The following is a 52,489-nucleotide window of genomic DNA, read 5'->3' on the forward strand; positions in this document are numbered from 1 at the left end:
TCATCGCCGCCGCGGCTCTCTTCGTCATCATCGAAGCGCGCGCAGAAGACCCGATCATTCCGCTTGGCCTGTTCAAGAACCCGATCTTCTTGAACGCTACCGCGATCGGGTTCACACTCGGGCTCGGCATGTTCGCGGCGATCGCGTTCGTGCCCACGTTCTTGCAGATGTCGTCGGGCACCTCGGCTGCTGTGTCGGGCCTGCTTATGTTGCCCATGATGGTCGGCATGATGGGCACATCGATCTGGTCGGGCATCATGATCACGAAGCGGCAGCGCTACCGCGTGTACCCGATCGTCGGCACGCTCGTCACGGCCGCCGCGATGGGGGCCATGACGACGCTCGCAGCGAGCACCCCCATCTGGCTGATCTGCGTCTACCTGTTCGTATTTGGCGCGGGGCTCGGCCTCATCATGCAGGTCGTCGTGCTCGTCGTACAAAACGCCGTCGATGCGACCATGGTGGGCACGGCCACGAGCACCAACAATTACTTCCGTGAAGTGGGCGCGTCCTTAGGCGTCGCGATTTTCGGCGCCATGTTCACGACGCGCCTCAGCGATAACCTGGGCGCCGTGTTCACGGGAGCGGGCATGGCGAACGCCGAGCAGGCCGTCGCCACGATCGACCCGCAGTCTCTCGCGCAGCTGCCCGCCCGGGTGCAAGACGGCGTGGTCACCGCCTACGCCGACTCGCTCGCGCCCGTGTTCTGGTACCTGATCCCGTTCATTCTGCTCGCGTTCTTGCTTGCCCTCTTCCTCAAGCAGATCCCGCTGTCTGACCAGGCCGGCATGGTCGCGCGCGGCGAGGCGATCGGCGGCGCGGAGGCCGAAGCTCTCGCGGCGGCAGATTCGCTCGGAGAGGCTGAGCCGCTTGCGGCGGCTGAGCCGCTCGCGCCCGCGGCAGCTGCGGGCGCGCAGGGGCCTGCGCAGCAAGGCACCGATCCGGATCAAGAATCACCCACGACCGAAACTCGATAGGATCAGCGGGTGACGACCGCCCCCAAAACAAAACTTCCGTTCGAGGTGTGGGCGCTCGTAGCAGGCGCGTTCACCGTGGCGCTCGGATACGGGGTGGTCGCGCCCGCGATCCCGCAGTTCGCGCTCGAATTTGGGGTGTCGAACTTTGCGGCGTCGGCGATCGTGAGCGCGTTTGCGGGCATGCGACTCGTGTCAGCGCCGCTTGCGGGCTGGGTCGTGGCCCGGTTTGGTGAGCGGGCCAGCTACACCGCGGGCATCTTGATCGTGGCCGTGTCGACGGGGGCGGCGGCGCTCGCGCAGGACTACACGCAGTTTGTGGTGCTGCGCGGGGCGGGCGGTATCGGCTCGACCATGTTCACGGTCGCGGCGACCGCGCTGCTCGTGAAGCTCAGCCCGCTGAACGCGCGCGGCCGCGTGGCGAGCCTGAACGCGGCCGGATTCTTGCTGGGCGGGCTGCTCGGCCCCGTGTTTGGCGGCATCGTGGCCGGCTTTGGGCTGCGCGCGCCGTTCGTGTTCTACTTCGTGATGCTGCTCATCGCGGCCGCCGTCGTCGCGATCGCGTTGCGCGGGTCGAAAGCGGCGGGCAGCCCCTCCCAGAAGCCGGGCGACGTCGCACCGATGCTGTTCATCGACGCGGTGCGGGTGCCGCAGTACCGGGCGCTGCTCGTGTCGGTGTTCTCGTTTGGCTGGGCCTCGTTTGGCGTGCGCGTGTCGCTCGTGCCAATCTTTGTGGCCGTCGTGTTTAGCGGCGACGCCGCGATGGCGGCCTGGGTGCTCGCGGCGTATGCGGCGGGCAACGCGATCTTGATTTTTCCGTCGGGGAGGTGGACCGACACCGTCGGCCGCAGGCCCCTGCTCATCACCGGCATGATCGTGCTGGCGGTGAGCTACGCGGCGTTTCCAGCCTCACCCAACCTTCTGTTGGCGATGGCTGCGATGTTCGCGGCGGGCGCGGGGTCGGCCCTCGCCAACCCCGCCCAGCAGGCGGTGCTCGCCGATGTGCTCGGCGGCCGCAGCGGCGGCGGGGTCGTCGCCGGGTACTCGATGGCCAGCGACCTGGGCGGCGTACTCGGCCCGCTGATCGCCGGCGCCCTCGTCGATGTCGCCGGCTTTGGGTGGGCGTTTGGTGTCACCGCGATCTTGCTCGCGCTGGCGCTTTGCGGGTGGACGCTCGTGTCAGACATGCACACGCCCGCCCGCCGCGCTGGCACAAAGAATATGCGCGAGTAAATCCGTTTAACGAGCTACCATAAGCGGATTTACTCGCGCATATTTTCGGCGACGCTGCTCGGTCGCGCTGTGGCTAACGCAGCGGCTAGCCCTCGAGGTCGTCCTCGCCGGGCATCCAGCTGAGGCCGGGCTTGCCCCAGCCGTTGCGACGCTCGGCCTTTTGCGCGCCCCGGTTCTCGGGGTGCACGAGCCGGTCGACGTAGAGCAGGCCGTTCAGGTGATCGAACTCGTGTTGCATGATGCGCGCGAACCAGCCGGTCGCCGTGATCTCGAACGGATTGCCGTCGATGTCTTGCGCGCGCAGCAGGGCACGGTTTGACCGGCGCAGGGCGAAGCGCTCACCCGGAAACGACAGGCACCCCTCGACCTCTTCTTCGCCCGGCAGCCCCGGCTCGAGCGGTTCGATCCACAGCTCGGGGTTGATCGCCACGCCGCGAGCGGGAGCCTCGTCTTGATCTTCGTAGATCCACACAAACACGCGCTTGTTCACGCCCACCTGCGGGGCGGCGAGCCCCACGCCGGGTGCGGCCTCGGTGGTTTCGAACATGTCGTCGACGAGGGTGCGCAGCGCGTCATCAAACTCGGTGACAGTTTGGGCGGGGGCGTGCAGCACGGGCTCGCCTGAGATCACAATGGGAAGAACAGCCATGCCCTCAATCTTATGATGCCGACGCGCACTCCCCCTGCACGGCGCCTGGCCTTGCGCTTGGCCTTGCGCTTGGCCCTGCGCCTACGCACGCTGCGCGACGCTTGCCCGATCGCTAGACTGGGGCGGTCACCCCGTGCACTTCGGCGCGGGCATCTCACGGCAAGGAGCGAGAGTGTCGAACACCCCAGCAGAACAAATCGTTTGGATTGACTGCGAAATGACCGGGCTCGACACAGACCGCGACGGTCTGTGCGAAATCGCCGTGATTGTTACTGACTTCGACCTCACCCCGCTCGACGCGGGCTTCGAGGTCGTCATTAATCCGGGGGCTGAGGCGCTCGCGAACATGAACGATTTTGTGCGCGGCATGCACGAAACTTCGGGGCTCTTGCCCCGGATCGAGGCGGGCGTCACCCCGGCCGAGGCTGAAGAGCAGGTGATCGCGTACCTGAAGCGTTTCGTCACGGCGGGCCGCCGGCCGCTCGTAGCGGGCAACACGATTGGCATGGACCGCCGCTTCATCGCGAAGTACATGCCCGCGCTCGAAGAGAAGCTGCACTACCGCAGCATTGACGTGTCGACGATCAAGGAGCTGAGCCGCCGCTGGTACACGGCCGCCTACTTTGGTGCGCCGAAGAAGCGTGGTGGGCACCGGGCGCTCGCCGATATCGCCGAGTCGATCCAAGAGCTCGCATACTTTCGTGACACCGTCATGCTCGCGCAGCCCGGCCCCAACAAGGCAGACTCGGCCAAGGTGTCGGCAGCAGCGAGCGAGCGCTACGCTGCGCTCATCGACGGGCCGGTCACGACCGACGCGGAATAGTCGCTCCCCTGCGGCTGCGCGCGCCCCGTCATTCTGCGCACTCTCCCACCGTCATTCTGCGCGACGAAGGAGTCACTGAATCCACCGTCAACCTGGGTGACCACGACGGTCACGTCGAGTGTCGTCTCGCCGTCAGACACGATCAAAAAGAGACTCCGAGCTAGAAGTTCCTAGCTCGGAGTCTCTTTTTCATCTACTTCAAAAATTCACAAGGACAACAAGGCGCTCCCGACGACTACCACCAGCATGATGATATCCAGCGCCAGAAGAACTGCAAATGGAACCGGTGAGCCAGTAGTCCGAGCCATTGCAATCGAATGATGAACGCCAACTCCAATCAGCACAGGAACAGCCAAGATGACAGTGAGAGGAGCAAGAAGCACCGCGACCACAAACGCAAGCGAAGCAACCGCCAGGACGCTCCCCAGCCCGACGTTCTCTTTGCTGGAAACTTCATCCTGAACTGACATCATTCCTCCTTCCGTTTAACCGATGCCGCAAACGCCAACTTCTCCGAAGTGTGCGCCACCAGGACTGCCGACAACTCGAGCGCAGCCGACGGGAGACTGAACAACAACACCAGCGACGTTGAACTCGAAGTAGTGCGTACCAGCTGCGTAGCCCCAGCCTCCTACGATGCCTTGGCTTGATGATGAGCCGGTGTAATTCCAGCCGACTGCACCGGAATAACCGCCACCATCAAGATACGTTGCCGAGCTCACTCCGCCATTCCAACAAATCTGCCCAGTTGTCCAAAAGTCATATAGAGCCACCCCAATAGCGCTGAGGCCTTGACCGCGTACCGTCTCAGTACCACAAGTAGCGAAAGTAGCCATACCGTCCTCATCTATGACCTCCGTGATACGTGCCTCCACAGGAGTCACCGCATAGATAAACAGCTCGCGTACGCTCGCGGAAAGCGCCTCCACTGCCGCAGCGGGGTCAGCAGCTTGCTCAACCTTCTCGTACACCTCCCAAGCTGCCGCATCCCTGTCTACAGATCCTAAAGCCATTGCAGGGGATGCAGTAACAGCTAAGCCAAGCATCAACCCTATGGATGCGATTGCACCTGCGAAGATACGAAACCTATTCTTAATGAACACTTCTCCTTTGAATCTCTTGTTACGCTAGCGTCTATCGCTGTCGTATCGGGATCGCAACATCCCTTATAACACCATCTCAGTCACTCACGGAAAACTCAACGGGCGCAGGTCCGAGTACGTAATGAAGATGCGCAAACGGTCGCCAACTTCCGAACGATTTTCGTCATCCTCCCTCATCGTCTTCGCCATTGCGTCGCGCTCCGGTGTCATGACGGCCGGGCGGCCGCCGATGCGACCTTGGGAGCGTGCGTGCTCGACGTTTCGGCGAGTATTCTCACGGCTCAAATCGACGCGGAGCTGCGCGAGCGTCGCCATGATCTTGCGCATAGCTTCGCCCATCGCTGTTGACGAGCCTTTACTCATCCACGGCTTATCGAGGCCGCGCAATTTCCCGTCTCGCGCTGCATGGTCACGGATGACCGAGATCGCGATGCTGTCGGCGTAATGACCCTCGGCGCCGGCATCGTCATCTTCGCTCGGCGCGGGCTTGAACGGCCAGTCACCCTCGGCCTCTGCCAGCCGGTATGCCTCAGCCAGCAACACCGTCAGCTCGGCCTGCAGCGCCCGCATGCGCGCATCAGCCTCCACGACCCGGGAGACAAGGTCGTTCAATCGCCCCCGGTTGGGGCTTTCGGCGCTGAATGGATGTTGCATGATTTCATTACAACAGCGACCACCGACATTGAGACCCCAAAAAATCGGCGTAATTACGCGGCAAAAAGAAACTCATCGAATCTTCTCGGAAACCCACAAAAACGAGACCGATGTTTAGGTTAGCCGTCTACAAAGATCGCGGCTCGACTGAACGAAGAACGTCGCCCTACGCGCGGGCGTACCGCAGCAGCAGGGTTGAGCCCGAGCGCAGCACCCGTGCCAGCTGCATGTCACGCGCAGTGGCAGGGCCTGTGGCGATCCGGCGCGCATCGCCCGCCTCGAGGCTCGGTTCGATCGTGAGGCACAGTTCATCGACCGCGCCCGCGTCGATGAGCGCGCCAAAGAACGTGGGCCCGCCCTCGCACAGAATGCGCGTGAGGCCGCGCGCGCGCAGGGCGGCGGCCGCGCGCGCTCCGTCGACACGGTCGCCCGCGTCGCTTGCGGCCACGACCACCTCGGCGCGCCCCTCGAAGAGGTGGGCGCGGGACGCTGAAGCCGCGGTGGTGAGCAGGATCGGAGGCACCGGCGCATCGGCGAAGATAGGAGACTCGGGGTCGAGATCGAGCGCGCGTGACGCGATCGCAAACACCGGGTGGGCGGGTTTGCCGTGTGCCTCGCGCCAGCGCGCCGAAGCTTGGTCGACGCGCATCGCCGTGTAGCCCTCGTCGCGCACGGTGCCGGCGGCGACGAGCACCACGTCGCACACGCGGCGCAGCAGCCCAAAGAGCCGCTTGTCGGCCGCCCCCGAAAGCCCTCCAGAGAGGCCGTCGCGAGTCACCGCGCCATCGATACTCGACACGAAGTTCATGCGCAGACCGGGGTGATCGAGCTCAGCGAGCAGCGCCTCGTCGGTGAGCGCGCGCCTCGTGTCGGGGAAGATGCCGTCGATGACGGGCACCTCGAAGCTTGCTGTCTCGAGGCCGACTTCCTGAGCGTGCTCGCTGTGCGTCATGGTCACTCCTTCGGGCGGCGCTGCACGTGTATGTGCGCGCGTATGTGCCTGTTACACGTTGTGTGTCGGGTGCGTGTTGTGCTCGAGGCGCACAGGCGCCCGCCACCCCAGAATAGCCTCGGTCATGCGCACCGCGTCAACGCTCTCGGAAATGTTGTGCATGCGTACGATGCGCGCGCCGTTCATGATGCACACCGTCATCGCCGCGAGCGAGCCCGAGAGTCGTTCGAGCTTGGGCTTGTCGACCACCTCGCCCACGAAGTCTTTGTTCGAGACGGCCGCCAGCAGCGGCAGCCCGAGCTCTTGCAGCTCGCCGTAGCGGCGCGTGAGTTCAAGCGTGTGCAGCGTGTTTTTGTCGAGGTCGTGGCCGGGGTCGAGAATGAGCCTGTCGCGGGGAATGCCCGCGCGCTCGGCTCGCGCCACCCGCTCGGCGAGAAACGCTTTGACCTCGTCTACGACGTCGTCGAACTTGGCGGCGGGTTTTTCTTCGCGCCACGGGCCGACGCTGTGCGTGAGCACGATGGAAGCGTCAGACCCCGCGATCACGCCGGCCATCTCAGGATCACCGAGCCCGCTCGTGTCGTTGATCACGGCGGCACCGGCGTCGATCGCGGCCCGCGCGACCGCAGCCCGGTTCGTGTCGACTGACACGACGATGTCGCTTACGCGCGCTACCGCTTCAACGAAGGGGGCGACGCGGTCGATCTCCTCCTGCGTGGAGACGGCGGGGCCGCGCCCAAACGGCACTCCGCCGACGTCGATCCAGTCGGCGCCCTGCGCGTCGGCTTTGAGCGCCGCTTCGACGGCGCGGTCGAGCGCAAACGTGGCACCCTGATCGTAGAACGAGTCGGGCGTGCGGTTAATGACCGCCATCACGGCGACCTGGCGGTCGAAGTCGAAGCTGCGCTTGCCGATCTGTCGGGCGCTCATGCTCGCGCTCCCGCGAGATCCTGCGCCGTTACGCTGCCGCGCAGTACGCGCGTCTCGGCGCGAGTGGCGGGCCCACCAACGCCTCGCATTGACATGCAGAAGTGCTCGGCTTCAAGGCGCACACCGACACCAGCCGGATCGAGGGTCTCTTCGAGCCAGTCTGCAATCTGCGTGGTCATGCGCTCTTGCAACTGCAGCCCACGCGCAAAGTACTCGACGACGCGCACGAGCGTCGAAAGCCCCACGACCTGCTCGCCCGGCACAAACGCGACGGTTGCGGTGCCGCGAAACGGCAGCAGATGGTGCTCACACATGCCGGTGAACGGCACGTCGCGCATCACAATCGGCCCGTCGTACCCGTCGCTGGGAATGAGCGTCGCCGCCGGCGCCTCCCCGCGCGTGAGCAGGTCTGCAAGCGTGTGGGCGACCCGCTCGGGCGTGCGGCCCAGCTCGCCCGACTCAAGGTCGACGCCGAGGGCGGTGAGCAGCTCGCCCGCCGCGCGAGTAGCGGCCGCGAGGTCGGGCTTAGTAGCAGGCGCGTGTGCCTGGTGCGCAGAAGCGACCGCGGCAAGATTGGGCGTCACCGCGGTGTCGGATGTGTGCAAAACCATGCCCTAAACCTATCAGCTATTCTTCTACTTTTTAGAAAAGGTGCCTGTGCGTACTGCGCGCGCTGCTGCATCGTTCTGCCGCACACCCCGTAATGAACTAGAATTTTCACGAAGCCCCGGTGGAGCGCTACCTGCCAGTCTCGACTGACGAGGTATTCTCGCCGGGGCGCAGATCCGCTCCTACCTTCCAACAGCAGCGGTCGCCGCAGCGCGGGCCCGCGCGTGCAACCCCATGTCGATGAGCACCTGCGCGAGCGGCGCCAGGTCTTCCATTTGCAGCAGCGCCTTAATGCCGGCCCCGTGACCAATCCCCGAAGCGTAGATTGCCTCTTCGAGTTCAATCGCAATTGTCGGCGACGCGTTGAAATCCACTGCGGTGTTGGCCATAGCTTCAGCCTGCACGGCGTCGTTTTCAACAATGTGTCGCAGCACCGACTCGGTCACACCCACCGCGTCGACCTCGTCGACACCGGTGCCCGTGAAGAGCGTGTTGATGCGATCGATCACCTCCTGCAGCAGACCGTACTTTGTCTCGCGCGGCGCACCAGAGCCCGCGGCCGTGATCCCTGCCAGCTCACCCGGCGCGCCTGGGCTGAGCGCGAGCGAGGCCGATTCAAGCTTGCGCAACCGGTAGTGGGTGAGCACGATGTCGTCTGAGGTGATCGAGGCAGCCGCGGTTTCTTCGGGTGCGATCACACGGCGGTAGACGCGCAAGAAGATCGCCCACTTCTCGATATCTGTGTCGCCGTAATCGAGAATCTGCGAGAAGAAGTCGTAGGCGCGCACAAACGCATTCACGGTGCCCCGAAACTCCTCGAGGCGCCCCAGTTCGAGGTCGTCTTCGTCGAACTGCGCCGCCTTTAAGCGATCCTTGAACCGTTGCTTCGACGTAGTGATGCGCGAGTAGAGCTGGTTGTGGCTCGTCTTGTTGAGCCACGCGTCGACGACACCGTCAATGTCGTACTGATCGATAATGCCCATCGACTGCAGTTTGCCCAGCATGTCGTGCACCACGTTTGGGTCAGACTCCGTCTGCAGCACGGCATCTTCGTAGTACGTCTGAAACGCCTCGAGAATATCGGCCGGTTCATTCACAAAGTCGATGACATACGTGTTCTCTTTGCCCGGGATCACCCGGTTGAGGCGCGACAGCGTCTGCACGGCGGTGATGCCAGAGAGCTTCTTGTCGACGTACATGCCCACGAGCAGCGGCTGGTCGAACCCCGTCTGAAACTTGTTCGCGACGATCATCACCTGATACTCGTCACCCCGAAACGCGTCTTCGAGCGCGCGTCCTTTCAGCCCGGGGTTGAGGTTCGCCTCGGTGAACTTCTCGGGCCCCGACTCGGGGTCGTCCACGTCACCCGAAAACGCGACGAGCGCGCCCACCTGCTGTTCAAGCCCGCGTTCTTTCACGTACGCGTCGATCGCGAGCTTGTAGCGCACGGCCTCTTTGCGTGACCCGGTGACCACCATGGCTTTGGCCCGGCCGCCGAGCTCTCGGCGCACATTGGCTCTGAAGTGTTCGACGATCACGGCGACCTTCTGGCTGATGTTGTAGGGGTGCAGTCGCACCCACCGCATCGCCTCAGAGTTCGCCTTCGACACGTCGACCTCTTTGTCGCGCTCCCCCGCCTGCGCGATCGTGAATGCGAGGTCATAGGGCAGGTAGTTTTTGAGCACGTCAAGAATGAAGCCCTCTTCGATCGCCTGCTTCATCGAGTACAGGTCGAACGCGCGGGGCTTTCCGCTCTCGTCTTCACGGCCAAACAGCTCGAGTGTTTTACTCTTGGGCGTAGCGGTGAACGCGAAGAACGAGATCGTGCCGATGCCCACTTTGCGCGCCATGAGATCGGCGAGCACGTCTTCGGCGTCGATGCTCACATCTTGATCCGGATCATTCCCAAGACCCGCAGTGAGGAGCTGCTTGAGGGAGGCTGCGGCTTCGCCCGACTGGGAGGAGTGCGCTTCGTCGGCGATGACGGCGTAGCGTCTACCGCGGAGCCCCTCGTTCGCCTCGATCTCTTTTATCGCGTGCGGAAACGTCTGCAGGGTGACGCCGATGATTTGTTTGCGTGCGATGAGCGCTTTGGCGAGTTGTTTCGATTTGGAGTCTTCGCCGCCGCGGGTGATCGGTTCAAACACTCCCGCTGTGGTTTCGAGCTGTTCGACGGCGCGCTGCAGTTGCCCGTCGAGCACCTGCCGGTCACTCACCACGATGACTCCGTCAAACATTTTGTGTTCAACGCCTGAGGAGTCGGCCGGGCCATGCAGGGAAGCGAGACGGTGGGCGGTCCAGGCGATCGAGTCAGTTTTGCCTGAGCCTGCGGAGTGCTGAATCAGGTAGTTGTGCCCCACGCCCTCGCTCAGCACCGCGCGTTCAAGCTTCGTGACGGCGCGCCACTGGTGGTAGCGGGGAAACCGCAGTGAACGGTCGTAGGTTTTCTTGCCATCGATCGGGTCGCGCTTCTCGTCGAAGCGGTAGTGCAAGAACCTGCCGAGCAAGTCGAGCCAGGCCTCGCGTTCGAGGGTTTCTTGCCAGAAGTACGCGGTGGGGCTCGTGTCCTCGATCGGGTCGTTACCGGCGCCGTTGTTTTTGCCGCGGTTGAACGGCAAGAAGCGCGTGTTCTTGCCGTCGAGCTTGGTGGTCATATAGATCAGCTCGTTTGAGACGACGAAGTGCACGAGCGCGCCGCGCCCAAACTCGAGCAGCGGCTCCCCTGACGGCAGCCGGTCTTGCTCATACTGTTTGAGCCCGGCTTTCGCGTTTTGGGTGAGATCTGTTTTGATCTCGATCGTCGCGGCGGGGAGCCCGTTTACAAACAGCACGAGGTCGATGCGGTTGCCGTTTTTGGTGGAGTACTCCACCTGGCGCATCACGCGCAGCCGGTTCGCGGCGTAGCGTTCACCCACTTTGGGATCGAGGACGACCGTCGGTTTCGCCTGACACAGCGAGAACTTCGCGTTCGACTCCCGCACCGGCTTCTTCAGTGCGTTGAGGGTGCCGCCACCGTTGATGGGGTCGGTGGCCTGCACCTTGGTGATGCGGTCAAGCAGCTGTGCTCGTGCCTTCTCGTGCTGCACAGCCGAAGCCCCCGGCTTAAGGATCTTCTCAAGCTCAGTGGGCTGGGTTTCTTCAAGCCACGCGAAGATGTCTGCAGGGAAGAGGGCTCGAGTCTTGTCGTAACCGTCGTCGTTGGGTGAGTACTCCCAGCCGTGGGCGGCTAGGTGTGCGACGATCTCGTCTTCGAACGTGACCTCATGCTGAATGCCCAATTACTCGACCCCTTCGTGAGCGCGTGAACCGTGCTGCCTCACATCGATCTTGCCAGTGACAGCGGCTGAAATGAGCGCGGCGCGGCGCTCCTTCGACAAAGCGATCGCCTCACGCGCATCTGCAATCGTCGCGTCAATCTCTGCAGTCTCACGATCGAGATGGTCGGATATTAGTTCTTGTTCCAACAATTGCGGCCAAGCAACTTCCGTTTTAGAGACTTTGTCCACAGTGAAATGTGGCATCGAGGTGACACTCGCCGCCATCTCGATGTAGCCCACTTCTCTCAAATGAATGAACTGGTATGCAACGAACCGTCCGGAAATCACTCGTCCCGTGGGTCGCAAGCGAATGATGGAGTTCTGAAATCCCCACCCGTCAAAATCTTGATCGACATGTGCAGCGCGGCCAAAGCCACCTACCCCTCCTTCGACGATTATTACGTCGCCTCGTAGAAGTTGAAGTCTTCCAAGTTCGTACGCCGAGAAGTACATCTCTTTCAAGCTCTCGAGCGCCAAAGCTCCTCCAGGCTGCACGTTTGCAGCCCGCAAGTATGGCGCCTTGATCTGAGCGTCACGGGATGGTTTGTCTTGGAGCATCTTTCCAAGACTGATTTCCCCGTAGTGCTTTGCTTGTCCTATCGACCAATTTTCTGGCACTTCACCTAGCCACGGGACGCCGCTGTCTTTCATGGGGGCGGAGGGGTCGAGGCCCTTCGTGACGGCGTGCGAGATCGTCGCGGCGCGGCGCTCGGTCAGCAGTGCGATGAGTTCTTCTTGGTCGGCGATGAACGCGTCGATCTCCGCCGTCTCACGATCCAGAAACGCTGCGATTGCGGTTTGGTCTTCAAGATCAAAATTCACAACTGGTTTAGAAAGTGATTCGGGGACCAACACATAGGGTTGTGCTGCGCCACCTTTCAGCCAAAATTGTTCATCATTAAGGACATACCAAACAAACCGTGGACTCCAACCTTGAGCGATGCCCCACGAGGCCGTATTCGCAACGGTACCCCAGTGCGGCAGTTCAGAAAGGAACACTTTGCCGCATCGAGCGCCCACTGCACTCAGTATGATCCCAGGCCCGCTGGCCGTCGCGTAACTTGCGGGAAACCAAACATCCTGACCAGACGCACTAAAGCCCGGTACCAGGTTATCGCCCGGCACCGACGAAGCTTGACCTTTGATTAGGCCAGAACTGGCTTTGATCCCGCGTAGCATCCATTTCGCAGGGATCGGATGCAGGTTCACGCGCGCACCTGCTCGAGGCGGGCGCGAATGCGACCGAGCACCACATCAAGGTCGCGGTCGATCTCTGCGAGCGGGCGCGGCGGCACGTACTCGTAAAAGTGCCTTGTGAAGGGAATCTCGCAGCCCTCCTTCGTCTTCGCTTCATCCACCCAAGCGTCGGGCGCAAACGGCGTCACCTCGCGCGCGACATACTCGTGAATGTCTTCACCCCACGGCACGTTCTCGGTGTCGCGCAGTGAGGTGTCTGGCTCGGGCCTCCCCTTCGCGTCGAGCACGACCGGCGCATCGGGATCCGGAACAGACAGCGCCGCCACAAACGCCTTGAGCTGCGCCGCAGAGAGGGTGATCTCGGCCGCGGCAAGGTACTGCTTGACCGTCTTTGTGAACGCGGCACGGTCGGTCGTGGGCTCCACAGCAAAACCGACAGCGGCAGCGGCAGGATCGGGGAACGTAAGCTTCAGCTTCGCGATCGCCTTCACCTCGTTCGCCGTGCGCAGCCGCTCGCTCGTGAGCGCCCAGTTGAGCCGCAGCGGGCGCTCGACCGTGATGGTGCGATACCAGAACGCCTCGCGATCGAAAATCTTCGACACCTTCGACTCTTCGAACGCGCCGTAGCTGCGCGCGATCTCAGCGATATCGGCCTCGCCCAGCTCGTTACGCTTCGACCCCAAGCCCTTGCGCATCTTGCGAAACAGCTTCGTGCCGTCGATGAGCTGCACCTTGCCCTTGCGCTCCGCGCTCTTGGCCGAGTCAAGGATCCACACGTAGGTCGCGATGCCCGTGTTGTAGAACATGTCGGTGGGCAGCGCCACGATCGCGTCGAGCAGGTCACGCTCAAGAATCCACTTGCGAATGTTCGACTCGCCCGAGCCCGCCCCGCCCGTAAACAGCGGCGAACCGTTGAGCACGATTGCCGCGCGGCCACCGGCACCGGCCTCGTCTGCTGGGCGCATCTTCGAGATCAAGTGCATGAGAAACAGCATCGAGCCGTCAGAGACACGCGGCAGCCCCGGCCCGAATCGGCCCGCGAACCCGCGACGCTCGTGCTCGTCGATCACGTCTTTCTGTTGCTTCTTCCAGTCCACCCCAAATGGCGGGTTCGACAGGCCGTAGTTGAATGTGCTGCCGTCGTGTCCGTCGCTGAGCAGGGTGTCGCCAAACACGATCGCGTCGACCGACTGCCCCTTCACCGTCATGTCGGCCTTGCAAATCGCATACGACTGCGGGTTGATCTCTTGGCCCGCAAGGGTCAGCGTCGCCGTGCGGTTCATGTTTCTGATGTGGTCTTCTGCGACGCTCAGCATGCCGCCGGTGCCGGCCGTCGGGTCGTAGATCGAACGGGCAATGTGCGGTGTGGTCAGCGCCTCGGCGTCGGGCGACAGCAGCAGGTCGACCATCAGCTCGATCACGTCTCGCGGGGTGAAGTGCTCACCAGCGGTCTCGTTCGACGCCTCAGCAAACTTGCGAATCAGCTCTTCAAAGATGTGGCCCATCTCTTCGTTGGGCACCTTCGCGGGCGACAGGTCGACCTCTGCGAAACGCTGCGTCACTAAGAAGAGGAGCCCGTGCTCTTCGAGCTCGGCGATGCGATCTTCGATCTTGTACTTCACAAAGATGTCGCGCACGTTTTCGCTGAAGCTGTTTACGTACTGCAGAAGGTTGTCGGCGAGGTTCTCGCTATCACCGAGCGTGGACTCGAGATCGAAGCGCGACTCGTTCCAGAACGTGTACTCGTGCCCCGCCTTCTTCTTGAGTAGCGCCGGCCGTACCGGAAGTTGCTGCTCTTTCGCTTCGATGACCGCACTGTAGACCGCCTGTTTGGTGGGCTCGAGCACTGCGTCGAGGCGCCGCAGCACCGTGAACGGCAGAATGATGTCACCGTACTGGTGCGCTTTGAAGCTGCCGCGCAGCAGGTCGGCGATCGACCAGATAAACGCGGCGTGGTTGTTGCTCGTCACAGGGAGTCCTTCTTCTTGCTTCTCGTGCTCGCGCGCTATGTGCGCGTGCCCCTATTGAGTATGCCCGAGACCTGGGACACGGGTGGCCGCAACCTATGCATGCCTGCCCCACCTCGCTCGCAGACCACACCGCCTTCATCAACCACGTGGCGCGGCAGAATAAGCCGTTCGACCGCCTTCGCGGCCCGGTCGCCACCCACCAGTCAGGTTCGCGATAGAGACACTCATCAAACTCATACGATGCGATGAGTGCACAGATCGGTGTGACGATGTGCTCGGGCTCGCAATCGCAAACAAGATGCCCGCGTCGCGAAGTTTTCTCACCGCATGCACCGCGGAGTCGGTGAGCCGCTTGTCACTCGTAACGAGGGTGCCGTCAACGTCTGAGAGTAAGAGTCTGGTCGCGCTGCGGGTTTCGCTCAACGCCGGCACCTCCTTCGCTATGCATTCAACGTATCAACTCCGAGGGTTGTTTTGACCAGCGGGGCGTACACCCTACCCAGTACGGCAGATAACACCACACTCCTCATCGCTTCGGGGCCATAAGATAGCGTCATGAGTTCACCTCAGAAACACGACGATCCGGCGACGCAGCTAGACGACGCGCTCACTTCTTCAGAGCGTTTCGCTCTCGCCCAAGAAACGTTCGGCACTGCCCAAGAAGAGTTTCAAGCGATCATGGATCGCGACTTTCCTGATTTCACCGTCGATGCTTACGCCACCCAGAAGGCGGCGGCTGAAGGCATCTCACGTGAGAACGTGGCAACGAAGATGTGGGCCGAAGCGCAGGCCTTCCCAGCTCGGCTTGATCTCTCGGGTGATGGCAAGCTCGGCTTCGACGACGCGGGGATCGCCGCGAAGCGAGTACTGGCCGGGGCTGGAAAAGCATGGCAGAAGGTCACCGATTTCGACCGAGAAGACCTCGCAAATTCTGCGAACGGCGCACGGGACGCGGTGGCGGGCGCGGGCAAGAAGGTAGCCGGCTTCGACTACCGTGGTGCGACACGCAAGGCGACGGACCGTGTGCGCAGCGCAGCGCGCGTAGGCGACAATGACGTGTTTCGCACGAGCCGCAACACCGTGGCCAAGCTGGGCAAGACCGCGACGGGTATTCAGGGACTCCAGGACCGCCGTGAAACGGTTGAGCTCCAACGCGTTTCTGAGGAGTATGTGGCCGCTGCCGAAGCGTTCACAGAAGAGCACCGCGCTCAGTTGTATACGAATATTGAGCAATTCGGAGCCCTACGTCTCGAGTCCCTGCACGATACACTGGGCCGCTTCTTGCAGATTCTGCGCGATCTGAACCAGCGCAATCGCGTCAACGAGTACGAACTGCTCGATGGGGTGGGCATCGACACGCAGAGCCTCGAGTCAATGGCCAGGGTTGACATGACCGTCTCGCAAACCCTGCGTAACACTGCCGCAACCGGAACGCTCGGCCTAGCCGCCGTGTTCGGCACCCCTGCCCTCGTAACGAGCGCGGTCGGCATGGCGGCCACCGCCTCGACTGGCACCGCCATCTCAACACTGTCGGGCGCAGCCGCATCAAACGCTGTGCTCGCATGGCTCGGCGGCGGCAGCCTGGCCGCGGGCGGTGGCGGAATGGCTGCCGGGGCCGCGGTGCTCACTGGGATCACGGTGGGTGCCACCGCCGGCGTGGTCCTATTGGCCGCTGGAGTGCTCGTCTCCACGCACTACGCCAGAAAACTCACCGAAGCGAAGGAGTACCAGAAGGAAGCAGCGCTCGCTGTCGCGGGGCTAGAAAACGCCTGGTTGGTGATGGGCGGCATCATCGCGCGCGTCGATGAGCTCTCACTGGTGACCACCGAATTGCGTGATCGCATCGCGCCGCTACTTTCCGAGCTGGAGGAGCTTGTGCCTACCTTCGACGCGGCGAACACGAATCATGCGAGCCTGTTCAGCCAGTGCGGAGTGCTCGTGAAGACGATGGTCGAGCTCGCACAGGTGCCCTTGCTTGATGACGACGGGGCACTCACTGACGAAAGCTTGACCATCAGCACGCGCGTGCGCACAGTTTTGAACACGGAGATCTGACGATGAACGAGAACTATAAGCGGGTCTTTGTGGCCCTATACGATCAGTTCGGTGATCAAGGCATCGCTTGGGCTGCACAGAAGGTGGCCGGGCATTTCACGGCCAGCCCCGCCGCTCTAGCTGCCGATTCCGATGCCGACGCGAACCCAGACTCGAGCCCCGACGCCAACGCGCCGCATGACGAAAGCTCCTTCGAGGCCCCCGCCGATGACGCGCGGTATCTCGACGGCGATGCGTTCGTTGCCGACACAGAGCGTTCGGTGCGGGGCATCGCGGCCGATGCAATCAACTCCCCGCAGCAGGTCGCCGACGCGGTCATGCGGCTTGTGATGATCGCGGGCGAGGTGCGCAAGTTCGAGGAGGCTCAGGTCACCAAACGACTCAGCATCGCGGCAGACCGTGACGTCGCGATCGCTCAGCTCAAAGCAGAACACCAGCTCTTACAGGACTACCTTGACCGTTCATTTGATGAGCGCGCCGACAACTTTACAAAACTGTTCGCTGTCGTCGACACTGCACTCGACACAAATAACATGGAGGCTCTGGCACTGGGCCTCGAATCGGTCGTTCGTTTGGCAACCTCGTCGCCGTTTAAAGATCTGAGCAATGTTAAGGAAACAGCCGCGGCGCTGGCAAACCCAGACCACGAGTGGAGCTTCTAGGCTCGTCGCTTGGCGTAAATTTCAGACCGTTACTCAATAACCCCACCCGCAGACCAGGCAGCGACCACCTCCCGCACTTCTGCCACAGTGCGCGCACCGAGCGCCGCCTCGGCCATGCGTTCGCAGTCGTCGCGGCTGTATTGCGCGAGCGACCGCTCCACCGTTCCCAGCGCACGCGGAGTCATCGACAGACTCGTCACCCCGAGCCCCAGCAGCACGGGCGCGAGCAATGCGTCGCCGGCGGCTTCACCGCACACACCCACCGGTTTGCCCGCGCCCTGGCCAGCCGCCCCAATCTGGCCGATGAGCCGCAACACTGCGGGCTGCCACGGGTCGTTGAGGTGGCCGAGCGCGGGAGACAATCTGTCGGCGGCCATCGTGTACTGCGCGAGATCATTCGTGCCGATACTCACAAAGTCGACGACTTCACACAGCTCGCGCGCCATGACCGCCGCCGCGGGCGTCTCAACCATCACCCCTGCGCGCGCAAGCCCAGCGGCACGCGCCCGCTGCACGAACTCTGCCGCTTCTTCGAGCGTCGCGATCATGGGTGCCATCACCCAGACCTCGGCCTGAGCCTGCGCTGCGGCGAGCGCGAGGGCGCGCAGCTGGTCATCGAGCAGGTCTGGCTGCTGCCACGACGTGCGTAGCCCGCGGATCCCCAGCGCCGGGTTGTCTTCGTGGCTAAGGGATGCGAACGGGAGCGGTTTGTCGCTGCCCGAGTCGAGGGTGCGCACGACGACCTTGTTACCGGCGACGAGACCGGCGTCGCGACCGGCGTCACTACCGTCGACGCTACCGGCGAAAGGGGTGAGCACGCGCAGGTATTCTGCGACCTGTTCGTCTACCGTAGGCGCGGTGTCGCGTTGCAGAAAGCAGAACTCTGTGCGAAACAGCCCGACCCCGTTCGCGTGGGCGCTGGCGGCCTGCTCGGCTTCTGCGCCACCGCCGACGTTTGCGAGAAGCGGCACGGTCTCACCGCTCGCGAGCCTCGCGACGCCAGAGAACTCAGGCGCGGCCTTTGAAGCCTCAGACCCCGCGGTCTCCTTGAGCCGGGCGAGGCGTTCAGCAGTGGGGTGCAGCTCGATCACCCCGGTGTCGCCGTCGACGAGCACAGTGACACCCTCAGCAATAAGGGTAGCGCCCGCCACGTTAGTGACGGCGGGCAGCCCGAGCGAGCGCGCAATGATCGCGGTGTGTGAGGTGGGGCCGCCCTGTTCGGTGACGAGGGCGACGCAGCCTGAGCCCGCGAGGGCGTGGGCGTCAGCGGGGGCAAGGTCGGTGGCGGCAAGCACATACGGTGACGATTGGGTGGGAAGACGAGTGCCAGGCTGCCCCGTGAGGTGCGCGATGATGCGGTCGCGGGCGTCGTACAGGTCGGTGACGCGCTCCCCGGCGCGGTCGCCCTGTGCGCGCAGCTGCTGCGCGGTCAAGGCGGCCGCCTCCCAGATGGCGCGGGCGGCCGTCACGGCGGAGCCGTTGATACGTGCGGTCGCGTCTTGGAGCAGATCTGGGTCTGTGGCGATGAGGCGGGCGGCCTCGAGGATCGCGCGGGCGGGGCCCTCGGCTGCGTCCGCAAGCGTACCGAGGTCTTCGCCCGCCTGCCGAGCAGCGGCGGCGAGCGCGCGGGCCTCGCCTGCGCGCTCGTCGGGCGCGATCGGCGTGGCCGAGGGCTCGCGTGTCACTGCCTGAAGCTGCACGACCTGCGCGGCGGCGGCTCCCCCGCTCACACCGCGCCCCTGCAGCGTCCCGTCCTCTGGCGACGCGCTCTGCTCTGGCAGTGCCCCCGGCGTCTGCTGACTGACTGGCTGGGGCTGGGGCGCGAGCGTCTGGGGCGCGGCGGCTTCAACGCCCTCCCCAAACCCTTCATCGAATAACCGCTCGAGCGCGGCGAGGGTGGCGGCGGCCTCGCTGCCCGTCGCGGTGAGCTCGATCTCGTCGCCCTGCCGAGCTCCCAGCGTGAGCAGCCGCGTGAGGCTCGCAGCGCCTACCGCTACCCCGCCCGGCAGCTTGCGCAGCGTGACGCGCGCTGCCCGCGACGCCTCCGCGATGAGCGCGGCGGGCCTGGCGTGAATGCCCAACGCGTTACGCACGGTCACTGTCGTATGCGCGGCGGGGGTGTGATCCGGATCATCACCCGCCCCGAGCGTGAGATCACCCGTTGGCGCGCTGTCGGCTTGCGTGAGCGCCCCAGCTCTCGCGGGCGTCTCGGCTTGCGGGGGTGCTTCGCCCAGCTGCGCCGCTTTAGCGGTGAGCGCGTGCGCCGCTTCGTGCGCGACTTCGTCGAGCGAGGCGCCGCTCGCCGCCGACACCGTGGCGGTCAGGAGCCCCTCGATGAACGGGGCTCCCACGAGCATTGCCGGGGTGTCGCTGGCACGCAGTTCGAGCGCGAGCTCGGCGCTCAGCACGGCAGAGCCCAGGTCCATGAGCACGACGATGCCGGTGCAGCCTGGGTCTTGCGCGAGTGCGTCAATCGCGTCTGCCACGGCCATCGCGTCGGTGCCGAGCACGGGAAGACCGGCCCCGTCTACCCCCGCGCCAGCCGCGACCTGCATGAGCGTGCCGCCCGCGGGCACCATTTGCAGGGCGAGCTCGACCGCCGCGGCGGCCAAGCTGGCGCTGTGTGAGACGACGACGATGCCAATCACGATGCGATGCCAATCACGATGCGATGCCATTCACGATGCGTAGCCCATCACTTCGTGCGCCCGGTCACTTTGCACGCTGTGCTGTGGCGGCCGTCGCGGCGGCGAGGGCTTCGAACAGGAGGGCGGTGGAAGCGGCGCCCGGGTCGATGTGACCCGCGCTGCGCTCACCCAGGTAGCTGGCGCGCCCCTTGCGCGCCACCATAGGTGCGGTCGCGTCGCGCCCCGCTTGCGCAGCGGTAGCGGCAGCCTGCGCCGCGGTCCCCGCGCTGTCTCCGCTCCCCGCCGCCGCTTCGAACGCTTCCACGGCCGGCGCCATCGCGTCGACGAGCGTCTTGTCCCCCGGCACGGCCTTGCCGCGCGCCATGATCCCGTCAAGCCCCGCGCGCAGGGCCGCCGCGAGCTCGCTGGCGCTGGGCTCCGCTACGGGGCCCGCCGCGACCGCGGCCCGCAAAAAGAAGGTGCCATACAGTGGGCCGCTCGCACCGCCGATGGAGCTGACGAGGGTCATACCCACCGCTTTGAGTAGCTCGTTCGCCGCTACGGGGCCACCCGCGGCCTCCGCGAGGGCCGCGGCCTTTGCGGCGGCAGCCTCCATGCCGCGGGCCATGTTGCTGCCGTGGTCTGCGTCACCAATGGCCGAGTCGAGTTCGGTCAGCCAGTCACGGTTTGTTTCTACACCGGCACAAAACAGGTCGATCCAAGTGGTGAGCGTGGTGCTGGCCATCACTTACCCCACCGTAGGCCGGGCGTCACCACAGGTGCGTCCCACAGCCGCAGCATCTCGTCGTCGGCGGCGAGCACGGTGACCGAACACCCGGCCATATCGAGCGAGGTGATGTAGTTGCCGACGAGATTTCGGGCGACGGTGACCCCCGCCTCCTGTAGCAGCGCGGCCACCTCGGCGTACATGAGATACAACTCAATTTGCGGGGTGGCCCCCATGCCGTTGAGCATCACGATGGCGGGCCCTCGCGCGTCAAGGTCGGCGAGGATCGGTGCGAGCAACTGCTGTGCGATGTCAGCGGCCCCGGCGATCGGCTCACGGTGCCGCCCGGGCTCACCGTGAATACCAATGCCGATCTCCATCTGGTCTTCGGGCAGGTCAAAGGTGGGCTTGCCCGCCGCGGGCACCGTGCAGCTGGTGAGCGCCATGCCCATCGACCGGCCGCGCTCGCTCACCCGCTGTGCGAGCGCCGTAACCTCGGCCAGGCTCTGCCCCTCTTCGGCCGCCGCCCCCACGATCTTCTCGAGCAGCACCGTGAGCCCCACCCCACGCCTGCCAGCCGTAAACAGTGAATCCTGCACCGCCACATCGTCGGCTACCACGACGCTCGCCACTTCGACCCCCTCGAGCTCGGCGAGCTCTGCCGCCATCTCGAAATTGAGCACGTCACCCGTGTAGTTCTTCACGATGTGCAAGACGCCAGCACCCCGGTCTACGGCAACGGTAGCGGCCTGAATCTTGTCGGGCGTGGGCGACGTGAAAATCTCGCCCGCCACGGCCGCATCAAGCATGCCCTCCCCCACAAAGCCGCCGTGCAGGGGTTCGTGGCCCGAGCCGCCGCCCGAAACGATCGCCACCTTGCCTGCCGCCTTGGCGTCGGTGCGCGTGATCACGCAGGTGTCAAGGTCGACGCTCAGCTCGGGGTGCGCGGCAGCGACCCCCTTCAGCGAGTCGACGAGCACCGTGCCCGGGCCGTTGATGAGTTTCTTCATCGTGCTATCTCCTTTGATTGCGGGGGTACATCTCGAGCGGTTACTTCATGACGGCGAGCACCGAATCCAGGATCGCGGCAAGCCAGTCGAACACGAGCACCGTGCCGCGCGTGGACTCTTGATCCGACAGCAGATCATGGTCCTCAGCCGACTCGAGCCCGATCCGGGCCGCCATCGCCAGCCGCAGCGCCGTGAGCGTGCGCGCCCAGGCCGGCAGGGACTCGGGCGTAATATCGACCGTCACGTCGTGCGCGTCATCGGGCACGCCGGCCCCCAGCCCCAGATCGGCCGTGACGCGCATCGCGTCTTGCAGCTTGCGATTCACGAGCCCCTGCTCGGTGACCCGGCGGTACGCCGAAGCGTCATCGGCGCTCTCATACGCGTCAGGAAACAGTCGCGCCAGCGCCGGATCCTCGGGCAGCTCCTCGGTGCCGCCCACTTCGAGGCTCGCAAACAAAGGATCCGGATCGAGCGCTGTCTTGCTGTGGCCCTGCAGCAGCTGGGTGAGCTGGGTGACGAGCTGATCGAGCATCGCCGCCTCTTCGATCTCGAGCGTGAGGCGCAGGCCACCGCCCGGAAGCGGCGCGATTCTCATGAGGCTCCTCCCTGCTGAACGGTGGCCCACAGGCCGTACTCGTGCATCGCTTCAACGTGCAGCTCCATCGCGGTGCGAGTGCCCTCGGCCACGACAGCGCGGCCCTGGTTGTGCACCTGCAGCATCAACTGTTCAGAGCGCGCCTCGTCGAACCCAAAGTGCCGCCTGAACACGTACGCGACATACGACATGAGGTTCACCGGGTCGTCCCACACCACCGTCTGCCACACGGGCTCGCGCTGGCGCTCTGCCTGATCGGCCAGATGAGCGCCCGGAGACACCCGGCCCGTAGGCGCCGCACTTTCTGCGCGATCGAGCGTGGTCGCTTCTGCCCGCATTATCCCCACCCCAGTTCGTGAATGCGCGCTTCTGTGATGCCATAGAAATGCGCGATTTCGTGCACAAGCGTGATGCGAATCTCGCGCACAAGCTCGTCTCTGTCTGCGCTGTGTACGATGAGGTTCTCGCGGTACAGCACGATGCGGTCGGGCTGCTCGCCGTACCCATAGACATTGCGTTCGGCGAGCGAGAAGCCGTCATAGATGCCGAGGGTGTCACTGCCATCTTCTGGTTTGTCTTCGACCATAAAGATGACATTGTCGAGCTGTTGCATCATGTCATCGTGCAGCGAATCGAGGCCGTCGGCGACCATCGATTCGAATTCCTCTGGCGATATCTCGAGCATGTCTTCACACTACACAGAATGCGCTGCCGCGCGGGTGAAGACTTTGTGCGTGCAGCCCCCGCGCAGGCGCGGCGCGCGCGAGGTGCACGCGATTTGGCGAGGCCTGGCCGGCATGAGTTATGCTCTTACATGTTGCCCCGATCGCCCCGGCGAGAAGGAACAGCATGGTGGGCGTAGCTCAGTTGGTAGAGCACCGGCTTGTGGTGCCGGTGGCCGCGGGTTCAAGTCCCGTCGTCCACCCCAGTAATCACCCCCGACTTTCGAGTCGGGGGTGATTTTTTGTTTGCTGGCATTGTGTTGCTCCCGGCCCTCGCAGGATTGACTGCTGCTGGATCGTCAACTACTCAATGCTCTATCTCTCCAACGAACCCGTGCGTATGTTCAAGGCGTTGGTCGAGGTGATGCGCAGATGTTCAGTTAGAGAACCCTGCGCTCGGGGCACAGCCCGAACTGTAAACCCGCCGCGTCGTCAAGACACGCCTCGCAGCGGACACAGGCCATATCAGGTATCGAGCGCCCGCACGGATCGCATCAGCCATCACCTGCCGATCTTCAAGAGAGTTGGTCACCAGACCATGCGTGCCCTGCGCGGTCGGCGACAGCTCTGTGCCGAGAATCTCCGTACGCACAACCGAGGTCCGCGACGCCTGCCCTCGAGCGTGTCGATCGGCTTCGACCTCGACATGCTTCGACCACGTCCACCGCAGACCATCCGAACGCGAACCTGCGATCAGCAGCGTTCGGGTGACCGGCGAGGCGCGCGCATTGGCGTCGAAAAAGAGTAGCGGCGCTTCACTCACCGAACAGCTCGGCGTCGGTATCGGCAGCGGACGCTTCCGCCATGCGACGCATCAGCTCGCGACTGTATCGCTCGTACTCATTCAGCGGGATGCGGTGGTGGGTGCCGACTTTGGTAGCCCGGAGATCACCGTCAGCGATCCGACGAAGCACCGTAGACCGAGACATCCCCAACCGCTTGGCGACCTCGGAAGGAGTCAGCAGCTCTACACGGGTGGAGAAGTCAACTACCTCACCGTGCTTCTTCGCCGACTCTAGGAACGCGCGCATGCGCGCCCAGTCGTCATTCGACAGGTGCGCCGGGTTCACTGTCATGCTGTTCATGCCCCCAGCGTACTCCGCATTGAGCACTTACGCATCATCAAGTGTTCACGATGCTAGTCGAACCTCGGAGACTCGAGCAGACCTATGTAACTTTCAGCGCCCACCCGGGGCCACGCGTGGGGCCAAAACTGGTGGTTATGAGCACGCATAACCACCAGTTTTGGCCCCGCAGTGTCTATGCAGTGCGCCTACGCCACCAGATCAGTCCGCCACCGATCGCAGCGAGCACGAGAGCTCCGCCACCCGGTGCGAGCGGGCTGACCGCCTGCCCGGTGTGGGCAAGCGCCTCCCCGCCCTGATTCGCCACTCCAGCGACACCACTCACCGCAGGCTTCTTCGTTTGCTCGTTGCCGTTGCCCTGGCCGGGAGTCGCGCCGTCTGGGTTTCCGTTTGCGTCGTCGCCGTCACTATCACCATCGGGATTTTCTGGTTCAGCGTTTTTGGTCCACACAGAGCCCCATGGTTCACCGATCGCGACCGATCCACACACGGGAGTATCAGCATCGACGACATCGTCTAGGGCCGGCAAAACGCGCCCTGTGCCTGATGAGTCCGTCACCATGCTGCCCCACCCGGCGAAGGTGTAGCCGTCGCGCAGCAGAAAATCGAGCTCTGCCCGCGTTGCGAGCGTCGCCACGTTTCCGATTGCGCCCGTGGTGCAGCTGGCCAGCGCGAAGGTCGTTTCGCCGCGCAGCACCCCAGTCCCACTCACATCAATAGTGGTGAGGTCACCTGCAAGAAAATCGACAGAGTCGTACAGCTCCCAGCCACTATCGCCGTCAACGCCGTTATTGCCGGCAGCTCCATTGGATCCGAGATGGCCCGCGGAGCCATTGAGCCCCGACACACCATGCTCTCCACCCGCGCCGCCGATACCGGCTCCGCCGCCCTGGCCACCCGCACCGCCTGAGCCAGGAAGCCCAGATCCACCCCCAACAAAGGGTGAAGCGTTAAGATCGGGGACATCGTAGGCGAGCATCAAGATGCTGCCCTGGCTGGCGTACCCCGCACCGCCGTCACCGCCGGCGCCACCGTTGCCGCCAGCACCACCTGCGCCACCGTCACCGCCGTGGCCACCAGCGCCCGTGCCGTCGCCGGCGCCACCATTGCCTGCTGCGGCACCGATGCCGCCCATACCGCCAGCCCCACTGGCACCGCCTTCGCCGCCTGTGGCCGTAAATTTCGTCTTGTTCATGTCGGCAATAACAAGCGCACCCTCATTGACGAGCCCGGCACCACCAGTCGTGCCTGCGCCACCGTCGAAGCCTGCGCCACCGCCACCGCCACCACCACCGTCGCCGCCATAGCCGTCGTGCCCGGCAGCCGCGTCACCCCCGTTCTCGCCCGGCTCGCCCGGTGCGCCATTGGCGGCGTTCACGCCCTCGCCGCCGCCGCCAGCAAACACCTGCAATTCCCCGGCCCCCGAAAGGCTCAGCACCGCACCGGCCGAGATCACGAATCCAGGCGCACCTGTAGCGAACGTGGTCAGCACGAGTTCGTGCCCGTTGAGGTCTAGCAGCAGCGTGCCCCGCTCGAGCGTCACCTGCTCCAGGGAGAAGGTCGAAGCGTAGACATCTGCGTCAAGCTCCGCTCGCACCATCGCCCCTGATCCGGCATTGGCGGCCTCAATGGCCGCAAACCAACTGGCATCGTCGGTGATTTGCATCGACCCGGGGGCCGCCATCGCGGCAGGCATCGACATCAGCGAGAACGCTAACCCTGTCACTGCGGCCGCGCCAAACGCGACCGCACCCGTCACTCGCCCACGCCGCTTCTCCCGGCCCGACCTTACTGTAGTGCTCGCGCGTCGCGTGGCCCTCTCTCGATCCAAAAGTCCTCCCAAGCCCGTCTATTTTGGTTCGTACGGCGTCCAGTATATGACCGCGTACACCCACCGCCTTTACCACTGCTAGCGGGCGAGCGCTTCGCGATCACTGCCACGGAGTTGGCGCGCATCGAAGCGTTCGAGTAGGTACCCCACCACGATGCTGGCTGCCACCGCCACCAACACCGTCGCTACACCTGTGAAGCGCGCACCGAGCGGCCCACCCAACGAAAGCACCAGCCCCACTGCCGTGAACGGCAGCCGATACCCGCCCGCAATCGCCCCGGCAGCCCCGCCGACGCGGCGAGGGTCGATGCCGCCGCCAACGTCGGCGCGAAGGCGCGACCGACCAGGTCGCCCACTGCGAGCAGCGGCACAAACAACCCACCCACACCGCCCGCTGCCACCGTCGCGATCGTCGCCACCGCCCGCAGCGCCGCGACCAAAAGCAGCACCCACAGCGACGCTTCAGCGCCCTCAGCCCACGAAATCGCCCCGCCCCCGGGTCCAAGCGCGGCTCCCGGGCCCGCAATGATCCGGATCAAGATGATGCAGCAAAACAGCGCGAGCCCACCGAGCAGCACCTTGAGTAGCGGCTTCGATGACCAGCGCCGGGCGCGGTAGATCCCGGCTCCCATCACGGCCCCAAAGACCCCACTTCCTGTGCCCACCAACAGCGCAATGAGCAGTGCTTGGCCGGGGCCCTGGGGCCCCGCCAGTGGAGCGATCAACCGAATGAAGTCGAGATGCAGCGAAGCGTTCGCCGCCCAGCCGATAGTGGCCCCGAGCCCCGCAGCGATCGCTCGCAACACCGAGACGGGGGCACTATTGCGCCTGCCGAGCTCGAGCATAAAAACCAGCCCCACGAGCGGCAAACCCATGAGAGCGGCGACACCAGCTGCGCCACCGCTTATCGCTGCGGGGCGCGCAAGGTCTGCCAGTCGTTTGCCCCAGCCACCAAGCGACGCTCCCGCGGCGACCCCCAGGTGCGCGGCAGGCGACTCTGTGCCCATCGGCGCACCAGAACCGACCGTGAAAATGATCGCCAGTGCGCGCAACGGCGCCAACTGCCAGGGAAACCGCTCTTCATGCCCCGCGGCTCGCACCACATCACCCGTCAGGTCTGCCCGCAGCGCATTCGACGGTGCACGGAGCCAAGCCATGAACCCCTGCGGTGCGAGCTCGTGCTCGACCAGCTGCTGTTTTGCGCGGCCCTGCGCAAACAGGTAGAGCAGCAGCGCTGAGACGGTGACTCCCGCAAACGGGGCCGCGAGCGTCACCCAGTTGTCTTGGCGTGACACCAGGTCGAGAAGGAGTTTGATGAGCGAGGTCACGCCCACCACAAACGCGGCGCCGAGCACGCCGCCCACGAGGCCGCCGAGCAGCGTGTGGGTGAGACCTCGAATCAGCTTCGTGCCTGCGTAACGGTCGTTCATCGTGCTAGATTAGCGGCTTTCTCGCGCCACGCCGCCGCACACGTCCGTATGATGTCGCGCCTCACGGATGAACTGCGTTTGGCACCCGATGATTGCCGCAGGAGGCAATCGATTAGCTGAAGAGCGTGTTGCTTGAATGCGAAAGACGCACACAGCGGCCTCGCCCCTAATCTTGAGAAATCCGCCGCGAACGCCAGCAGTGTCCTCCTCACCGCCCTTCAAGAGCGGTATGTGGTCGCTCGGGCCGTTACAGCGGCAAGGGTCCGCCCTTACCGCTGCTCATCCGGCCGCTCCCACCACCCCGCCCACCGGGCGATTCGTGGCATGACGCCACAATTTACACAGATTATGGGTCGCCGTGATGAGCTTCCATTCCGCCTGTGCAGCCTCAAAACCACGCCGACTCAACTCACCTAGCCCGCGCCCTGCGTAACGAGTTTCCTGAAGAGAAGGGACTCTCCGCGCGCAACATCGATCGAATGCTCGCTTTCTACCGCGAGTACCCTTATCTCGAGATTTCGCCACGGCCTGTGGCGAAAAGTGAAGACGTCCCGGTTACCGCCGAAATTTCGCCGCAGCCTGTGGCGGAAATCCCCACTGAGCTCCTCCTCGCGGTCCCGTGGGGGCACCACGACCTGTTGCGCAGCAAGGTCAAGGATCGCCCCACGCGCGCCTGGTACATGCAAGCTTCCGTCCAGAACGGCTGGAGCAGGGCGGTCCTCTTGGCTCAAATTAGCGAGTGCCAACGCGGAGGGTCGACGTGCTAGATTAGCGGCTTTCTCGCGCCACGCCGCCGCTTTGTCACCGGTTACTGACACACTAAGCACATGAGGCATTTTGACGACAGCTCTGAGGTGGCCGAGCTCGCTCGGTTGATTCTTGATGCGCGGGATCGGCCGCTCGTTGTCGTCAGCACGGTCGATGCCTCGGGCAGCTTCGGGTACGACCCCGCGCACGTCGCCCATGAGCTAGACGGTGACGCCGACGTGGTGACCGTGTTGACCGGCCCGCTCACCTACGCGCTCGAGTCGATGCTGCCACCCAAAGCCCACGTGTTTAATGGCACCGCTCGCTCGTACCCACCCTCGTTTGGCAAAGACCCCGACTACCGCCGCTCGATCCTGCGGTTTCCTGACCGGCACCCCGTCGACGAGCTCGTTGATGACGCGCTTGCGCAGGTCACAGCGGCGCCTTCCGCCGAACCTTCCCTTCGCCCCGTCTGGGCTCAAGCGATCGTCGAGCGAGTCTCGGGTGCTACGGGCAACGTGGCCCGCCTCGCAGACGGCCGGCAAACACTCATTAACTCCGACAGGCTGCCACCTGCAATCTCGCTTGGCGACGGGCTCGTCGTGGGCGCTCCCGTTTCTGGCTGGCTGCTCGACAAACATCTCTCACCCGAGCCGGCCTCGCCCCAAGACGAGATCGACCGGTTTACCGACGGCTCAATCACCCTCGCACGCATCGTGAAAGTCACCGAGCGACGCGCCACGCTCGTGCTGCACCCGCTCCTGGAGCACTTCATTTTGCGCCGCCGCGACGTGGTCAAGGGCGCAGACGACCCGGCCGAAGATGACGACGGCGTGCTCGTGTCAGACGTCGTGCACCTCGGGCAGACGGTACGCACCCGGGTAGTGCGCACCGGGGCCGAGCTGGCATTGACCCTCATCGACGTCGACCACGAGACCGCACTGGTCACACCGCTGCCCCTGCTGCGCGACGGCACACCGTGGTTGCACGAGGGCGTTGATGCGCCAAGCCCCGAAGCATCCGAGCGAGCCACACCACAGGTGATATCTGAAGCTCCGGCTCTGCCCGACGCTCCGCCCGACGCTCCGCCCGACGCTCCGCGTGCCGCCCGCGTTCAGCAGGAACCGGGCAACATGGCCGAACAAAACCTGCACGCACTAGCGCTAGAGAGCACTGTCAACTCGACAACGCATTCGCCAGCGGCCACTGCGTCAGTCGCTCTGGCCTCGGCGCACGACATGCACGCTGTACGCGATGAGCTCACCTCGCTGCGCGGTGCCTTTGAACGCTTTAGCCGCGAAATGCGGGCGGGCACCGACCACGAGACGATCGACCAGCTCCAAGACGAGGTCAGCAGCACACGCGCAGAGCTCAGCCGCGAACGCGAGCGGCGCACCGAGCTCAGCCTGATGGTCTCGCGCCTCACCCAAGAGCTGCGCGAAGCTCGCAGCGCCTCACCCAGCGAGATCCGGCCGGATCGTGCCTCCCACCGCAGTGACTGGCCCGATGCCGAATCATGGTTGCGCCACGAGATAGTGTGCGCGTGGGTGGCGCGCACGACCGCCTCCGATAAGCACTCGTTTCCCCTCAAACGCTACGAGATCGGCCCGGGCTTCGCGGCCAGTGTTGAACAGCTCGACGAGCGGTCATTCAGCAAAGCCATGCGCGCTGTTGCCGACGTGGTGATGAACCGCGCGGCGCACATCGCGTCGCGCGAGCTGCACCAGCTGCGCACCGGAACAGGCGGCGGCGATCCGTACGTGCGACGCGAAGACGGGTCGACCTGCTGGCGAGTGTCGTTAGAGTCGCACACACCCCAGGCCCGCAGACTGCACTACTGGAAGCTACCGAGCGGCATCATTGAGCTGAGCAAAGTTTCACTGCACGACGATTTTGAACCCTAACCAGGCGCCGACCGCAAGGGGGTGTACGGGGTCGGCCCCTCAGGCTTACCGTCGAGGCATGAATATTCTCTTTGTCATCATCATCATTATCGCCATCGTGCTCGCGGTAGTCGGTGGACTCGTAGAGGCCGTGAACTTCTTGCTCTGGGTGGGCATCGTGCTGCTGATTCTCGCCGTCATCGGTTGGCTTCTGCGCAGCCTGACCGGGCGTAAAAACTAAGGCGTCGCGGCCACCCATCTCAATGATCGCGCAGTAAACGGATTAGGTCGCTCTTCTTGAGCGCCGAGTAGCCCGTGAGCCCCAGCTCTTTGGCTCTGCCGCGCAGTTCGCGCACGGTGCGCTGCTCGTAGTCTTCGGCTTTGCCGCCGCGCCGCCCGACCTCTGACCGGCCCTCTTTCGCGGCCGCGTTTGAGATACGGGCGGCTTTCTCTTCTGACGCACCGTCTTCGCGGAGCCGATCGTACAGCTCGGGGTCTTTCAGCTGCGGTGTCTTGTTCTGAGGCATGATTTCTCTCCTGTTCCTTGTTGTGGGCACGTACTCGCGAGTACGCGCGTGGGTCCTACGGCCAGAGCCACTCACCCCACACGAAACCGCTCGGCATCGCGCGCCCGTAGCGTCAGCCCGCTGCCCGGTGCGTCACCACCAGGCCGCAACGAACCGCCCGTTGGGTCGAGCACGCCATCGAAGAAGCGGCCCTCAATGCGGGCGTGATCGTAAAACCACTCGATGTGCCGCAGGTTGGGGGTGGCCGCCGCCACGTGCGCATGCAACTGTGGGCTGCAGTGCGCAGACACATCAAGCCCGTACGCTGCGGCGAGCGCCGCGACGCGCAGCCATTCGGTGATGCCGCCACACCTGGTGGCATCGATTTGCAGGCAGTCGACGGCTTGCGCCGCGCACATGCGTTGAAAGTAAGGCAGGTCGAAGCCGTACTCCCCCGCCGTGACGTCGGCGTCGATCGAGTCGCGTACCTGGCGTAGCCCGTCGAGGTCGTCTGACGATACGGGCTCTTCGAACCAGGTGACGTTCAAGTCGGAGGCGGCGCGGGCGACACGGATCGCCTCTTTACGCGTGTAGGCTCCGTTGGCGTCCACGTACAGTTCGGTGTGCGGGCCGATCACCTCGCGGGCCTGCCGCATGCGGGCGAGGTCGCGGCCGGTTTCGCTGCCGCGTGACTCGCCGATCTTCATCTTGACTCGTGACATACCCTGCTCGTGTACCCACCCTTCGAGTTGCCCCGCGAGCTGCCTGTCTGAGTAGGTGGTGAAGCCGCCGCTGCCGTACACGGGCACGGTGTCGCGCACGGCTCCGAGTAGGTGGTGCAGGGGCACACCGAGCAGGCGCGCTTTGAGGTCCCAGAGTGCGACGTCGACGGCCGAGATGGCGTACCCGATGAGGCCCTGCCTGCCCGCATTGCGTACGGCGCGCACCATGTCGAGAAACCGGCCGCCCACGTCGAGTGCGCTGTGGCCGACGACGATGGGGGCGAGCGTGCGCTGCACGACTGCCCCGCATTCTGCCGCGCCGTAGGTCCACCCTGTGCCGACGAGGTCGCCCGCGTGCGCCTGCACGATCACCATCGTGGTGGCGTTCCACGCTATCGTGCCGTCGGCCTCGGGGCCCGCGGTAGGCACTGTGTACACCCTCGCATCGAGCTGCGTGATCTTGGGGGCATCCATGTCACCGCTCCGGGCCGCGATCCGTGCGGGCATGATCCGTGCCGGCATGATCCGGGCCATCATGATCCGGATCATCTTACTCACCGCGCTCGCCCTGCTCACCACGGTCGCGCCCCCGGTGCAGCGTGTCATGCAGCGTGTCCCTGACTGTCTCTTTGACGCGCTCGACGCCTTCTGAGAAGAGCGCCTTAGCGGTGTCTTTCACGACTTCTGCCGTGTCGGGGTCCCCCTTCACGAGCGCGAGCCCGGTGTTCTTGGCGAACTCGAACGTGATGTGCGGCGGCAGCGGGGGCACGTTCTTGCTCGTGTGGGCGTCGATGAGGGTGACGCCGCGGTGCGCGAACGCCGCGTCCCAGGCGGCGGCGACCTGGTCATCGCGGGTGACCCTGATCCCGGCAAAGCCGAGCAGCTCAGCCCAGCCGGCGTAGTCGACCGATTCGACGTCTTGTGACGTCGACCAGACCGGGTTCGCGTCTTCTGTGCGCATCTCCCACGACACCTGCGACAGGTCATTGTTGTGCAGCACCATGATGATGAGCTGCGGGTTCTCCCACTGCTGCATGTATTTCTTGACCGTGATGAGTTCGTTCATGCCGAGCATCTGAAACGCGCCGTCGCCAATGGTGCACACGACACAGCGTTCAGGAAACGCGAACTTGGCGGCCACCGCGTACGGCATCGCGGCGAGCATGCTCGCGAGCCGCCCCGACAGGTCGCCCTGCATGCCCTCGCGCAACCGAATGTGGTGGCCGTACCAGTCAGCGGTCGTGCCCGCGTCTGCCGTGACGATCGCGCGAGGGGGCAGCCGCTCGTTGAGTTCGTAGTAGACGCGCCTGGGGTTGACGCCGTCTTCGTAGTTCAGCATCGCCTGCGCACGCATTTCCTCCTCCCACTCCGTCATCTCTTGCGCGACCGTCTGCTGCCACGACAGGTCGGTCTGCTGTGTGAGGTGCGGCAGGAGCGCCTGCAGGGTGGCCCGCACGTCGCCCCACAGGTTGATCTCTGTCGGATAGCGCAGGCCAGTGTGCTCGGGTTTCAGGTCGACCTGCACGGCGCGGGCCTGGCCGCTCTTGGGTAAGAACTGCCCGTAGGGGTAGTTCGTGCCGAGCAGCACGAGCGTGTCGCAGTCGTTCATTTGGTGCAGGCTCGGCAGCGACCCGAGTAGCCCCAGCTGCTGCGTGTGAAACGGCACGTCAGACGGCACCACTTGTTTGGCGCGCAGGGTCGTGATGATGCCTGCCCCGCACAGCTCGGCAGCTTTGAGCACCTCGTCGGTGGCCCCCTTTGCGCCGTGCCCCACGAGAAAGGTCACTTTGTGCCCCGCGTTGATGAGCGCCGCGGCCGCCTCAATGTCTGCCGCGGGTGGCGTGAACCTCAAACTTGGGGCGACCGCGCTCGAACGCGACACCCAGTTTTCAGGCGCAAGCTCGGTGAACGGCATGCCCTGCACGTCGTGCGGCAAGATCACCACGGCGGGCCCGAGCCGCGCGCGGGCGGTGCGAAACGCCGTGTCGACGACGGCCTGCGCCTGCGCGGGCGAAACGATCGTCTGCACGTACACCGCGACGTCGGCGAGCACCCGCTCGAGGTTGCTCTCTTGCTGCGTGAACGTGCCCAGCGCGTTGAGGCCCTGCTGCCCAATAATGGCGACGACCGGCTGGTTGTCCATCTGCGCGTCATACAGCCCGTTCAGCATATGAAACGCGCCGGGGCTCGACGTCGCAATACACACGCCCACCTCGCCCGTGAACTTGGCGTGCGCGGTCGCCATCAGCGCACAAATCTCTTCGTGCGTGGGGCGCACGTATTCGAGCCCCTCCCCGGCACGCTGCGCGTCACCGAGGGCGCCATCGAACTCGCCGATGCCGTCTCCTGGGAACGCGAACACGCGGCTCACGCCCCACTCCTTCACGCGCCGGATCACAAACTCGCTCACCGTAGTCATCGTGTTACTCCTTCCAATCGTGTTCAGTCACCGTGCCGGGCACTGCCCACCAGCCGGTCGGCAGCGCGCGCCGCCAGCGCCATGATGGTGAGCGCCGGGTTCGCGCTGCCCTGAGTGGGCAGCACACTGCCGTCCACAATCCACAGGTTCGGCACCGCAAAGCTGCGGCAGTCGGCGTCGACGACCCCTTCTTGTTCGGTCGCGGCCATGCGAGCACCGCCGACCAGGTGCGCGGCGCGCTCGATCGTGATCACTTCGTCGGCTCCCGCGGCCCGCAAAATGCGTTCCATGACGCGCGTCGCAGCCCGCAGCAGCGCCCGGTCGTTGTCACACTGCGTGTAGTCGAAGCGCGCGATCGGTAGCCCGTACTGGTCGGTCTCGTCTGCCAGCGTGACCCGGTTACCTGGCTGCGGCAAGAACTCGCACAGCGCGCCGAGGCACGCCCAGTGAACATAGTCGCTCATGTAGTTGCGCAGGTCTGCACCCCAGTATCCCTGCGCCATCACATGCTCTGCCCACGTGATCGGCAGCGGCGACACCGTCTGCACCGAGAACCCGCGCTTGTAGGGGGCAGCCTGGTCGGTTTCGTAGAAGTCTTCGCTGCTCACCTCGGGCGGCGGCCCCTTCCACATGCGCACCTCTTCGTCGAAGCGACCAGCGGTCTGCGGCGCCCCCTGCACCATCAGGTACCGCCCCACCTGGTCGTAGTCGTTGCACAGCCCGTCACGAAACCGTGCAGACGTCGAGTTGAGTAGCAGCCGGGGCGTCTCGATCGAGTACCCCGCCACCGCGACCGCGCGGGCCCGCTGAAACCGCGGCACTCCGCCCCGCACGTAGTACACTCCCGTCGCGCGCCCGGTGCGCTGGTCGATCGCGATCTCGGTGACCATCGAATCTGGCCGCACTTCGCCGCCGTGCGCGAGCGCATCAGGTACATGCGTGATGAGCGGCGACGCCTTCGCGTTCACCTTGCACCCCTGCAGGCAGAACCCGCGATAAATGCAGTGCGGGCGGTTGCCGAAGCGGCCGCTCGTGATCGCTACGGGCCCCACCTTTGCGGTGATGCCGCACGCGAGCGCCCCACGTTGAAAGATCTCACCGTTACCCGAGACGGGGTGCGGGCTATACGGGTACGTGTGCGGGTCGCCCCACGGCCACGCTTCGCCCGACACCGGCAGCTCGCCCTCGATCTGCTCGTAGTACGGCTTGAGCGTCGCATAGTCGATCGGCCAGTCGGCGCCCACACCGTCTTGCGTGTGCGTGCAAAAGTCGCTGGGATGAAGCCTCGGCGTGTACCCGGCATAGTGCACCATCGACCCACCGACCCCGCGGCCCGAATTGTTTGCGCCCAGCGGCACCGGATCGCCCCCGCCGATCTCGCGCGGCTCCGTCCAGTACAGGCCGTGCGACCCGGCTTCATCACTCACCCAGTCACTCTCGGGCTCCCAGAACGGCCCGGCCTCGAGCGCTGCGACCTTAAGCCCCGCCCGCGCGGTGCGCTGCAGCAGGGTCGCGCCACCCGCGCCGCAGCCCACGATCACGAGATCAATCTCGTCGCTGTCTGCGAACTGTCGCATCTGGGCGCGCAGTGCGGGCTCGACTCGAGCACCGTTACGTGTAAGCAGCCAGGCCGACTCGTTGCGCTGCCGCACCGCGTTCATCGTTTATCCTCCGCTTCTTCCGACTCCGGGCGCTCCGGCGGTTCCGGCGGTTCCGGCGGTTCCGGCGGTTCCGGCTCTGCAACCGGATCATCGCTGGGATGAGCGTCTCGCACTTCGAAAGGCTCGAGCCTGTCGACGCCCAGGTTCTTATAGCCGCGCGGGTAGGCGGGGCCCGCGAAGCCGATCTCGTTCCACGCCCACGGGTGCGCATAAAACGCGGTGCAGGCGTAGCGGCTCCACAGGCTCCACACGTGCGCCGCGACCATCGTGTGCCACACGCCCGCACCGAGCGCCTGCACACGGCGCAATAGTTCATGCTGCTCGCCCCACCCGCACTCGGCGAACGGTGCATTATACGCCGCCACGGCGTCGGTGTCGAGGGCAGCGAGCGACCGTCTCCACGCTGCATCGTCGGGCGCCAGGTCGTTATAGTGCCAGCCGTCAGTGCTCCCCGCCGCGAGCCGCTCATCGATCATCTGCGCAACGGGTACGCGCGGCGCTGCGCGCTGGCCGAGCAGCTGGTCGCACAGCGCCGCCGCCGCAGCCCCCTCGGCCGCGCTAAAAAATTGCAGCTCGGGCGAGTGTTCGAGCCGCCCCTCCACGACCTCGCGGGTAGCTTCGTCCCAGTGCTGCGCTTGCCCCAGCACATCGAAGCCAGGAAACCGCGCACCCCCATGATCCGGGTCAAGAGGCAGCGACGATTCGAGAGGCAGCGACGATTCGAGACGTTTCGCAGGCATGTGGCCGCGCTCACTTCTCGCGCCGCAGCAGGGCGGCGAGCAGCCCCATGCCGCCCACGAGCGTGACGAGCAGGGGCGCCATGAGGGGCGGCCCCATCTCCATGTTGTAGCGAAAGTTGCGCCAGCCGCCGGGCTTTTGCCCGATGCCGCGGCCGTGCAGCCACACTCCCTGCACGCCGTTCGCGACGATCGCGGCAGATGCGATGGGCAGCACAGTCTTCGCGGCGCGTTTGCTGCAGACGCCTGCGATGCCCGCCGCTGCGCCGACCGGGCCAAGAATGACGGGCGCCCACATCCACCGGTTCCCAAAACTGGCTTTGTCGTGTTCAAAGAATATCTCGGCCGCGGTGACGACCGCGCCCAGCGCCGTCAGCGCCGCCAGGCTGCGCTCGAACCGCCCCGTGCGCACATTGCGCACCAGCCGATCGATGCCCTGCACTGTCTCATCGATGCTGCGCGCGGCGCCACGGGTGCCGCGCGCCGTCTCGGCAGCGAGCGCCCGGCGCGCATGCTTGGCCTGTTTCTGTGCCCGAGTCAATGCCTGTTTCGCCTGTTTCGTTGCCGACTTCGTCATGTTCGCCCTCTCACCCGCGCTCACCCGCGCGTTTTGTGACCGCATTCGCCCCGAGGGTCGAACACTTTGCTTGGAAACACAACCCCCTTGCGGCTGAGTGCGAGGCGCGCATAGTGGGATCCAAGGAGGCCCATCATGAGTCGTATCACCGTTTCTTCCGCTGACCCGTCACCCACCGACCAGGTTGTCGTTGTCACGGGTGCAAGCGCGGGGATCGGGCGCGCGACCGCGCAGGCGTTTGGTGCTCGCGGCGCGAAAGTGGCGCTCTTAGCGCGTGGCGAGACGGGTCTGCAGGCAGCCGCACGCGACGTCGAAGCCGCGGGCGGTACAGCGCTTGTCGTGCCGGTCGATGTCGCTAGCGCCGATCAGCTGGACGAAGCCGCCACGAGCATTGAAGAAGCGTTTGGCCCGATCGACGTGTGGGTGAACGTCGCGTTCACGTCGGTGTTTGCCGAGTTTACGAATATGAGCGCGGCCGAGTTTAAGCGCGTCACCGAAGTGAATTATCTCGGGTATGTCTATGCAACGATGGCGGCGCTGCACCGCATGCTGCCGCGAGACCACGGCACGATCGTGCAGGTGGGTTCGGCGCTCGCCTACCGTGGGATCCCATTGCAGACCGCCTACTGCGGGTCAAAGCACGCGATTCAGGGGTTTCACGAGGCCCTCAGGTGCGAGCTGTTGCACCGCAAGAGCCGGGTGCGCGTGACGATGCCGCAGATGCCGGCGGTGAACACACCCCAGTTTGATTGGGTGATCAACCGCATGCCAAAGGCGGCGCAGCCCGTGCCGCCGATCTATCAGCCCGAGGTGGCGGCGCGTGCCGTCGTATACGCCGCCGATCACCCTGGGCGCCGGGAATACTGGGTGGGCGGCAGCACCGCCCTCACGCTCGCGGCCAACGCTGTCGCACCGGGTCTGCTTGACCGTTTTCTCGCGCGTACCGGCTATGCGTCGCAACAGATCGAGCGCCCCGAGAGCGCAAACCGACCCACCAATCTGTGGGATCCCGCTGACGGCGAGGGCGGGCGCGACTACGGCGCACACGGCAGCTTTGACACCCGCTCGCGCGGCCGCAGCTCGCAGCTGTGGGCGTCGCAACACCACGGGCTACTCGCGGCGATAGCTGCTGCAGGGGCTGCCGCGGGCTGTGCGGTGGGCGCGGTGGGCGCGGTGTCGGCTGGCGCCCGCGCGCTGATCCGGCAAAGGAGGGCATGATGAGCGCCACCGAGCAGGCGAAACCTGCTGGGCCAGTGCGCAGCCTCGTCGCCGCCCGTATGGACCGGCTGCCGTGGACGGCGTTTCACTGGTCAATTGTCGTGGGTTTGGGCACCTCGTGGATTCTTGACGGCCTCGAGATTCAGATCGTCGCCACCGCCGGGTACGCGCACGACCTGCAGATGAACTCGGCGCAGGTCGGGTTCACCGGCACGATCTACCTGATCGGTCAGGTTGTCGGCGCGCTGTTCTTCGGCCGTCTGTCTGACAGGCTCGGCCGACGGCGGCTCTTCATTCTGACGCTCGCCATCTACCTCATCGGTAGCGGTATCGCGGGCCTGTCACCCGCCATGTGGTTTCTGTGGATCTTTCGTTTCGTCGCGGGCCTCGGCATCGGCGGCGAGTACACCGCCATCAACTCAGCCATCGACGAGCTGATCCCATCACACTATCGCGGCCGCGTCGACATTGCCGTCAACGGTACGTACTGGGCGGGCGCCGCAATCGGTGCGTTCGCAAACCTCTTCCTCCTGGCAGACAAAGATTTTGCAAACGCCTGGGGCTGGCGTATCGGCTTCTTCATCGGCCCATTTCTCGGGCTGATCATCATCTACCTGCGACGCCACATTCCCGAGAGCCCACGCTGGCTCATGACCCACGGTCACGAGGAGCAGGCCGAAGCGACCGTCACCAAGATCGAGGACGACATCAAGGCGGCAGGTCACAAGCTCGCCGACGTCGACGAGAACCTCGCGCTCGATGTCGTGCCGCTCAAGAACGTGCCGTTTCGTCAGGTCGCCCACACGTTCTTGCGCACCTACCCGCGCCGCACGTTCTTGGGCCTCAGCATGATGATCTCGCAGTCGTTTCTCTACAACGCGATCTTCTTCACGTATGCGCTCGTGTTGCAAAAGTTCTATGACATCTCACCCGCCAACATCGCGTTCTACTTCTTTCCGTTTGCGATCGGAAACCTTGCGGGCCCGCTCGTGCTGGGGCCGCTGTTTGACACGCTGGGACGACGCAAGATGATCTTCGGCACGTACGCGCTCGCGGGCGGTGTGCTCGCGGTCTCGGCCGCGCTGTTTCAGGCCGATGTGCTGAACGCCACGACCCAGACCGTGTTCTGGTGCGTCTCGTTCTTCTTCGCTTCAGCGGGCGCCTCCAGCGCCTATCTGACCGTGAGCGAGATCTTCCCGCTCGAACTGCGCGGGCAAGCGATCTCGTACTTCTTCGCGGTCGGTCAGATAGCCGGATCCATCGCGCCCACCCTCTACGGTGCCATGATCGGTGACGGTTCTGACCGTGGGCCGCTCGCGGCCGGCTATTACCTCGGCGCGGGGATCATGATCGCGGGCGGTGTGATCGCGCTGATCTTCGGCGTGAATGCCGAAAGACAGTCGCTCGAGAGCATCACCGACCCGCTGTCGAAGGCGCCGGGTGATCGCGGGCAACACGATCACGACCACGACCACGACCACGACCACGATCACAAAGGAGACTCAGCATGACGTTCGTAGTGGTAGGCGTGAGCGCCTCCAGCGGATCCCCCCAGGCACTGCGAGCAGCCGCGGTCGAGGCGCAACAGCGCGAGGCGACCCTTGTGGCGGTGCAGGCGTGGCGCGCCCCGATCCCTCCCGCTGCCCCGGGCGGAAAACCACCCGGGGTGTCGCGCGACATCGAGTCGGCGCTCACGAGCGCCCAGCGCGTACTGCGCAGCCGCGTCACAGCAGAGCTCGGCCCAGACATTCCTGTTATCTGCAAGGTACTCCAGGGTGCGCCCAGCACAGTGTTGCTTGCCGAGGCGGCTCAGGCCGAGCTACTCGTGCTCGACGCCCCGCGCACCCGCGCGAGCATGAAGTCCCCCGTGCTCGCGCACCGGCTCATCTACACCGCGAAGTGCCCCGTGCTGATCATGCCGCCGGCGCCCGAGGTTCACACCCCCTGAGCAGCGCACGCGCAGGAGATCTGCACTCCTGCAGGACGAAATCGGCCTTTTTCTCCTGCACGAGCGCTGATCTCCTGCACCAGTGCAAATTGCACACGCCACAATGTTCAGTCGACAGTCCTACCGCGCCTACCGCGGTGGCTGCAGCGATCGCGGGTCCACAGGTGTGCCCCGCCCCTTCAACAGGCTGGCCGGTGCGAGACCCGCCGCGCCAAACTTCTCGCGCACCGAGTCGACAGCCTGATCGACGGCGTTCAAGTCTTCGTCGTCGTCCCACAACCCAGCGAACCCGCCGTTCGCTTCTCCCAGCTGCTCGGCCCGCACCCCGATCAGGCGCACCCGGCGCCCCTCGCTCCACGCCTCTTCAAAGAGCTCGCGGGCGGTGAGATAGATGCGCTGCGTCGCGCTCGTGGGCTCCGATAGGGTGCGCGACCTGGTGATCGTTTCGAAGCTCGACCACCGCAGCTTGATCGCGACGGTGCGGGTGGTCATGCCCCGCGCACGCAGCCGCTCCCCCACACGCGTAGACAGCCGCAACAGTTCACGCCGCAGCACCTCGCCGTCGGGCTCATCGAACTCAAACGTTTCTTCGTGCCCAATACTCTTCTCGGTACGCTCGGTCTCAACACCGCGCAAGTCACGGCCGTGCGCGAGCTCGTGCAGTTTCTCGGCGCTCGCCGCCCCCACGATGCGGCGCAGTGAGTCGATGGGCTCGTTTGCGAGGTCGGCGACCGTGTGAATGGCGCGCGCGGTGAGGGAGCGCGCCGTGGCCTGGCCCACACCCCACATGGCCGAAACGGGCAGCGGATGCAAGAACTCGAGCGTACGCGCGGGCGCAATCTCGAGCACCCCATCTGGTTTGGCGCGCTGCGACGCGAGTTTCGCGATGAACTTGGTGCCCGCAAGCCCCACAGATGCGGGCAGCCCCAACTCGCTGCGAATCCGTTCACGCAGCTGCCTCGCGATCTCGGCGGGCGTACCAAACAGCCTGGTCGAGCCTGCCACGTCGAGAAACGCTTCGTCGATGCTGAGCGGCTCGACAAGCGGCGTGAACTCGTGAAAAATGCGCATCACCTCACGCGATGCCGCCCGATACTTTTCAAACACGGGCGGCACAAAAATGAGCTGCGGGCACAGCTGTTTGGCGCGCGCCACGGGCATGGCCGAGCGCACGCCAAACCGCCGCGCTTCGTAGCTCGCGCTCGAAACGACCGACCGTGCGGTGTCGTGCGCAGCGGCAACGGGCTTACCCACGAGGTCGGGGCGTTCAAGCAGCTCGACCGACACGAAGAACGCGTCCATGTCGACGTGCAAAATAGACGCCTCACCGCGCATCTCGCCCCGCTCCTTCGTGCTCACTCCCCTATTGCATCACACCCAGTCTTGGCCCGGGCCCGGTCTTGGCCCGGGCCCGATGATCCGGATCAGACGCGCGCTTGCTGCTCTCGCCAGTGCGCCGCTTTCGCAAGCAGCTCTTCGATCGCGGCGTGGAAGCGTTTCGTGGGTGCGCCGGGGGTCGTGTCACCAAAGTAGCGGGTCGACCAGACGCCGAGGCGTTCGCGCGCCGCGTCGTCCCCTATGACAGCGTCGAGCACAGCCTCGATGTTGTCGCAGTCGCTCGCTGCGAGCCACTCGCACTCGCTCAGGTATCCGCCTTCGTCGACCGACGCCTCAGGCGCGACCGGCTGCGTCACCATCAGCGGTTTGCCCGTCGCGAGCCGGTCGTACACCATCGCCGAAATATCGCAGATCGCCACGTCTGGCAGGCTCAGCTGCCAGCCCAGCGCGGGCGCGGTGTCGTAGACGTGCTGCGCGGTCGGATCGTGTTTGTTGGCCTCGGCAAGCATTGCGATGATGCGCTTGTTCGCCTCGCCAAAGCCCGCGTCGACGACGCCGCTGCGGGGGTGCGGGCGATACACCACGCGGTGCCGGCCCGTTGCGATGAGCTTTGCCACGAGTTTCTCACCGTGAGTTGCCACCGAGCCATAGCTTGCGGCGGGCCGGTCGCCCTCCCATGTGGGGGCGTACAGCACGACGGTGCGATCATCGGGCGTGAAGGGCGGTTCGCCCGTCAAATGGTCGGCCTGCGGGCGGCCGATCGCAACCGTGCGGGTCGTCACGTCGTAGTCCCACAGCGCCTTCGAGAGCCTGTCACGCGCCGCGTCTCCGGCGACGAAGGCGTAGTCGTACGCCTTGTGCTGGTTACTCGTCATGTACATCTTGTCGCTCTCACCGTGGTTCACAAACACGTGCCACCGCTCGCCGTAGCGCATCATCTGAAAGTTGCGGGTGTTCTGGTTCACGTAGAGAATCACGTCGAGGTTCTGGGCCGCGATGACGCGCTCAATGTCGGTGACTTTTTGCACGAAGGCAACGTCGAGCCCGCTCTCGCGCATCAGCTGCCGGGCGCCTGCCGCGTTGCGCGCGAGCAAGAGCACCGGGTGCTGCTTGGACAGCTCAACGAGCGGTGCATACCACTGCCGCATCTGGTAAATATTCACGTCGCTGTCGGCAAAGTACACGCCCACGCGGTAGTGCTCGGTCGGCAGCGGGCCGCGCGCCGCGAGCATGTCGCGCAGTTCGAAGTACGCCCGCCGCCCCTTGAGTACGCGCTGCGCCAGGCGGGCGGCGCGCTTCACATCCTTCGCAATCTGCATCCCTATAGAATACCGCGGCGATCCCGTGAAGAGCCCCGGCCTGGCCCCGGCCCGGCCCCGGCTCAGCCCGCTGTGGCAAGATCGACAGGTGACCAACCCCGCGCCCACCCTTGCTCCGCTGCCCGCCTTGCCGTCGGTCAGCTACGTGATGCCCGTACTCAATGAGGCCGATTTTCTCGCGGCAGCGGTGCGCACCGTGTTAGCGCAGGAGTACACGGGCGAGAAAGAGCTCGTCATCGCGCTCGGCCCCTCGACCGACGCGACCAACGAGGTCGCGGCTCAGCTTGCGGCCGAAGACGCGCGGGTGCGCCTCGTCGAGAACCCCGCCCGCGATATCCCCGCCGGGCTGAACCTCGCGATCGCGCACACGAGCAACGACATCATCGTGCGCGTCGACGCGCACTCTGAGCTCACCCACGATTACACCGAACGCGCGATCGCCGCGCTGCGCGACGCCGATGCCGCAAACGTGGGCGGAGTGATGCGCGCTGCTGGCGAGGGCCCGGTGCAGCGCGCGATTGCCCGCGGCTACAACAGCCCATACGGCTTAGGCGGCGGCGCCTATCACGGTGACGGTGAGCCCGGGCCCGCCGAATCCGCGTACCTCGGAGTGTTTCGCCGCGAGGCGCTCGACGCCGTGGGCGGCTATGACCCCGAGATCCTGCGTGGTGAAGATTGGGAGCTCAACCTCAGACTGCGCCGCGCCGGCTATCGCGTGTGGTTCGCTCCCGCGCTCGAGGTGACCTACTGGCCACGCGCCAGCTTCGCCGCGCTCGCCAGGCAATTTTTCGCGACCGGAGCCTGGCGTGCCGAGCTGGTACGCCGCTACGGCCGCGCCAACCCCTGGCGCTTCTTCGCGCCGGGGGTCCTCGTCATCGGCCTCGCCGTGAGCACCATCGCGCTTGTGCTGCTCGGTGCGGGCGCGCTGCCCTGGGCATCGGCCTGGCCGCTGCTGCTCACACCGCTCGCGCTGTACCTCGCGGGCGTGCTGTTTGCGACCGCGCGCATTCCGGATCAGCGGGGGGCGCGCGACCGTTTCTTCACTGCCATAACCCTCGTGACCATGCACGTGTGCTGGGGTTCGGGGTTCTTGCGTGGCCTCGCACTTGGGGCACACCGCGTGGTTGACCGCTCCCGCATCTCCTCGTAGCGCGTCGCGTCGTTGCCAAGCTTCGTTCTGCGACGTACGCTAAGTACACGACGTACTTAATGGACCTACAGCGACCGATGGAGTAAATAGTGTCCCTTGCGACAGCCTCCGACTATCAGACATTTTCTAGTGCACGCACCCATCTCAAGGAAGTGCTGGACCGTGCCCGCGCTGGCAAAGTTGTTACGATTACACGCGGTGCCGAAGTATCTGCCGTGGTGTCGGCCGACAAACTGCAGGATTATTTTTTTCGCACTGTTGTGCCCGGTCTTGAGATCGCACACGAGAGTGGCCGAGTGATCGCACTGATGCATTCACGTCCATTCGTTTCTGAGGGGCTCACGGTCGACGAAGCCCTTGCAGACATGCTGCACGCCCTACGGGAATACGCAGAGGATTGGGAAGATCATCTCTCCACCGCACCTAACCATGCCCAAAACTGGGCACTGGTGCAGTTAGTGCAGCTGTCTTCGGACGAAGAGCTTCTTGATTGGTTCGAACGTGGCGGAGCATAAACATGCGCCGATAACCCGCGAAGACCACGACACTTTCTGTCTCACTGAACAGTGGGAGCTGAAACGTGGCGCTACCGGGCAGCCCGTTCAGCACCATCGAACCTACATTCTGCGCCTGTGGAACGGGCACGTACTGCGCACACGTATCTCGCGCCCCATAGACGGCTCGCAATACCCTAAGAGCATGTGGGCCCACATCTTACGATCACAGCTCGAGGTCGATGCTGCGACGTTTTGGAGCTGTGTGAATGACCGAATCTTGCCCGATCGCGGCGACCCTACGCCTCGTCAGCCACGCAGCCCCATTCCCCTATATCTTTACCGAGAGCTGACGCGCCTCGGCGTGCCAGAGTCTGAAATCGCGAAGCTCGATATTGCAGATGCCGCAAAACGTTACGCGGAATTACTCGCTAACGGCGGTTAGCCTGCGAAAGCTCCCAGTTGTTCGAGCTCATCGACCACGCGTCCCGCCGCGTGGCCGTCGTCGTGCGGGTTGAACTTCTCGCGCCACGAGGTATAGCGCTCGGCGTGAGCCTCAAACCAGGCTTCGCTTCCCTGCTCTGCGATACGGCGCGCCGCATCAATCACCTCAGCGCGTGAGGCGACGATGGGGCCGGGCGCTTCACGCTCGAAATCGAACGTGAAGCCGCGCTCTCGGTCGCGGTACGCGGCGAGATCGGGGGCAAAGAAGACGAGCGGTAGCCACGCCACAGTGGCGTCAAACATGATCGATGAGTAGTCGGTGACGACCAGGTCGGCGGCGATCAACACATCATTAATGTCGGGGTGGCCGCTCACATCAATCACACGGCCGCCGTCGCCGTACGCACCGTACACCCCAAACGCCTGCGTGCGGGTATGACCGCGCGCGAGCACGACCCACCCATCACCGAGTTCACGGGCGAGGGCAGCCACGTTGAGGTCATCGACAAGCGTTACGCCGCCGTCGCGCCAAGTCGGCGCGTAGACGAGCACGCGTTCGCCCGCGTGCACGCCAAGGCTCGCACGGGCCACTGACACTGCGATCGGGTTGCGCTCTTGCCCAATCGCGGCTGTCGCGAGCCTGTCGCAGCGTGGGTAACCGGCCTCGATGATGCGGCCACGAAACGCATAGCTCGCGCGAAACTGCTCGGTTGAGTGCGGGTTTTGTGACAGCAACAGGCTCCAGCGCCGGCTCTCACGCTTGATCGCGATGCGCGTGCGCAAGCCGACCTTTGGGCGCCCGAGCGCCAGATGCTTGAGCATCGTGCCGTGCCAGGTCTGCAACACAATCTGGCCGCGCGCCCGGCGAAAACCGTAGCGCAGCCAATCGTTCGCGACGATCAATTTCGCGTAGCGCCTAGCGGCGTGCCACTCACGGCCGCCCACGAGCAGCGGCACCGCGCCGCCTGGCACCTGCTGCGTCTCGTTCGTTACGCTCCAGTATCGGGTGACGTGCGGCGCTCGGGCGGCAATCTCACGGTCAAGCGCAAGCGGATTACAACTCACCTGCCTGCCGTAGAAGCTCTCAAAAAACGCCGCGGGCGCCTGCACGAGTTCGCGGGCGGGGCGCTGCAACTGCGCGATCTGGTCAAGCACGCGACCCGCGGCCCCACCCTCGGGGTGCGCGTGAAAGCGTGCCGCGAGCGCCCGCGCATCTGACACCGCCGAACGCAGCGCCGCGTGCGAAGTCGTGAGCTCGGTAAGCCTCGCCGCGAGCGTGTTCCAATCATGCGCAATGCGCCCAAAACTGGTCACCTCGAGCGGTTCGTACAGGCCGCGTGATGCGGTGTAGTGCGCGAGGTCTGGAGCAAACCATACGACAGGCCGCTGCAGCAGCGCGAAGTCAACGGCGATCGACGAGTAGTCGGTGATCAGCCAGTCCACGCCGCCCAAGAGCGGCGTAATATCACGCACGCGGTCGCTGCCGAGCAGGTGCACACGCTCGCTGTGCCAGCTCGCCCACTCCCCCTCGCCGAGCGGGTGCGACCGGATCACGAGGTGCGCATCGGCCGCGGTAAGCGCGCGCTCGATCGCGGCGCGCTCCGCCGCCTCGGGCAGCAGCGGATCCTCTGCACCGTCGCGCCACGTCGGCGCGTACAACACGACCTTTTGCTGTGCGCCAAGCTCAACGCCCACGCGCGCAATCAGCTCGGTGCGCGCGGCTTCGGCGCGATCCGGATCGATGGCCTGCGCCGCAAGCGCATCGTCGCGTGGGTCGCCCAGCACCCGCACCTTGCCCGGATCGACGCGAAACGCCGAGCGCAGCCGCGTGGCGGCGAGCGGGGAGCCTGCGACATACAGATCGACCGAATTCGCGCCGCGCGCGTACATGCGACGCAGCACGCGCCGCACGATTGCGGGCCCTCGCACCGCGGTCGTGACGGGCGAATCAAAGTGCAGTTTCTTGAGCGGTGCTCCGTGCCACAGCTGGGTGATGAAGCCGCCCTGCACGCCGAATCGGTTCACGTCGCCGAGGCCGTGTGTGACTACGATCTGCCCTGCACGCAGCGTCGCCCAAAACCCGGCCCAGCTGCGGCGCGCGATGGGGGTGAACCCCTCACCGCGCGCCTGCTCAGCTTCGATCTCGGTTGCCGTCAGCCACACGATGGGGGTGGCCGGTTCGCGCCTCGCGAGTTCGCGGGCGACGACGAGCGCCCCCTCGCCGACCCCCACACCACTGCCAAACACCCAGCGGGTTTTCACACGCGGCACGAACCACGACAGCACGAGCGCGAGCACGTACTTGGGTAGGGCGAGGAGCTTTTCAAGGTTGCCCTGTTCGAAGCGAAATCGTGACGTGCTGCTCATTGTGTCCATGCTACGGGATACGAGTGAGCGTTATGCCCTTACCATTCGAGCTCGCCGAGCTTGGCTTCGGTCTGCGCGGCCTTGCCGCCGCGGGTGTAGTCGATCGTGACCGTGCTGCCGCCCGCATTCATGCGCACCAGCGCAGACACCGAGGTGCCGTCGACCGCGGGCACACCGTTCACGGCAGTGACTACGTCGCCCGCGCGCAGTCCAGCCTTGTCGGCGGCGCCGCCCTTCATGACGTCGACCAGCAGGCCACCCGCGTGGTTAGCGTCTTCGTCGGTGTCCTGCGACGAATCGGCGACGCTCGCACCAAGCAGGCCGTGCGAGGGTTGTTCGCCAGCAATGATCGAGTCGGCGACCCGGGCCGCCAGGTTCGAGGGAATCGCGAACCCGAGGCCCGCGCTGCCGGCCACGCCGTCAGAACTCGTGGGCGAGGCGATAGCGACATTGATGCCGATCAACTCGCCCTTGCCGTTCAGCAGCGCGCCGCCCGAGTTACCCGGGTTGATGGACGCGTCGGTCTGCACAACAGGCAGGGTGACCGTGCCGGTGCGCTGTTGCTGTTGCTGTTGGCCGCCGTCTTGCCCCTGATCGGGGAGGCCGAATCGGAAGTCCCACGGGAAGCCGTAGCTGTCGCCGCCGTCTTGTTCGCCCTGACCACCCTGGTCGCCCTGACCGTCTTGACCGTCTTGCGGTGTTGCAGGGTCTTGCGGAATGAGCGGGCTTCCTACCGAGATGCCACGGTAGAGCGAGCTCACAACACCGCTCGTGACAGTGTTCGCGAGGTTGAGGGGAGCACCAATGGCCACCGTGAGATCACCCACGTTGAGCTTGCTGGAATCCGCCACTTTAATAGCGGGAAGCCCGGTAGCTTCGACCTTCACGACGGCGAGGTCGGCATACGGGTCGACGCCGACGAGCTTGCCGTCGAGAATGCGGCCGTCACTGAGTTTCACGCGGATCTTGGCGTTATCGCTGGCCGCGCCATCGAGTGTCACCACGTGCGCGTTCGTGACGATGTAACCGTCTTCGCTGTAGATCACGCCTGAACCCGATCCGCTCGCGCTTGCGCCCGCCACCTCGAGTGTCACAACGCTCGGCGTAGCCACCGCGGCCACACCCGAGATCGCGGTGGCGGTCTCTGCGTTGTTGAGCGTGAGCGTGCCGCTCGCTCCCTGCGCCACAACCTGCTGCGTACCGTTTGCCGAGACCACGGCCGCAACGCCGCCACCGACTACACCGCCCAGCAGTGCACCGATTGCAAGCCCCGCGAGCAGCATGCCCGTGCGGCCCTTCGGCTGCGCGCTGTGGTGACCGTTGTAGTCACCGCCGTCGCCGTTGTTACCGTTGCCGCTGTTGCCGCTGTGACCCTGCGCGCTCCCACTGCCATCTACCGGTGCAGCTTCGCGAGTAGCGACTGGCGCAGCAAAGCTCGACCCCGGCGCCTGTTGGTATGACGCGTTCGGCTGCTGCTGCTGTTGCTGCTGCTGGAAGCCTGGCACCTGCGGCGCTGGCAGGTTCGGCAGCGGCGTAGTGGCCTGTGCGGCAGCGGGCCACTGTGCCCTGTGCTGAGCCACCGGCACCCGGGGCGCCAACGGAGCCGTCGGCACGGCTGGTGCGGACACAGCTGGTGCGGGCACAGTGTGTGTGGGCGCAACTGGTGCAGCGTGCGGTAACTGGGTCGTAACCTGCTCGTGCGGTGCTACCTGGGGCTGCGGTGCCGCAGGTGCGGGGTAGCTGGTGGGCTCTGGTGCCGCAGCACCCGCAGCGTTGTTGCTTGCTGGCGTTGCTGGCGTGTTGTTCTCGGGCGTTGTGGCCATGGTGGCTCCCTTCGTATGTCTCAACTGTGGCCTGCAAACCTATGAATTCAATTTGGAAGGGCTGCACAGAACCTGCTGGTCTCGATTCCCCCACCCTCGCACACACCTCAGACGGGCGGCGCAACACGCCCTGTGCACACACGATTCGTGAGGCCCAAATACCCGTGATAGAGTTACTTCTTGTGACGCGGGGTGGAGCAGCTCGGTAGCTCGCCGGGCTCATAACCCGGAGGTCGTAGGTTCAAATCCTGCCCCCGCAACTGTGAGAAAGGCCCTCGGTTTGGTATTAACACCAAACCGGGGGCCTTTCGCTTTGCTGTCCACGTGAGCCATTCTGGGGCTGGCCCTTCTCGCTGGGACCCACCCACTGTTCCGTCTGGCCAAGAACTCTCTGCCGACCCAGGCATGCAGATCTTCAATCAGCAGATCCTCAAGAACGACATCGAATCAATTCTGGCGAGCCTCGCGTGCACTCAGGCCCGCGACGCACACACGAACACGCTAATCGTAGTTACCTTCGCTGCGGGCGTGACTTTGTTCTTCGGCCACGCTGCGCTCTGGGATCGCCCAGGAAAGAAGCCAGTTGCCTAAGCAAACACAGCCCCACTGTCCCCCACGCCCTTCGAGGGTCTCAGCACGCTTCGCCAGAACACCGTACTCCACAGGGCAATGCCCAGAAAACTCAGCACGGTCCCGGTCACCTGCAGCGCTGGCCCGAGGGCCGCAAACTCCGGCCGAATTTCGAGCACCGGCTCTGTCAGGGTGGGTTGGGAACTCATACGCAGGGAGGCCGTGGCCGCAAGGGATCTACCCACGTTGCCCAGATGCACGAGCAGGGCCGACAAGACCGTGCGCGTCACCCAGTCGCTTTGCAGTTTGCGCGTTTCAGCGTCGACATCGACATTCTCGCCGAACGCCGGCCTCGCGATGCGCACGAGGGCCACAAGAGCGATAATCAGCAGCAGTAGCAACGCAATAAGAGCGGGAACCGAAAAGTACCAGCCGTAGATCTCTGTCGCCGCGCGCTGCGTTCCGGCTTCGATTTCGTGCATGCGATAGCGCCCCTCGGAGTCGAGCGACGAGACCCGCCCCGCTGCGATGGCGACCGCTACCGCGACGAGTGCAAGCACACCTATCCATACCAGTTCACCCCTGCGAGCGAACCCCCAGATAGGACGCCGCACGAGGGCCACCCCGGTCGCGCGCGCGGGCGCACACGCCATGAGCGCCACTGCCAGTAGAGCCGCAATGAGTGGCAGCGCGTACTTTATAGGAGTGTCGCGCAGCCCCCACGCGAGCTCAGTCAGGCGCGGCAGACGCAGAAGCAAGAGCAATAGTTCTGCAGCGAAAGGCACCACAAGAAACACAAACGCAGTGATTGCTCCGGCTGCCGCAAGCTTGCGCGCCACAGGAGTTGGGGCGGCCCTAGAGTGCCTTCTCTCAAGGAACGCAAGTACGAGCCCCGCTGCGATGGCAGCCACAAACGGGCCGACGAGATAGAGCAGGTAGATCCTCAGCATCGTTACCTCCGACGTATTGCGCAATTGGCACAAAGTGTAACGAGTTGCCGTTACTCCATCAACAGCACAGGCTCCATGTCGCAAAGCAACACGCCCGCGTGCACGCCGCTTTGCGGCATGCGACAGGCACCCCGCTAAGCTAATGATTGTGACGCGGGGTGGAGCAGCTCGGTAGCTCGCCGGGCTCATAACCCGGAGGTCGTAGGTTCAAATCCTGCCCCCGCAACTGTGAGAAAGGCCCTTGGCTTGGAATTATTTCCAAGCCAAGGGCCTTTCGCTTTCCTGCCTCCAAGCCCCGCGCACAGGCCCGCTGCTCCTGGGCCCATCTACCGGGCTTGAATGTTTAGCAAGCCAGTCCAAGATCTCTCGGGTAGATTCCTCGTGACGTTCCTGCTGCACCCAATGACCACTATCGAGGCTGACTTCTTCGACATTCGGCACGTACGCGGAAAGCTGTTCGGAGCGGGCGACCGCGTCACGATTACCGTAGATCATGAGGGCAGGCTGCTGAATAATCGGGTTGGCGTCTGCGAGCAGGTGCCAGTTTCGGTTGAGGTTGCGATACCAATTAATACCTCCGGTAAACCCCGAACGCTCGAACGCTGAAGCGTAGACAGCGAGTTGCTGCTCGCTGAGCAGGGGTTCGCCGAGGGGACAGTCGTTGCGAGCGATCTGGATCATTGCCATGCCCGGTTTTGGTGGCGAAAGCGGCTCGTCCCTACGGTAGAGATTGTTAATAAACTTTGCAGGATTGGCGTCGAAGATCGCGTCTGCGACGCCCGGCTGTTTGTTGAAGTGAACAAAATAGTAGTCACCCCCAAACACCGCCTCCATGAAGTCGATCCACGGCATGTCGCCACGCATTAGGTAGGGCAAGCTGAGAGCCACGATCCTATCGATACGCTGCGGATACAGCAGCGCGAAGCTCCAGACAACGAACGCACCCCAGTCGTGGCCAATGAAGGTTGCACTCTCGTAGCCAAAGTGATCAAGCAGTGCCGCCAGGTCACCCGTTAGGTGCTCGATGTCGTATTCAATCACTTCGTCTGGTCTGGCTGAATTGCCAAATCCCCGCTGGTTAGGGGCGATCACATGGTAACCGGCAGCGACAAGAGCGGGAATCTGATAGCGCCAGGTGTACGCAAGATCTGGCCATCCATGGCACAGCACAATCGGATTCCCTTCGTTCTCGCGGCCAGCCTCGAACACCTCGAGGGCAACACCGTTCACAGAAATAATGGTGGCTTCAGGGAATGGAATCTCGTCACTTTTCTTGTACATGTATTCAAGGTATCGAGCTAAAAAGGACACCCAGTGACCGGTTTTTCTGGAAAGATGAAAATTGTGAAATCCGATCGATTAGTCGCCATTCTCTTGATGCTGCAGCGGCGCGAACAAGTCACTGCAGCAGAAGTCGCAAAGGAGCTCGAGATCTCAGAGCGCACCGCCCGCAGAGATCTCGACGCGCTCGGACTAGCAGGAATCCCCATCTATTCGGTCCAGGGCCGAAGGGGTGGCTGGCGACTTCTAGGTGGCGGGCGCACCGACCTTTCGGGCCTCACTGCCAGCGAAGCTCGCGCCCTATTCCTGGTCGCAGGGCCAGCAGCTTCGACGACTCCTGAGTTGAAAGCGGCACTTCGAAAACTCGTCAGAGCTCTGCCCGAGACTTTTCGTGAGCAGGCCGAAGCCGCCGCTTCTTCACTGCTCAGTGATTCACAACCGTGGGGTTCGGCCCGTGTTGCAATTTCAACACCCCCGTTCCTTGAGACGCTGCAGGACGCCGTCATTCGCGGCGTGCGGGTGGAGCTCAGCTACGTCGACAGTGCCGGAAACGCGTCGAAGAGGACCGTTGACCCGCTGGGCCTGGTGGCAAAAGAGTCACACTGGTACCTCGTTGCACAGACGAGAGCAGGTCAACGTACCTTTCGCATCGACCGCGTCACTGCCGTCACCCTCAGCAATGTCCTCGCGCACCGGCCCGCGAACTTCGACCTCACAGAGACCTGGCGCAATCTCACCGATGAGGCGAATCACAGACACTCGAACATCGAAGTTCACGCGAGCTGCACACCCGACGGGCTCGACTTCCTGCGCGCTGCGGTCGGCGGCAATCTAGAGATCGGCCCGCCTGCAAGCGATGGCCGCATCCCTGTGGTGATCCATGCACCCAGCGACTACGGGATCGCTGGCCATCTCGCGGGGCTCGTCGAGTGGCTCGAGATCACCAGCCCACAAAGCGTGCGGGACCATTTGGCTGGGATAGGAGCAGCGCTTACTGGGCGATATACCAAAACCGGTACTGACGTAGCAGCTGAGCCTAAAAGTTAGCCAGTTCGTACTGCTCTTGCTGGACTGCCGCCCGCCCCTCTGGAGCAATGAAGTATTCCTCCTGTGGACACACTCGTCCCAGGAGGATTCTTTTACCCCGTTCGCGGCCTGCGCTGCTGCCCCGGCACCGCCC

At 64.5% G+C, this 52,489-nt stretch carries 48 protein-coding genes and 3 tRNA genes (1 of these 51 running past the window's edge); 18 read left to right on the top strand and 33 right to left on the bottom strand.

The genetic code is table 11. From position 1 onward, the window contains the following. Both ACXR2W_RS10795 and ACXR2W_RS10800 read left to right on the top strand, forming a co-directional pair. Positions 1-977 carry the 3' portion of an MDR family MFS transporter gene (locus tag ACXR2W_RS10795; RefSeq protein WP_458815705.1) on the top strand. Its footprint begins 811 nt before the window's first position, so the window shows 977 of its 1,788 coding nt (coding positions 812-1,788); its start codon lies beyond the left edge, outside the window; its stop codon occupies positions 975-977. Positions 978-986: 9 nt separating this feature from the next. Next, positions 987-2,207 (top strand): MFS transporter, encoded by a 1,221-nt coding sequence (locus ACXR2W_RS10800; RefSeq protein ID WP_458815703.1) that lies wholly within the window; start codon positions 987-989, stop codon positions 2,205-2,207. A gap of 85 nt (positions 2,208-2,292) precedes the next feature. Here the strand turns inward: ACXR2W_RS10800 and def are convergent, their stop codons facing one another. Beyond that, a complete protein-coding gene (def, locus tag ACXR2W_RS10805) occupies positions 2,293-2,856 on the bottom strand; it encodes a peptide deformylase (RefSeq protein WP_458815701.1) in 564 nt (187 codons plus the stop codon). Positions 2,857-3,028: 172 nt separating this feature from the next. On the opposite strand from def, the gene orn reads away from it, so the two are divergent. Then, positions 3,029-3,679 carry an oligoribonuclease gene (gene orn / locus ACXR2W_RS10810; RefSeq protein ID WP_458815699.1) on the top strand — a complete coding sequence of 217 codons (651 nt, stop codon included), beginning with the start codon at positions 3,029-3,031 and terminating at the stop codon, positions 3,677-3,679. Here the strand turns inward: orn and ACXR2W_RS10815 are convergent. The 11 genes from ACXR2W_RS10815 to ACXR2W_RS10865 all read right to left on the bottom strand — a co-directional run bounded on the left by ACXR2W_RS10815 (position 3,634) and on the right by ACXR2W_RS10865 (position 14,843). Continuing rightward, positions 3,634-3,819 carry a hypothetical protein gene (locus tag ACXR2W_RS10815; protein ID WP_458815697.1) on the bottom strand — a complete coding sequence of 62 codons (186 nt, stop codon included), beginning with the start codon at positions 3,817-3,819 and terminating at the stop codon, positions 3,634-3,636. The genes orn and ACXR2W_RS10815 overlap by 46 nt on opposite strands. 66 nt (positions 3,820-3,885) lie before the next feature. Beyond that, the gene (locus ACXR2W_RS10820) at positions 3,886-4,149 is read right to left on the bottom strand and encodes a hypothetical protein (protein ID WP_458815695.1); all 264 of its coding nucleotides are present in this window, start codon (positions 4,147-4,149) and stop codon (positions 3,886-3,888) included. A gap of 15 nt (positions 4,150-4,164) precedes the next feature. Continuing rightward, positions 4,165-4,782, bottom strand: coding sequence for a hypothetical protein (locus tag ACXR2W_RS10825; RefSeq protein WP_458815693.1), 618 nt, complete (start codon positions 4,780-4,782; stop codon positions 4,165-4,167). An 84-nt stretch (positions 4,783-4,866) separates the two neighbouring features. Continuing rightward, on the bottom strand, positions 4,867-5,436 hold the full coding sequence (locus ACXR2W_RS10830) for a hypothetical protein (protein ID WP_489948849.1): 570 nt from the start codon (positions 5,434-5,436) through the stop codon (positions 4,867-4,869). 166 nt (positions 5,437-5,602) lie between these two features. Next, entirely contained in the window at positions 5,603-6,388 is a 786-nt protein-coding gene (locus ACXR2W_RS10835; RefSeq protein ID WP_458815689.1) for a pyrimidine reductase family protein, read from the bottom strand. Between the two features lie 51 nt (positions 6,389-6,439). Continuing rightward, positions 6,440-7,318, bottom strand: coding sequence for a dihydropteroate synthase (gene folP, locus ACXR2W_RS10840; RefSeq protein ID WP_458815687.1), 879 nt, complete (start codon positions 7,316-7,318; stop codon positions 6,440-6,442). After that, positions 7,315-7,929 (bottom strand): GTP cyclohydrolase I, encoded by a 615-nt coding sequence (folE, locus tag ACXR2W_RS10845; protein ID WP_458815685.1) that lies wholly within the window; start codon positions 7,927-7,929, stop codon positions 7,315-7,317. The genes folP and folE overlap by 4 nt, the downstream gene beginning before the upstream one ends. 180 nt (positions 7,930-8,109) lie before the next feature. Further along, positions 8,110-11,205: a type I restriction endonuclease subunit R gene (locus ACXR2W_RS10850; protein WP_458815683.1), complete on the bottom strand. Its 3,096-nt coding sequence runs from the start codon at positions 11,203-11,205 to the stop codon at positions 8,110-8,112. After that, a complete protein-coding gene (locus ACXR2W_RS10855) occupies positions 11,206-12,453 on the bottom strand; it encodes a restriction endonuclease subunit S domain-containing protein (protein ID WP_458815681.1) in 1,248 nt (415 codons plus the stop codon). Then, positions 12,450-14,411 carry a type I restriction-modification system subunit M gene (locus ACXR2W_RS10860; protein ID WP_458815679.1) on the bottom strand — a complete coding sequence of 654 codons (1,962 nt, stop codon included), beginning with the start codon at positions 14,409-14,411 and terminating at the stop codon, positions 12,450-12,452. Before ACXR2W_RS10860 ends, ACXR2W_RS10855 begins: the two co-directional genes overlap by 4 nt. Positions 14,412-14,549: 138 nt before the next feature. Continuing rightward, on the bottom strand, positions 14,550-14,843 hold the full coding sequence (locus tag ACXR2W_RS10865; protein ID WP_458815677.1) for an HAD family hydrolase: 294 nt from the start codon (positions 14,841-14,843) through the stop codon (positions 14,550-14,552). Positions 14,844-14,966: 123 nt separating this feature from the next. Between ACXR2W_RS10865 and ACXR2W_RS10870 the strand changes: the two genes are divergently transcribed. Together ACXR2W_RS10870 and ACXR2W_RS10875 are read left to right on the top strand one after the other, a co-directional pair. After that, positions 14,967-16,466, top strand: a complete 1,500-nt coding sequence (locus ACXR2W_RS10870) for a hypothetical protein (protein WP_458815675.1) — start codon at positions 14,967-14,969, stop codon at positions 16,464-16,466. Positions 16,467-16,468: 2 nt separating this feature from the next. Next, positions 16,469-17,128 (top strand): hypothetical protein, encoded by a 660-nt coding sequence (locus ACXR2W_RS10875; RefSeq protein WP_458815673.1) that lies wholly within the window; start codon positions 16,469-16,471, stop codon positions 17,126-17,128. Positions 17,129-17,157: 29 nt separating this feature from the next. Here ACXR2W_RS10875 and ptsP read toward each other — a convergent pair whose 3' ends face one another. Genes ptsP through ACXR2W_RS10905 form a run of 6 tightly spaced genes read right to left on the bottom strand, consistent with a single transcriptional unit; the run spans position 17,158 to position 22,772 of the window. Continuing rightward, positions 17,158-19,806: a phosphoenolpyruvate--protein phosphotransferase gene (gene ptsP, locus ACXR2W_RS10880; RefSeq protein WP_458815671.1), complete on the bottom strand. Its 2,649-nt coding sequence runs from the start codon at positions 19,804-19,806 to the stop codon at positions 17,158-17,160. 34 nt (positions 19,807-19,840) lie between these two features. Next, positions 19,841-20,500, bottom strand: a complete 660-nt coding sequence (dhaL, locus tag ACXR2W_RS10885; RefSeq protein WP_458815669.1) for a dihydroxyacetone kinase subunit DhaL — start codon at positions 20,498-20,500, stop codon at positions 19,841-19,843. Beyond that, a complete protein-coding gene (gene dhaK, locus ACXR2W_RS10890) occupies positions 20,500-21,492 on the bottom strand; it encodes a dihydroxyacetone kinase subunit DhaK (protein ID WP_458815667.1) in 993 nt (330 codons plus the stop codon). The genes dhaL and dhaK overlap by 1 nt, the downstream gene beginning before the upstream one ends. A 40-nt stretch (positions 21,493-21,532) precedes the next feature. Next, a complete protein-coding gene (locus ACXR2W_RS10895) occupies positions 21,533-22,087 on the bottom strand; it encodes a DUF2017 family protein (RefSeq protein WP_458815665.1) in 555 nt (184 codons plus the stop codon). After that, positions 22,084-22,425, bottom strand: a complete 342-nt coding sequence (gene clpS / locus ACXR2W_RS10900) for an ATP-dependent Clp protease adapter ClpS (protein WP_458815663.1) — start codon at positions 22,423-22,425, stop codon at positions 22,084-22,086. Before clpS ends, ACXR2W_RS10895 begins: the two co-directional genes overlap by 4 nt. Next, on the bottom strand, positions 22,425-22,772 hold the full coding sequence (locus tag ACXR2W_RS10905) for a metallopeptidase family protein (protein ID WP_458815661.1): 348 nt from the start codon (positions 22,770-22,772) through the stop codon (positions 22,425-22,427). The genes clpS and ACXR2W_RS10905 overlap by 1 nt, the downstream gene beginning before the upstream one ends. A gap of 167 nt (positions 22,773-22,939) precedes the next feature. On the opposite strand from ACXR2W_RS10905, the gene ACXR2W_RS10910 reads away from it, so the two are divergent. Further along, positions 22,940-23,015 (top strand) — tRNA-His (locus tag ACXR2W_RS10910). 549 nt (positions 23,016-23,564) lie between these two features. Here ACXR2W_RS10910 and ACXR2W_RS10915 read toward each other — a convergent pair. The 3 genes from ACXR2W_RS10915 to ACXR2W_RS10925 form a co-directional block, all read right to left on the bottom strand. Further along, positions 23,565-23,894 carry an excisionase family DNA-binding protein gene (locus ACXR2W_RS10915; protein WP_458815659.1) on the bottom strand — a complete coding sequence of 110 codons (330 nt, stop codon included), beginning with the start codon at positions 23,892-23,894 and terminating at the stop codon, positions 23,565-23,567. A 175-nt stretch (positions 23,895-24,069) separates the two neighbouring features. Then, positions 24,070-25,653, bottom strand: coding sequence for a hypothetical protein (locus ACXR2W_RS10920; RefSeq protein WP_458815657.1), 1,584 nt, complete (start codon positions 25,651-25,653; stop codon positions 24,070-24,072). 257 nt (positions 25,654-25,910) lie between these two features. After that, entirely contained in the window at positions 25,911-27,155 is a 1,245-nt protein-coding gene (locus tag ACXR2W_RS10925) for a chloride channel protein (protein WP_458815655.1), read from the bottom strand. A gap of 380 nt (positions 27,156-27,535) precedes the next feature. On the opposite strand from ACXR2W_RS10925, the gene ACXR2W_RS10930 reads away from it, so the two are divergent. Genes ACXR2W_RS10930 through ACXR2W_RS10940 form a run of 3 tightly spaced genes read left to right on the top strand, consistent with a single transcriptional unit; the run spans position 27,536 to position 30,026 of the window. Then, positions 27,536-27,922 (top strand): DUF1016 N-terminal domain-containing protein, encoded by a 387-nt coding sequence (locus tag ACXR2W_RS10930; protein ID WP_458815653.1) that lies wholly within the window; start codon positions 27,536-27,538, stop codon positions 27,920-27,922. A 60-nt stretch (positions 27,923-27,982) separates the two neighbouring features. Continuing rightward, on the top strand, positions 27,983-29,806 hold the full coding sequence (locus tag ACXR2W_RS10935; RefSeq protein WP_458815651.1) for a hypothetical protein: 1,824 nt from the start codon (positions 27,983-27,985) through the stop codon (positions 29,804-29,806). Positions 29,807-29,864: 58 nt separating this feature from the next. Then, complete coding sequence (locus ACXR2W_RS10940; protein ID WP_458815649.1) at positions 29,865-30,026, top strand: hypothetical protein; 162 nt, start codon at positions 29,865-29,867, stop codon at positions 30,024-30,026. Positions 30,027-30,045: 19 nt separating this feature from the next. Here the strand turns inward: ACXR2W_RS10940 and ACXR2W_RS10945 are convergent, their stop codons facing one another. The 6 genes from ACXR2W_RS10945 to ACXR2W_RS10970 all read right to left on the bottom strand — a co-directional run bounded on the left by ACXR2W_RS10945 (position 30,046) and on the right by ACXR2W_RS10970 (position 36,407). Then, positions 30,046-30,312, bottom strand: a complete 267-nt coding sequence (locus ACXR2W_RS10945; RefSeq protein ID WP_458815647.1) for a DUF7218 family protein — start codon at positions 30,310-30,312, stop codon at positions 30,046-30,048. Between the two features lie 71 nt (positions 30,313-30,383). Beyond that, entirely contained in the window at positions 30,384-31,562 is a 1,179-nt protein-coding gene (locus tag ACXR2W_RS10950) for an enolase C-terminal domain-like protein (RefSeq protein ID WP_458815808.1), read from the bottom strand. A 1-nt stretch (position 31,563) separates the two neighbouring features. Continuing rightward, entirely contained in the window at positions 31,564-33,432 is a 1,869-nt protein-coding gene (locus ACXR2W_RS10955; RefSeq protein WP_458815645.1) for a thiamine pyrophosphate-requiring protein, read from the bottom strand. Between the two features lie 23 nt (positions 33,433-33,455). Then, positions 33,456-35,093, bottom strand: coding sequence for a GMC family oxidoreductase (locus ACXR2W_RS10960; RefSeq protein ID WP_458815643.1), 1,638 nt, complete (start codon positions 35,091-35,093; stop codon positions 33,456-33,458). Then, positions 35,090-35,833: a gluconate 2-dehydrogenase subunit 3 family protein gene (locus tag ACXR2W_RS10965; protein WP_458815641.1), complete on the bottom strand. Its 744-nt coding sequence runs from the start codon at positions 35,831-35,833 to the stop codon at positions 35,090-35,092. The genes ACXR2W_RS10960 and ACXR2W_RS10965 overlap by 4 nt, the downstream gene beginning before the upstream one ends. A gap of 10 nt (positions 35,834-35,843) precedes the next feature. Then, positions 35,844-36,407 carry a hypothetical protein gene (locus ACXR2W_RS10970; protein ID WP_458815639.1) on the bottom strand — a complete coding sequence of 188 codons (564 nt, stop codon included), beginning with the start codon at positions 36,405-36,407 and terminating at the stop codon, positions 35,844-35,846. A 135-nt stretch (positions 36,408-36,542) separates the two neighbouring features. Here ACXR2W_RS10970 and ACXR2W_RS10975 point away from each other — a divergent pair, with 135 nt between their 5' ends. The 3 genes from ACXR2W_RS10975 to ACXR2W_RS10985 are packed head-to-tail and all read left to right on the top strand — an operon-like array spanning position 36,543 to position 39,573. After that, a complete protein-coding gene (locus tag ACXR2W_RS10975; protein ID WP_458815637.1) occupies positions 36,543-37,625 on the top strand; it encodes an SDR family oxidoreductase in 1,083 nt (360 codons plus the stop codon). Continuing rightward, positions 37,625-39,136 carry an MFS transporter gene (locus tag ACXR2W_RS10980; protein ID WP_458815635.1) on the top strand — a complete coding sequence of 504 codons (1,512 nt, stop codon included), beginning with the start codon at positions 37,625-37,627 and terminating at the stop codon, positions 39,134-39,136. The genes ACXR2W_RS10975 and ACXR2W_RS10980 overlap by 1 nt, the downstream gene beginning before the upstream one ends. Then, positions 39,133-39,573 carry a universal stress protein gene (locus ACXR2W_RS10985; protein WP_458815633.1) on the top strand — a complete coding sequence of 147 codons (441 nt, stop codon included), beginning with the start codon at positions 39,133-39,135 and terminating at the stop codon, positions 39,571-39,573. Before ACXR2W_RS10980 ends, ACXR2W_RS10985 begins: the two co-directional genes overlap by 4 nt. 129 nt (positions 39,574-39,702) lie before the next feature. Here ACXR2W_RS10985 and dinB read toward each other — a convergent pair whose 3' ends face one another. Together dinB and ACXR2W_RS10995 are read right to left on the bottom strand one after the other, a co-directional pair. Beyond that, positions 39,703-40,932 (bottom strand): DNA polymerase IV, encoded by a 1,230-nt coding sequence (dinB, locus tag ACXR2W_RS10990; RefSeq protein ID WP_458815631.1) that lies wholly within the window; start codon positions 40,930-40,932, stop codon positions 39,703-39,705. Between the two features lie 65 nt (positions 40,933-40,997). Further along, complete coding sequence (locus ACXR2W_RS10995; protein WP_458815629.1) at positions 40,998-42,230, bottom strand: CDP-glycerol glycerophosphotransferase family protein; 1,233 nt, start codon at positions 42,228-42,230, stop codon at positions 40,998-41,000. Positions 42,231-42,378: 148 nt separating this feature from the next. On the opposite strand from ACXR2W_RS10995, the gene ACXR2W_RS11000 reads away from it, so the two are divergent. Together ACXR2W_RS11000 and ACXR2W_RS11005 are read left to right on the top strand one after the other, a co-directional pair. After that, on the top strand, positions 42,379-43,380 hold the full coding sequence (locus tag ACXR2W_RS11000) for a glycosyltransferase family 2 protein (protein ID WP_489945479.1): 1,002 nt from the start codon (positions 42,379-42,381) through the stop codon (positions 43,378-43,380). 89 nt (positions 43,381-43,469) lie between these two features. Then, positions 43,470-43,895, top strand: a complete 426-nt coding sequence (locus ACXR2W_RS11005; protein ID WP_458815627.1) for a type II toxin-antitoxin system prevent-host-death family antitoxin — start codon at positions 43,470-43,472, stop codon at positions 43,893-43,895. Positions 43,896-44,315: 420 nt separating this feature from the next. On the opposite strand, the gene ACXR2W_RS11010 is transcribed toward ACXR2W_RS11005, so the two are convergent. Together ACXR2W_RS11010 and ACXR2W_RS11015 are read right to left on the bottom strand one after the other, a co-directional pair. Further along, the gene (locus ACXR2W_RS11010) at positions 44,316-46,685 is read right to left on the bottom strand and encodes a CDP-glycerol glycerophosphotransferase family protein (protein ID WP_458815625.1); all 2,370 of its coding nucleotides are present in this window, start codon (positions 46,683-46,685) and stop codon (positions 44,316-44,318) included. Positions 46,686-46,723: 38 nt separating this feature from the next. Next, entirely contained in the window at positions 46,724-48,508 is a 1,785-nt protein-coding gene (locus ACXR2W_RS11015; RefSeq protein ID WP_458815623.1) for a S1C family serine protease, read from the bottom strand. Positions 48,509-48,694: 186 nt separating this feature from the next. Between ACXR2W_RS11015 and ACXR2W_RS11020 the strand changes: the two genes are divergently transcribed. Together ACXR2W_RS11020 and ACXR2W_RS11025 are read left to right on the top strand one after the other, a co-directional pair. Beyond that, a tRNA-Met gene (locus ACXR2W_RS11020) sits at positions 48,695-48,768 on the top strand. Between the two features lie 145 nt (positions 48,769-48,913). Beyond that, positions 48,914-49,099: a hypothetical protein gene (locus ACXR2W_RS11025; RefSeq protein WP_458815621.1), complete on the top strand. Its 186-nt coding sequence runs from the start codon at positions 48,914-48,916 to the stop codon at positions 49,097-49,099. Here ACXR2W_RS11025 and ACXR2W_RS11030 read toward each other — a convergent pair. Beyond that, complete coding sequence (locus ACXR2W_RS11030; RefSeq protein ID WP_458815619.1) at positions 49,096-50,028, bottom strand: hypothetical protein; 933 nt, start codon at positions 50,026-50,028, stop codon at positions 49,096-49,098. The two genes, ACXR2W_RS11025 and ACXR2W_RS11030, sit on opposite strands and share 4 nt — an antisense overlap. A 152-nt stretch (positions 50,029-50,180) precedes the next feature. Between ACXR2W_RS11030 and ACXR2W_RS11035 the strand changes: the two genes are divergently transcribed. Then, positions 50,181-50,254 (top strand) — tRNA-Met (locus ACXR2W_RS11035). Positions 50,255-50,280: 26 nt separating this feature from the next. Here the strand turns inward: ACXR2W_RS11035 and ACXR2W_RS11040 are convergent. Then, positions 50,281-51,309 (bottom strand): alpha/beta fold hydrolase, encoded by a 1,029-nt coding sequence (locus ACXR2W_RS11040; protein ID WP_458815617.1) that lies wholly within the window; start codon positions 51,307-51,309, stop codon positions 50,281-50,283. 63 nt (positions 51,310-51,372) lie between these two features. Between ACXR2W_RS11040 and ACXR2W_RS11045 the strand changes: the two genes are divergently transcribed. Beyond that, the gene (locus tag ACXR2W_RS11045; protein WP_458815615.1) at positions 51,373-52,356 is read left to right on the top strand and encodes a helix-turn-helix transcriptional regulator; all 984 of its coding nucleotides are present in this window, start codon (positions 51,373-51,375) and stop codon (positions 52,354-52,356) included. Positions 52,357-52,489: the final 133 nt, after the last annotated feature.

Source organism: Leucobacter faecis (assembly GCF_054456695.2).

What these genes read in the sequence shown, in the direction of transcription:
- def (WP_458815701.1), bottom strand. Translation starts at nt 2,856, where the DNA reads ATGGCTGTTCTTCCCATTGTGATCTCAGGCGAGCCCGTGCTGCACGCC.
- ACXR2W_RS10820 (WP_458815695.1), bottom strand. Translation starts at nt 4,149, where the DNA reads ATGTCAGTTCAGGATGAAGTTTCCAGCAAAGAGAACGTCGGGCTGGGG.
- ACXR2W_RS10830 (WP_489948849.1), bottom strand. Translation starts at nt 5,436, where the DNA reads ATGCAACATCCATTCAGCGCCGAAAGCCCCAACCGGGGGCGATTGAAC.
- ACXR2W_RS10835 (WP_458815689.1), bottom strand. Translation starts at nt 6,388, where the DNA reads ATGACGCACAGCGAGCACGCTCAGGAAGTCGGCCTCGAGACAGCAAGC.
- folP (WP_458815687.1), bottom strand. Translation starts at nt 7,318, where the DNA reads ATGAGCGCCCGACAGATCGGCAAGCGCAGCTTCGACTTCGACCGCCAG.
- folE (WP_458815685.1), bottom strand. Translation starts at nt 7,929, where the DNA reads ATGGTTTTGCACACATCCGACACCGCGGTGACGCCCAATCTTGCCGCG.
- ACXR2W_RS10870 (WP_458815675.1), top strand. Translation starts at nt 14,967, where the DNA reads ATGAGTTCACCTCAGAAACACGACGATCCGGCGACGCAGCTAGACGAC.
- ACXR2W_RS10875 (WP_458815673.1), top strand. Translation starts at nt 16,469, where the DNA reads ATGAACGAGAACTATAAGCGGGTCTTTGTGGCCCTATACGATCAGTTC.
- ptsP (WP_458815671.1), bottom strand. Translation starts at nt 19,806, where the DNA reads ATGGCATCGCATCGTGATTGGCATCGCATCGTGATTGGCATCGTCGTC.
- dhaL (WP_458815669.1), bottom strand. Translation starts at nt 20,500, where the DNA reads ATGGCCAGCACCACGCTCACCACTTGGATCGACCTGTTTTGTGCCGGT.
- dhaK (WP_458815667.1), bottom strand. Translation starts at nt 21,492, where the DNA reads ATGAAGAAACTCATCAACGGCCCGGGCACGGTGCTCGTCGACTCGCTG.
- ACXR2W_RS10895 (WP_458815665.1), bottom strand. Translation starts at nt 22,087, where the DNA reads ATGAGAATCGCGCCGCTTCCGGGCGGTGGCCTGCGCCTCACGCTCGAG.
- clpS (WP_458815663.1), bottom strand. Translation starts at nt 22,425, where the DNA reads ATGCGGGCAGAAGCGACCACGCTCGATCGCGCAGAAAGTGCGGCGCCT.
- ACXR2W_RS10905 (WP_458815661.1), bottom strand. Translation starts at nt 22,772, where the DNA reads ATGCTCGAGATATCGCCAGAGGAATTCGAATCGATGGTCGCCGACGGC.
- ACXR2W_RS10915 (WP_458815659.1), bottom strand. Translation starts at nt 23,894, where the DNA reads ATGAACAGCATGACAGTGAACCCGGCGCACCTGTCGAATGACGACTGG.
- ACXR2W_RS10925 (WP_458815655.1), bottom strand. Translation starts at nt 27,155, where the DNA reads ATGAACGACCGTTACGCAGGCACGAAGCTGATTCGAGGTCTCACCCAC.
- ACXR2W_RS10935 (WP_458815651.1), top strand. Translation starts at nt 27,983, where the DNA reads ATGAGGCATTTTGACGACAGCTCTGAGGTGGCCGAGCTCGCTCGGTTG.
- ACXR2W_RS10940 (WP_458815649.1), top strand. Translation starts at nt 29,865, where the DNA reads ATGAATATTCTCTTTGTCATCATCATCATTATCGCCATCGTGCTCGCG.
- ACXR2W_RS10945 (WP_458815647.1), bottom strand. Translation starts at nt 30,312, where the DNA reads ATGCCTCAGAACAAGACACCGCAGCTGAAAGACCCCGAGCTGTACGAT.
- ACXR2W_RS10950 (WP_458815808.1), bottom strand. Translation starts at nt 31,562, where the DNA reads ATGATCCGGATCATGATGGCCCGGATCATGCCGGCACGGATCATGCCC.
- ACXR2W_RS10955 (WP_458815645.1), bottom strand. Translation starts at nt 33,432, where the DNA reads ATGACTACGGTGAGCGAGTTTGTGATCCGGCGCGTGAAGGAGTGGGGC.
- ACXR2W_RS10960 (WP_458815643.1), bottom strand. Translation starts at nt 35,093, where the DNA reads ATGAACGCGGTGCGGCAGCGCAACGAGTCGGCCTGGCTGCTTACACGT.
- ACXR2W_RS10965 (WP_458815641.1), bottom strand. Translation starts at nt 35,833, where the DNA reads ATGCCTGCGAAACGTCTCGAATCGTCGCTGCCTCTCGAATCGTCGCTG.
- ACXR2W_RS10970 (WP_458815639.1), bottom strand. Translation starts at nt 36,407, where the DNA reads ATGACGAAGTCGGCAACGAAACAGGCGAAACAGGCATTGACTCGGGCA.
- ACXR2W_RS10975 (WP_458815637.1), top strand. Translation starts at nt 36,543, where the DNA reads ATGAGTCGTATCACCGTTTCTTCCGCTGACCCGTCACCCACCGACCAG.
- ACXR2W_RS10980 (WP_458815635.1), top strand. Translation starts at nt 37,625, where the DNA reads ATGAGCGCCACCGAGCAGGCGAAACCTGCTGGGCCAGTGCGCAGCCTC.
- ACXR2W_RS10985 (WP_458815633.1), top strand. Translation starts at nt 39,133, where the DNA reads ATGACGTTCGTAGTGGTAGGCGTGAGCGCCTCCAGCGGATCCCCCCAG.
- ACXR2W_RS10995 (WP_458815629.1), bottom strand. Translation starts at nt 42,230, where the DNA reads ATGCAGATTGCGAAGGATGTGAAGCGCGCCGCCCGCCTGGCGCAGCGC.
- ACXR2W_RS11000 (WP_489945479.1), top strand. Translation starts at nt 42,379, where the DNA reads ATGCCCGTACTCAATGAGGCCGATTTTCTCGCGGCAGCGGTGCGCACC.
- ACXR2W_RS11010 (WP_458815625.1), bottom strand. Translation starts at nt 46,685, where the DNA reads ATGAGCAGCACGTCACGATTTCGCTTCGAACAGGGCAACCTTGAAAAG.
- ACXR2W_RS11015 (WP_458815623.1), bottom strand. Translation starts at nt 48,508, where the DNA reads ATGGCCACAACGCCCGAGAACAACACGCCAGCAACGCCAGCAAGCAAC.
- ACXR2W_RS11025 (WP_458815621.1), top strand. Translation starts at nt 48,914, where the DNA reads ATGCAGATCTTCAATCAGCAGATCCTCAAGAACGACATCGAATCAATT.
- ACXR2W_RS11030 (WP_458815619.1), bottom strand. Translation starts at nt 50,028, where the DNA reads ATGCTGAGGATCTACCTGCTCTATCTCGTCGGCCCGTTTGTGGCTGCC.
- ACXR2W_RS11040 (WP_458815617.1), bottom strand. Translation starts at nt 51,309, where the DNA reads ATGTACAAGAAAAGTGACGAGATTCCATTCCCTGAAGCCACCATTATT.